The sequence below is a fragment of the Caldifermentibacillus hisashii genome, assembly GCF_039654145.1.
Lineage (GTDB): Bacteria > Bacillota > Bacilli > Bacillales > Caldibacillaceae > Caldifermentibacillus > Caldifermentibacillus hisashii.
Genome location: NZ_CP155467.1, coordinates 1,724,385 through 1,782,055 on the forward strand (window position 1 = coordinate 1,724,385; position 57,671 = coordinate 1,782,055).

The 57,671-nt window shown below is 38.0% G+C and carries 55 protein-coding genes, 1 pseudogene and 1 riboswitch (2 of these 57 cut by a window edge); of the genes and pseudogenes, 40 read left to right on the forward strand and 16 right to left on the reverse strand.

Features of this window, described 5'->3' with window-relative positions:
• The 16 genes from NSQ14_RS08170 to NSQ14_RS08245 form a co-directional block, all read left to right on the forward strand.
• Positions 1-1,983, forward strand: the 3' portion of a protein-coding gene (locus NSQ14_RS08170) for a DNA translocase FtsK (protein ID WP_346208442.1). 315 nt of this gene lie to the left of the window's left edge; the window shows 1,983 of its 2,298 coding nt (coding positions 316-2,298); its start codon lies beyond the left edge, outside the window; the stop codon is at positions 1,981-1,983.
• 393 nt (positions 1,984-2,376) lie between these two features.
• The gene (locus NSQ14_RS08175; RefSeq protein WP_346208443.1) at positions 2,377-3,498 is read left to right on the forward strand and encodes a BMP family protein; all 1,122 of its coding nucleotides are present in this window, start codon (positions 2,377-2,379) and stop codon (positions 3,496-3,498) included.
• A 324-nt stretch (positions 3,499-3,822) separates the two neighbouring features.
• Positions 3,823-5,391 (forward strand): ABC transporter ATP-binding protein, encoded by a 1,569-nt coding sequence (locus NSQ14_RS08180; protein WP_346208444.1) that lies wholly within the window; start codon positions 3,823-3,825, stop codon positions 5,389-5,391.
• 1 nt (position 5,392) lies between these two features.
• Positions 5,393-6,439 carry an ABC transporter permease gene (locus tag NSQ14_RS08185; RefSeq protein WP_346208445.1) on the forward strand — a complete coding sequence of 349 codons (1,047 nt, stop codon included), beginning with the start codon at positions 5,393-5,395 and terminating at the stop codon, positions 6,437-6,439.
• A gap of 1 nt (position 6,440) precedes the next feature.
• A complete protein-coding gene (locus tag NSQ14_RS08190; RefSeq protein ID WP_041846566.1) occupies positions 6,441-7,403 on the forward strand; it encodes an ABC transporter permease in 963 nt (320 codons plus the stop codon).
• A 181-nt stretch (positions 7,404-7,584) separates the two neighbouring features.
• Entirely contained in the window at positions 7,585-8,847 is a 1,263-nt protein-coding gene (gene yfmF, locus NSQ14_RS08195) for an EF-P 5-aminopentanol modification-associated protein YfmF (protein ID WP_343191088.1), read from the forward strand.
• 4 nt (positions 8,848-8,851) lie between these two features.
• Positions 8,852-10,144 (forward strand): EF-P 5-aminopentanol modification-associated protein YfmH, encoded by a 1,293-nt coding sequence (gene yfmH / locus NSQ14_RS08200; protein ID WP_343191089.1) that lies wholly within the window; start codon positions 8,852-8,854, stop codon positions 10,142-10,144.
• A 121-nt stretch (positions 10,145-10,265) separates the two neighbouring features.
• The gene (ymfI, locus tag NSQ14_RS08205; protein ID WP_034769892.1) at positions 10,266-10,997 is read left to right on the forward strand and encodes an elongation factor P 5-aminopentanone reductase; all 732 of its coding nucleotides are present in this window, start codon (positions 10,266-10,268) and stop codon (positions 10,995-10,997) included.
• A 170-nt stretch (positions 10,998-11,167) separates the two neighbouring features.
• Complete coding sequence (locus tag NSQ14_RS08210; RefSeq protein WP_034769894.1) at positions 11,168-11,425, forward strand: DUF3243 domain-containing protein; 258 nt, start codon at positions 11,168-11,170, stop codon at positions 11,423-11,425.
• A 330-nt stretch (positions 11,426-11,755) separates the two neighbouring features.
• Positions 11,756-12,547: a DUF3388 domain-containing protein gene (locus NSQ14_RS08215; RefSeq protein ID WP_095141166.1), complete on the forward strand. Its 792-nt coding sequence runs from the start codon at positions 11,756-11,758 to the stop codon at positions 12,545-12,547.
• A gap of 17 nt (positions 12,548-12,564) precedes the next feature.
• A complete protein-coding gene (locus NSQ14_RS08220) occupies positions 12,565-13,461 on the forward strand; it encodes a helix-turn-helix domain-containing protein (RefSeq protein ID WP_041903276.1) in 897 nt (298 codons plus the stop codon).
• A gap of 117 nt (positions 13,462-13,578) precedes the next feature.
• Positions 13,579-14,157 (forward strand): CDP-diacylglycerol--glycerol-3-phosphate 3-phosphatidyltransferase, encoded by a 579-nt coding sequence (gene pgsA / locus NSQ14_RS08225; RefSeq protein ID WP_346217071.1) that lies wholly within the window; start codon positions 13,579-13,581, stop codon positions 14,155-14,157.
• Positions 14,158-14,230: 73 nt separating this feature from the next.
• On the forward strand, positions 14,231-15,466 hold the full coding sequence (locus tag NSQ14_RS08230; protein ID WP_034769898.1) for a competence/damage-inducible protein A: 1,236 nt from the start codon (positions 14,231-14,233) through the stop codon (positions 15,464-15,466).
• A 198-nt stretch (positions 15,467-15,664) separates the two neighbouring features.
• A complete protein-coding gene (locus tag NSQ14_RS08235; protein WP_034769901.1) occupies positions 15,665-15,913 on the forward strand; it encodes a hypothetical protein in 249 nt (82 codons plus the stop codon).
• A 47-nt stretch (positions 15,914-15,960) separates the two neighbouring features.
• Positions 15,961-16,311 carry a hypothetical protein gene (locus NSQ14_RS08240; protein WP_034769902.1) on the forward strand — a complete coding sequence of 117 codons (351 nt, stop codon included), beginning with the start codon at positions 15,961-15,963 and terminating at the stop codon, positions 16,309-16,311.
• Positions 16,312-16,448: 137 nt separating this feature from the next.
• A complete protein-coding gene (locus tag NSQ14_RS08245) occupies positions 16,449-16,895 on the forward strand; it encodes a YaiI/YqxD family protein (protein ID WP_034769958.1) in 447 nt (148 codons plus the stop codon).
• A 181-nt stretch (positions 16,896-17,076) separates the two neighbouring features.
• On the opposite strand, the gene NSQ14_RS08250 is transcribed toward NSQ14_RS08245, so the two are convergent.
• Positions 17,077-17,214: a hypothetical protein gene (locus NSQ14_RS08250; RefSeq protein WP_346217072.1), complete on the reverse strand. Its 138-nt coding sequence runs from the start codon at positions 17,212-17,214 to the stop codon at positions 17,077-17,079.
• 23 nt (positions 17,215-17,237) lie between these two features.
• Between NSQ14_RS08250 and NSQ14_RS08255 the strand changes: the two genes are divergently transcribed.
• Positions 17,238-17,375: a hypothetical protein gene (locus NSQ14_RS08255; RefSeq protein ID WP_156103201.1), complete on the forward strand. Its 138-nt coding sequence runs from the start codon at positions 17,238-17,240 to the stop codon at positions 17,373-17,375.
• Positions 17,376-17,388: 13 nt separating this feature from the next.
• On the opposite strand, the gene NSQ14_RS08260 is transcribed toward NSQ14_RS08255, so the two are convergent.
• Together NSQ14_RS08260 and NSQ14_RS08265 are read right to left on the reverse strand one after the other, a co-directional pair.
• Positions 17,389-17,787 carry a hypothetical protein gene (locus tag NSQ14_RS08260; protein WP_034769905.1) on the reverse strand — a complete coding sequence of 133 codons (399 nt, stop codon included), beginning with the start codon at positions 17,785-17,787 and terminating at the stop codon, positions 17,389-17,391.
• Positions 17,788-17,862: 75 nt separating this feature from the next.
• Positions 17,863-18,777, reverse strand: a complete 915-nt coding sequence (locus NSQ14_RS08265) for a CAP domain-containing protein (protein WP_231553313.1) — start codon at positions 18,775-18,777, stop codon at positions 17,863-17,865.
• A gap of 471 nt (positions 18,778-19,248) precedes the next feature.
• Between NSQ14_RS08265 and NSQ14_RS08270 the strand changes: the two genes are divergently transcribed.
• The 6 genes and pseudogenes from NSQ14_RS08270 to NSQ14_RS08295 all read left to right on the forward strand — a co-directional run bounded on the left by NSQ14_RS08270 (position 19,249) and on the right by NSQ14_RS08295 (position 22,435).
• Complete coding sequence (locus NSQ14_RS08270) at positions 19,249-19,350, forward strand: putative holin-like toxin (RefSeq protein ID WP_268756472.1); 102 nt, start codon at positions 19,249-19,251, stop codon at positions 19,348-19,350.
• Positions 19,351-19,795: 445 nt separating this feature from the next.
• Complete coding sequence (locus tag NSQ14_RS08275; RefSeq protein WP_231553317.1) at positions 19,796-19,966, forward strand: metal-sensing transcriptional repressor; 171 nt, start codon at positions 19,796-19,798, stop codon at positions 19,964-19,966.
• Between the two features lie 71 nt (positions 19,967-20,037).
• A pseudogene (locus NSQ14_RS08280) lies at positions 20,038-20,535 on the forward strand (glycogen/starch/alpha-glucan phosphorylase); the annotation flags it as partial.
• A gap of 193 nt (positions 20,536-20,728) precedes the next feature.
• The gene (locus tag NSQ14_RS08285) at positions 20,729-20,989 is read left to right on the forward strand and encodes a transcriptional regulator SplA domain-containing protein (protein ID WP_034769908.1); all 261 of its coding nucleotides are present in this window, start codon (positions 20,729-20,731) and stop codon (positions 20,987-20,989) included.
• A 17-nt stretch (positions 20,990-21,006) separates the two neighbouring features.
• Positions 21,007-22,035: a spore photoproduct lyase gene (splB, locus tag NSQ14_RS08290; RefSeq protein WP_346208525.1), complete on the forward strand. Its 1,029-nt coding sequence runs from the start codon at positions 21,007-21,009 to the stop codon at positions 22,033-22,035.
• Positions 22,036-22,168: 133 nt separating this feature from the next.
• The gene (locus NSQ14_RS08295; protein ID WP_034769963.1) at positions 22,169-22,435 is read left to right on the forward strand and encodes a YqhV family protein; all 267 of its coding nucleotides are present in this window, start codon (positions 22,169-22,171) and stop codon (positions 22,433-22,435) included.
• 65 nt (positions 22,436-22,500) lie between these two features.
• On the opposite strand, the gene NSQ14_RS08300 is transcribed toward NSQ14_RS08295, so the two are convergent.
• Entirely contained in the window at positions 22,501-23,256 is a 756-nt protein-coding gene (locus NSQ14_RS08300; protein ID WP_251245653.1) for an acyl-[acyl-carrier-protein] thioesterase, read from the reverse strand.
• Between the two features lie 192 nt (positions 23,257-23,448).
• Between NSQ14_RS08300 and NSQ14_RS08305 the strand changes: the two genes are divergently transcribed.
• Positions 23,449-23,775 (forward strand): ArsR/SmtB family transcription factor, encoded by a 327-nt coding sequence (locus tag NSQ14_RS08305; protein WP_244809669.1) that lies wholly within the window; start codon positions 23,449-23,451, stop codon positions 23,773-23,775.
• A gap of 160 nt (positions 23,776-23,935) precedes the next feature.
• Positions 23,936-24,880, forward strand: coding sequence for a cation diffusion facilitator family transporter (locus NSQ14_RS08310; RefSeq protein ID WP_251245655.1), 945 nt, complete (start codon positions 23,936-23,938; stop codon positions 24,878-24,880).
• A gap of 96 nt (positions 24,881-24,976) precedes the next feature.
• Here NSQ14_RS08310 and NSQ14_RS08315 read toward each other — a convergent pair whose 3' ends face one another.
• Positions 24,977-25,105, reverse strand: a complete 129-nt coding sequence (locus tag NSQ14_RS08315) for a hypothetical protein (protein ID WP_255602025.1) — start codon at positions 25,103-25,105, stop codon at positions 24,977-24,979.
• Positions 25,106-25,163: 58 nt separating this feature from the next.
• On the reverse strand, positions 25,164-25,784 hold the full coding sequence (locus NSQ14_RS08320) for an FMN-dependent NADH-azoreductase (protein WP_346217073.1): 621 nt from the start codon (positions 25,782-25,784) through the stop codon (positions 25,164-25,166).
• Positions 25,785-26,087: 303 nt separating this feature from the next.
• Positions 26,088-26,200: riboswitch (SAM riboswitch) on the forward strand.
• A gap of 61 nt (positions 26,201-26,261) precedes the next feature.
• Here NSQ14_RS08320 and NSQ14_RS08325 point away from each other — a divergent pair.
• The 3 genes from NSQ14_RS08325 (at position 26,262) to NSQ14_RS08335 (ending at position 32,708) form a co-directional block, all read left to right on the forward strand.
• A complete protein-coding gene (locus NSQ14_RS08325) occupies positions 26,262-28,121 on the forward strand; it encodes a bifunctional homocysteine S-methyltransferase/methylenetetrahydrofolate reductase (RefSeq protein ID WP_346217074.1) in 1,860 nt (619 codons plus the stop codon).
• Positions 28,114-31,539, forward strand: coding sequence for a methionine synthase (gene metH, locus NSQ14_RS08330; RefSeq protein ID WP_346217075.1), 3,426 nt, complete (start codon positions 28,114-28,116; stop codon positions 31,537-31,539). The genes NSQ14_RS08325 and metH overlap by 8 nt, the downstream gene beginning before the upstream one ends.
• A gap of 236 nt (positions 31,540-31,775) precedes the next feature.
• Entirely contained in the window at positions 31,776-32,708 is a 933-nt protein-coding gene (locus tag NSQ14_RS08335; RefSeq protein ID WP_346208454.1) for an aldo/keto reductase, read from the forward strand.
• Positions 32,709-33,021: 313 nt separating this feature from the next.
• Here NSQ14_RS08335 and ilvD read toward each other — a convergent pair whose 3' ends face one another.
• The gene (ilvD, locus tag NSQ14_RS08340) at positions 33,022-34,692 is read right to left on the reverse strand and encodes a dihydroxy-acid dehydratase (RefSeq protein WP_346208526.1); all 1,671 of its coding nucleotides are present in this window, start codon (positions 34,690-34,692) and stop codon (positions 33,022-33,024) included.
• 893 nt (positions 34,693-35,585) lie between these two features.
• Here ilvD and NSQ14_RS08345 point away from each other — a divergent pair.
• From NSQ14_RS08345 to NSQ14_RS08355, 3 genes are all read left to right on the forward strand, one after another.
• Positions 35,586-36,383: an HAD family hydrolase gene (locus NSQ14_RS08345; protein ID WP_251240942.1), complete on the forward strand. Its 798-nt coding sequence runs from the start codon at positions 35,586-35,588 to the stop codon at positions 36,381-36,383.
• Positions 36,384-36,474: 91 nt separating this feature from the next.
• The gene (locus NSQ14_RS08350) at positions 36,475-36,654 is read left to right on the forward strand and encodes a hypothetical protein (protein WP_034769922.1); all 180 of its coding nucleotides are present in this window, start codon (positions 36,475-36,477) and stop codon (positions 36,652-36,654) included.
• The gene (locus NSQ14_RS08355; protein WP_161792839.1) at positions 36,635-36,796 is read left to right on the forward strand and encodes a hypothetical protein; all 162 of its coding nucleotides are present in this window, start codon (positions 36,635-36,637) and stop codon (positions 36,794-36,796) included. Before NSQ14_RS08350 ends, NSQ14_RS08355 begins: the two co-directional genes overlap by 20 nt.
• Here the strand turns inward: NSQ14_RS08355 and NSQ14_RS08360 are convergent.
• From NSQ14_RS08360 to pplA (NSQ14_RS08390), 7 genes are all read right to left on the reverse strand, one after another.
• Positions 36,793-37,410 carry a YhcN/YlaJ family sporulation lipoprotein gene (locus tag NSQ14_RS08360; RefSeq protein ID WP_346208455.1) on the reverse strand — a complete coding sequence of 206 codons (618 nt, stop codon included), beginning with the start codon at positions 37,408-37,410 and terminating at the stop codon, positions 36,793-36,795. The genes NSQ14_RS08355 and NSQ14_RS08360 overlap by 4 nt on opposite strands.
• A 90-nt stretch (positions 37,411-37,500) precedes the next feature.
• Positions 37,501-38,301, reverse strand: a complete 801-nt coding sequence (locus tag NSQ14_RS08365; protein WP_034769925.1) for an energy-coupling factor transporter transmembrane component T family protein — start codon at positions 38,299-38,301, stop codon at positions 37,501-37,503.
• Complete coding sequence (locus NSQ14_RS08370) at positions 38,298-39,161, reverse strand: energy-coupling factor transporter ATPase (RefSeq protein WP_231553314.1); 864 nt, start codon at positions 39,159-39,161, stop codon at positions 38,298-38,300. Before NSQ14_RS08370 ends, NSQ14_RS08365 begins: the two co-directional genes overlap by 4 nt.
• A complete protein-coding gene (locus NSQ14_RS08375; RefSeq protein ID WP_034769926.1) occupies positions 39,146-39,970 on the reverse strand; it encodes an energy-coupling factor transporter ATPase in 825 nt (274 codons plus the stop codon). The genes NSQ14_RS08370 and NSQ14_RS08375 overlap by 16 nt, the downstream gene beginning before the upstream one ends.
• Positions 39,971-39,983: 13 nt before the next feature.
• Positions 39,984-40,922, reverse strand: coding sequence for a 1,4-dihydroxy-2-naphthoate polyprenyltransferase (gene menA, locus NSQ14_RS08380; RefSeq protein ID WP_034769927.1), 939 nt, complete (start codon positions 40,920-40,922; stop codon positions 39,984-39,986).
• Between the two features lie 284 nt (positions 40,923-41,206).
• Positions 41,207-42,280, reverse strand: a complete 1,074-nt coding sequence (locus NSQ14_RS08385) for an FAD:protein FMN transferase (RefSeq protein ID WP_156103203.1) — start codon at positions 42,278-42,280, stop codon at positions 41,207-41,209.
• A gap of 92 nt (positions 42,281-42,372) precedes the next feature.
• Entirely contained in the window at positions 42,373-43,287 is a 915-nt protein-coding gene (gene pplA, locus NSQ14_RS08390) for an extracellular electron transfer flavoprotein PplA (RefSeq protein ID WP_034769929.1), read from the reverse strand.
• A gap of 257 nt (positions 43,288-43,544) precedes the next feature.
• On the opposite strand from pplA (NSQ14_RS08390), the gene NSQ14_RS08395 reads away from it, so the two are divergent.
• The 4 genes from NSQ14_RS08395 (at position 43,545) to NSQ14_RS08410 (ending at position 48,058) form a co-directional block, all read left to right on the forward strand.
• Entirely contained in the window at positions 43,545-45,419 is a 1,875-nt protein-coding gene (locus NSQ14_RS08395) for an FAD-dependent oxidoreductase (RefSeq protein WP_034769931.1), read from the forward strand.
• Positions 45,420-45,469: 50 nt separating this feature from the next.
• On the forward strand, positions 45,470-45,886 hold the full coding sequence (locus NSQ14_RS08400; protein WP_034769933.1) for a NusG domain II-containing protein: 417 nt from the start codon (positions 45,470-45,472) through the stop codon (positions 45,884-45,886).
• A 23-nt stretch (positions 45,887-45,909) separates the two neighbouring features.
• A complete protein-coding gene (locus tag NSQ14_RS08405) occupies positions 45,910-46,449 on the forward strand; it encodes a Gx transporter family protein (protein ID WP_034769934.1) in 540 nt (179 codons plus the stop codon).
• 628 nt (positions 46,450-47,077) lie between these two features.
• A complete protein-coding gene (locus NSQ14_RS08410) occupies positions 47,078-48,058 on the forward strand; it encodes a polyprenyl synthetase family protein (RefSeq protein WP_341287814.1) in 981 nt (326 codons plus the stop codon).
• A 336-nt stretch (positions 48,059-48,394) separates the two neighbouring features.
• On the opposite strand, the gene pplA (NSQ14_RS08415) is transcribed toward NSQ14_RS08410, so the two are convergent.
• Positions 48,395-49,318, reverse strand: a complete 924-nt coding sequence (gene pplA / locus NSQ14_RS08415) for an extracellular electron transfer flavoprotein PplA (RefSeq protein ID WP_034769937.1) — start codon at positions 49,316-49,318, stop codon at positions 48,395-48,397.
• Between the two features lie 162 nt (positions 49,319-49,480).
• Here pplA (NSQ14_RS08415) and NSQ14_RS08420 point away from each other — a divergent pair, with 162 nt between their 5' ends.
• Complete coding sequence (locus NSQ14_RS08420; RefSeq protein ID WP_034769939.1) at positions 49,481-51,346, forward strand: FAD-dependent oxidoreductase; 1,866 nt, start codon at positions 49,481-49,483, stop codon at positions 51,344-51,346.
• A 23-nt stretch (positions 51,347-51,369) separates the two neighbouring features.
• Here the strand turns inward: NSQ14_RS08420 and NSQ14_RS08425 are convergent, their stop codons facing one another.
• Complete coding sequence (locus NSQ14_RS08425; protein WP_034769940.1) at positions 51,370-51,876, reverse strand: CcdC family protein; 507 nt, start codon at positions 51,874-51,876, stop codon at positions 51,370-51,372.
• A 618-nt stretch (positions 51,877-52,494) separates the two neighbouring features.
• Here NSQ14_RS08425 and NSQ14_RS08430 point away from each other — a divergent pair.
• From NSQ14_RS08430 to ltrA, 4 genes are all read left to right on the forward strand, one after another.
• Positions 52,495-54,564: a thioredoxin domain-containing protein gene (locus NSQ14_RS08430; RefSeq protein WP_034769942.1), complete on the forward strand. Its 2,070-nt coding sequence runs from the start codon at positions 52,495-52,497 to the stop codon at positions 54,562-54,564.
• A 661-nt stretch (positions 54,565-55,225) separates the two neighbouring features.
• On the forward strand, positions 55,226-56,275 hold the full coding sequence (recA, locus tag NSQ14_RS08435) for a recombinase RecA (protein WP_034769943.1): 1,050 nt from the start codon (positions 55,226-55,228) through the stop codon (positions 56,273-56,275).
• A gap of 448 nt (positions 56,276-56,723) precedes the next feature.
• Positions 56,724-56,903 (forward strand): hypothetical protein, encoded by a 180-nt coding sequence (locus NSQ14_RS08440; RefSeq protein ID WP_346208555.1) that lies wholly within the window; start codon positions 56,724-56,726, stop codon positions 56,901-56,903.
• Positions 56,878-57,671: the 5' portion of a group II intron reverse transcriptase/maturase gene (gene ltrA / locus NSQ14_RS08445; RefSeq protein WP_346208456.1), read on the forward strand. The gene runs 463 nt beyond the window's last position; 794 of the gene's 1,257 nt are visible here — the first part of the coding sequence; the start codon lies at positions 56,878-56,880; its stop codon lies beyond the right edge, outside the window. Before NSQ14_RS08440 ends, ltrA begins: the two co-directional genes overlap by 26 nt.

Here is a 57,671-nt window from a genome sequence, read left to right on the forward strand (position 1 = left end):
GAATTGCTTTCCAGTCAGGGGCCTTTTAATAAACCTAGTGTTCTCGTAAATACTTGGGAATTGTATTGGATGGATTTACGAGGCGAAGTAAGTTCTACGGATTTAGGCGGAGGGATGATTGGAGCTCTTTTATTTTCCGTCTGTTTTTTATTATTTGAGGAGACAGGGGCAAAAATCATTGCCTTTATATCGATGATGATCGGATTTATTTTACTTACCGGTAAATCATTCGGGGACATTTTACATACGTTTTTTTCAAAGATGATGTCTTTCTTTAGTGACATGTGGAAGAGTGTTAAAAACGACATAAATAACTGGCGGCTGAAACCAAAAAGAAAGCAGGCCAATCAAAGAAAGAAGAAACCCGAACATTCGGAAGTCAGCAACAAACATGAGCAAGTTAATGAAACAATACCCGGAAAAGAGCCGATTATTTCTAATTTTGCCGAGAAAGTATATCGTGATGATGTCACCCATGAGAAAGCAGCTGTTGAAGAAAATGACGATGATGAGATCACACAAGTTCCAATGAATTTTTCCGAGGTGGAAAATGTCGATTATCAATTACCACCATTGTCCTTATTAAAATTACCGAAACAGACGGATCAAAGTAATGAATATGAATTTGTTCATTCCAATGCTGCGAAATTGGAACGGACATTTCAAAGTTTTGGTGTTAAGGCGAGGGTAACCCAAGTACATATTGGGCCTGCAGTTACCAAATATGAGGTTCATCCCGATATCGGTGTGAAAGTGAGTAAGATCATCTCACTTACGGATGATATTGCACTGGCACTTGCCGCTAAAGATATTCGCATGGAAGCCCCCATTCCCGGTAAATCGGCAATTGGTATAGAAGTACCTAACTCAGAAATTGCAGTAGTATCTTTGAGAGAAGTATTGGAAGGCAGTTATGATCAAATCGATAAAAAATTATTGATTGGTCTTGGCCGCGATATTACCGGAGAAGCTGTACTGACTGAATTAAATAAAATGCCGCACCTTTTAATCGCCGGGGCAACCGGTTCCGGAAAAAGTGTGTGTGTTAATGGAATTATTACCAGTATTTTAATGCGGACAAAACCCCACGAAGTCAAATTAATGATGATCGATCCAAAAATGGTGGAATTAAATGTGTATAATGGTGTACCGCATCTACTGGCACCGGTCGTTACCAATCCGAAAAAAGCAGCGCAAGCATTGAAAAAGGTAGTAAATGAAATGGAACGAAGATATGAACTGTTTTCCCAAACCGGAACAAGAAATATTGAAGGATATAATGATTTTATTCGCCGTCATAATCTTGAAACCGGTGAAAAACAACCGCTCCTACCATTTATTGTCGTTATTGTTGATGAACTTGCCGACTTAATGATGGTTGCATCATCGGATGTGGAAGATGCCATCACCAGACTTGCTCAAATGGCTCGGGCAGCCGGCATCCATTTAATTATCGCTACACAAAGACCTTCTGTAGATGTGATTACCGGTGTTATTAAAGCAAATATCCCTTCCCGGATTGCATTTGCCGTAAGTTCACAAACCGATTCCAGAACGATTTTGGACATGGGTGGGGCAGAAAAACTTCTTGGGCGGGGGGATATGTTATTCCTGCCGGTTGGTCAGTCAAAACCGATCCGGATTCAAGGTGCGTTTTTATCCGATTCAGAGGTCGAGGATGTAGTCAATTTTGTTATTTCACAGCAAAAGGCACAATATCAAGAAGAGATGATTCCGGATGAAATTGTTGAAACAGAAGAAACAGTCGATGATGAATTATATGATGAGGCGGTACAATTAATTGCCGAAATGCAAACCGCTTCCGTCTCGATGCTGCAAAGAAGATTTCGAATTGGTTATACTAGAGCTGCACGTTTAATCGATGAAATGGAAAAACGGGGAATCGTAGGACCTTATGAAGGAAGTAAACCGAGAGCGGTGCTCATTGCAAAACCGGGTGAAGATGACATGAAAACATCTTAAACTTTCTTAAAATGGTAGAAAAACCAGGGCTCTTTCCCTGGTCAATATTTTTTTGAAAAATGGGAATATCGAATACTATACAGTTTTTTTCGGGAAAATGTTCGTGAGTTACTTGTATGTTAACATTTAGAAAATATCAAATTGATTTTTTATACCTTGACAAAGTCGCAATGATAAGGTTTTCATACTTTGTTCACAAGTTTTTTTCGTTAAATTTAAAGTTCGTATTCCTATTTTAAATATTTCGTGCTATATTTAACTTAGTTAATAGCGGCATGTGAAAAAGGTGCTTTACGAGAATAATTTTTATAAAATAGGAAAATTTTCATAGAATAAAGGTAGGCAACCATTTTCACAATATGCTCTATTAAAAATTTTTAAGGGGGATTTCTCATGAAGAAAAAAAGACTTTCTATTCTTTTTTCACTCCTTCTTCTTTCAGGGCTTGTCTTAAGTGGCTGTGGTTCAAAAGATGAAGGAAATAATAATCAAGGAGCCAAAGATGGCGGTAAAGATGATAAGTCCTTTTCCGTTGCAATGGTAACCGATGTTGGTGGAGTCGATGATAAATCCTTTAACCAATCCGCTTGGGAAGGAATTCAGGCTTTCGGTAAAGAACACAATCTTAAAAAAGGCGATGGCGGCTTCGACTATTTGCAATCGAAATCAGATGCAGACTATGTATCGAACTTAAACGCATTAGCTCGTCGTAACTTTGATTTAATTTTCGGTATCGGTTTTAAATTGGAAAAACCAATTGGTGAAATTGCCGGTCAACGTAAAAATGTTCATTTTGGTATCGTTGATTCTGTTGTTGAAAAAGACAACGTCGTCAGCATCATGTTTAAAGAACAAGAGGCTGCCTTCCTTGCAGGGGTTGCTGCTGCAATGGAAACAAAAACGAAAAACGTTGGTTTTGTCGGCGGCATGGAAAGTGATGTTATTACAAGGTTCGAAGCTGGATTTAGAGCTGGTGTGGCATCCGTTGATCCATCCATTAAGGTGCAAGTAAACTATACCGGTGCTTTCGATAAGGCTGACCTTGGAAAATCTGCTGCAAACCAAATCTATTCCAACGGTGCAGATATTATTTTCCATGCTGCAGGTGCAACCGGTAACGGTGTGTTTGCTGAAGCAAAAGAAAGAAAGCAACAAAACCCGGATGCAAATGTATGGGTAATTGGTGTTGACAGTGACCAATATGATGAAGGTACCGTTGAAGTGGATGGGAAGGAATATAATATTACTTTAACATCTGCTTTAAAACGTGTGGATCTCGCTGTTAAAGACATTGCCCAAAAGTCTATGGATGGTAAATTCCCAGGTGGAACGACTGTTACGTATGGCTTGGCAGATAAAGGTGTTGAATTGTCCACTACAGGCGACCATTTATCTGAAACAACCTTAACGGCCGTTAACGATTGGAAGGAAAAAATCATTAATGGCGATGTTACACCTCCGGGAACAAAAAAAGATATGGAAAGCTTCTTGAAAGATCTAGGTGTGACTCCATAACTTTCCGGTTTTTAACAAAGTTTATGAATAATGATAATGGATACAGTGGGTTATTCCTACTGTATCCATCTTGCTAAAAAGCGATACATAAAAAGCTTTAATTTCATCACTCTTTTAAATTGAAGCTTTTTATGTATGCCTTTTATATCTTTTTTTGGACTATTTTGTTTACTTTTCTATTATTCCTATTATAAAAAAAGTAAAGGAAGGTGAATAGTCGCAATTGGGTTCTACCAATTGCCATTTTTTCGAGTGAACGAGAGCTGTCACTAAAAGTCCTGACAGGCGAGATGAAAAACAATTGTTGTGCTAGGGGGGTTGAATATGGACTATGTTATAGAGATGTTGAATATTACCAAGGTATTCGGCAATTTTGTGGCGAATGACAATATTACCTTGCAATTAAAAAAGGGGGAAATTCATGCCCTTTTAGGTGAAAATGGCGCCGGAAAATCAACATTGATGAATGTGTTATTCGGATTGTATCAACCGGATGGAGGGGAAATTCGCGTTAAAGGAAAGTCTGTTAAAATAACAGACCCGAACGTGGCAAATGATTTAGGGATTGGAATGGTTCATCAACACTTTATGTTAGTTGATACGTTTACCGTTACGGAAAATATTATATTAGGGAAAGAACCGAAGCACGGCGCTGGAACAATTGATATTAAATCGGCTGCGGAGGAAATTACCCGCCTTTCAGAATTGTATGGTCTTGAAGTCGACCCGTATGCAGTGGTAGCGGATATTTCTGTCGGCATGCAGCAACGTGTTGAAATTCTCAAAACACTTTATCGCGGGGCCGATATTCTTATTTTCGATGAACCGACCGCTTCACTCACACCACAAGAAATCACGGAACTGATTGATATTATGAAAAAACTGATTAGTGAAGGGAAATCGATTATTTTAATAACTCATAAATTGAAAGAAATTATGGAAGTAGCCGATCGTGTTACCGTTATTCGTCGTGGAAAAGCAATAAAAACATTAAACGTTTCTGATACAAATCCTACTGAATTAGCGAGTTTAATGGTTGGTCGTGATGTTGTATTTAAAACAGAAAAGAAACCGGCTAATCCAAAAGAAGAAGTATTAAAAGTTGAAAATCTTGTAGTAAAAGATTACCGCGGGGTGGATAAAGTAAAAAATCTAAATTTATCTGTACGCCGTGGAGAAATTTTGGGAATTGCCGGTGTTGATGGAAATGGTCAAACGGAGTTAATTGAGGCGATTACCGGACTAAGACGTGTTGAAAGCGGAAACATTACATTGGTCGGTAAAGATATTACAAATTTAAAACCGCGAAAGATTACTGAAACAGGACTTGGACATATACCACAAGATCGACATCGTCATGGTCTTGTTCTTAATTTTTCAGTCGGAGAAAATTTTGTATTGCAATCCTATTATCATGAACCATTTTCAAAAATAGGAGTTTTACAAAATCGTGAAATTTATAATTATGCAAATAAATTAATTGAAGAATACGATGTCCGTACCCAAAGTGCATATGAACCCGCTCGTGCTTTATCAGGCGGAAATCAACAAAAAGTTATTATTGGTAGAGAAATTGATAGAGATCCCGATTTGCTCATAGCTGCACAACCGACAAGGGGTCTTGATGTCGGAGCAATTGAATTTATTCATAAGCGCTTAATTGAACAAAGAGATAACGGAAAAGCGGTTCTTCTTGTATCCTTTGAATTAGATGAAGTTATGAATGTGAGCGACCGCATTGCTGTTATTTTTGATGGTCAAATTTTAGATATCGTCAATCCGAAAGAAACAAATGAACAAGAACTTGGTTTATTGATGGCTGGTCATAAAGTGGATAAAGATAATCATCAGCAAATGTTAGACCAGGCTGTTAAGAAGGAAGGTGAGGAGTAACATGTCAAAACGATGGACATCGATTTTAATACCGGTTTTGGCTGTTATTTTAGGATTACTGGTTGGTGCATTGATTATTGCTATCAGTGGCTATAATCCGATTGTCGGTTATACACAGTTATGGGAAGGAATTTTTGGGGACTCTTATGTTATAGGTGAATCGATTCGACAAATAACTCCCTATGTTTTAGCCGGTCTGGCCGTCGCCTTTGCATTCAAAACAGGGTTATTTAACATCGGCGTTGAAGGTCAATTAATCGTCGGGTGGTTTGCTGCGGTTTATGTCGGAATTAGTTTTGATTTACCTGCTTATATACATTTACCTCTGGCAATTTTAGCTGCAGGTTTAGCCGGTGCTTTTTGGGCGTTTATACCGGGAATTTTGAAGGCAAAACTGGGGGTTAATGAGGTTGTCGTAACGATTATGTTAAACTATACAGCTCTCCATGTTACTAATGCTTTAATTCGGTCCATTGCAAAAGGGGACACTACCGAACAGATAGCGCAAACAGCATCTCTTAGAATTCCATTTTTTGAAGAGATCACACAATATTCGCGGTTGCATGGCGGGATCTTTATTGCTATTCTTACCGTCATTATCATTTGGTTTATCTTAGAGAAAACAACCTTAGGGTATGAATTAAAAGCTGCCGGATTCAGTCAAGATGCTTCTAAATATGCCGGTATGAATGTTCCGAGAAATATTGTCATTTCTATGGTTATTTCCGGTTTCATTGCCGGTTTGGCGGGTGCCATGGAAGGACTGGGAACATTTGAATATGTTTCAACAAAAACGGCCATGACAGGAATTGGTTTCGACGGAATTGCGGTAGCGGTCCTTGGCGGCAACAATCCGATTGGCGTTGTTTTTGGGGCAATTCTTTTCGGTGCGTTAAAGTATGGATCACTAAATATGCCGAATCCACCTGCTCAAATTCCTGAAGAAATGATTTCGGTTATTATTGCCGTCATTATTTTCTTTGTTGCGAGTGGGTACTTATTCCAATGGTTGTATGAAAAGTTTTCGAAAAAGAAAGGAGTGAAGTAGGATGAGTCTGATTGATATAATTGCCTTCATCTTTTATAATGCGATCTTTTATGCAGCTCCTCTCATCTTCACTGGATTAGGTGCCGTTTTTACGGAGCGGTCGGGTGTTACCAATATTGGACTGGAAGGCGTTATGCAAATTGGTGCCTTTACCGGAATTATATCTAATCTTTTCTTGCATGATGTCTTTGGTGGAGCAACTGTCTTTGTATCCATTATGATCGCAATGATTGTCGGAAGCTTATTTTCTTCCTTATTAGCTGTTTCGTCGGTCACCTTTCGTTCTGATCAAATTATTGCCGGCACAGCCTTGAATATGTTAGCTGCCGGGGCAACAATATTCCTTGTAAAGAAACTATTTGAAGGAAAAGGCCAAACACCGATGGTTAAGGATGCAATAACTCGTTTTGACATTCCGGTTTTAGAAAACATTCCGGTTATTGGTAAAATCTTTTTCCAAAATGTTTATTTAACTTCTTATTTGGCCATTCTTGCAGCGATTGTCGGCTGGGTTATTTTATTTAAAACACCGTTTGGTCTTCGCCTCCGTTCTGTAGGTGAGCATCCGACTGCAGCCGATACAATGGGGATTAAAGTGAACAGAATGCGTTATATCGGTGTTATGATTAGTGGTGCATTAGGGGGTATCGGTGGAGCCATCTACGCTCAATCTATCACGCTTGATTACAGCCATGCGACTATTAGCGGTCAAGGGTTTATGGCGATTGCCGCAATGATTTTCGGTAAATGGAATCCGTTAGGGATGATGGGTGCAGCCATTTTCTTCGGTTTTGCCCAAAGTTTAAGCACAATCGGTCCGAGCATTCCATTTATTAAAGACATTCCAACCGTTTATTTGTATATTTTACCTTATGTATTAACAATCTTGGCTGTAGCCGGTTTTATCGGAAAATCTGTTGCACCGAAAGCATTAAATACACCTTATATTAAAGGCAGCAGATAAAAAGCCATTTTGGAACGAGCCCTACCAATCAGGTGGGGCTCTATTTCCATTTAGGAAAGGATTATCTTTTCGAAAAAATTCACTGTAAACTTGAAATTATAAAATATACACATGTATAGTGGAAAGAGGGATAAAATGATTAAAGAATAGGAGTTCATATGGAAAGAATAGGAGGAAAATAATGGAAAAGGTTATTGACAATCAAGGTGTAAAATTGCATTTAGTCAAGACAGATAAGTACAAAACAAACACGATTGTATTTAAAATGAAGGCACCAATTGAAAAAGAATATGCAACGACAAGGGCACTTCTTCCCTATGTATTACAAAGCGGCACCAATACATACCCGTCATTTACAGAACTTAGAACATATTTGGAAAATCTTTACGGTGCCACCTTGTCTGTCGATTTGCAAAAAAAGGGAGAATACCATATTATTTCCATAACGATGGAAGTAGCCAACGAAAAGTTTTTAAAGCAATCGGAACCGTTATTAGATAAAGCTTTAACACTACTTGCGGATGTTTTATTTAATCCGAGATCCGCGAATGATTCATTTGACGAACAGATTGTTGCGAAAGAAAAACGTACATTAAAACAGCGGATCCAAGCAGTCAATGATGACAAAATGCGATATGCAAACTTAAGGCTGATACAAGAAATGTGTAAAGATGAACCGTATGCTATTCCTGTGAATGGCATTTTGGAAGACGTTGACCAAATCACTGCTCAATCACTTTACAACTATTATCAAGATTCGCTCTCTTCGGATGAATTGGATTTATATATCGTCGGAGATTTTACTGAAGAAGAAGTCATTCAGTCCTGTCAAGCGAAATTTCAATTAAAAAGCCGTACATCTAAAAAGGTTGAACAAACCAATATTCGTAAAAGGGTAAAAGAAAATGTCATCATCGAAAAGCAGGATGTCGCTCAAGGAAAGTTAAATATGGGTTTAAGAACAGATACTCGATATGGTGAAGATGATTATTTTGCCTTACAGGTGTTTAATGGTTTATTTGGCGGCTTTCCCCATTCGAAATTGTTTATTAATGTTCGTGAAAAAGCGAGTTTGGCCTATTACGCTGCCAGTCGGCTTGAGAGTCATAAAGGTTTAATGTTAGTCATGACCGGAATTGAAACGAAAAATTATGAAAAAGCTGTCACAATTATTAAAGAACAGTTACAGGCAATGAAAAATGGCGATTTTACTGAAGCAGATATCGAACAAACAAAAGCGGTTATCCAAAATCAAATGTTGGAAACTTTAGATACCTCACGAGGGCTTGTTGAAGTTCTTTACCATAATGTTATCAGCGGTACCAATGTTTCAGAAGAAGTTTGGAAGGAAAAGATTGCAAAAGTCACCAAGGAGAATATTATACAGGTTGGCGAAAAGATTCAATTGGATACCATTTATTTCTTATCAGGATTGGAGGCGTAAAACTGTGGAAAGACTGCTATTTGATCAGCTGGATGAAGAGTTATATTATGAGAAAATGACCAATGGATTAGATGTTTATATTTTACCGAAAAAAGGATTTAACAAGACTTTTGCGACATTTACGACAAAATATGGTTCGATTGATAATTATTTTGTACCGCTTGGTCAAAAAGATTTAAAACTTGTACCGGACGGGATTGCCCATTTTCTTGAGCATAAAATGTTTGAAAAAGAAGATGGCGATGTTTTTGGTCAATTTAGCAAGCAGGGAGCATCTGCCAACGCCTTTACATCCTTTACAAGGACAGCTTACCTTTTTTCATCGACCACGAATGTAAAAGAAAACTTAGAGACTTTAATTAATTTTGTTCAAGAACCATATTTTACTGAAAAAACGGTCGAAAAGGAAAAAGGGATTATCGGACAAGAAATTCAAATGTATAATGATAATCCGGATTGGCGGCTTTATTTCGGAGCAATTGAAAATATGTATCATAACCATCCTGTGAAAATTGATATCGCCGGAACCATTGACTCCATTGCAAAGATAACGAAAGATTTATTGTATGAGTGCTATCATACATTTTATCATCCGAGCAATATGCTATTATTTGTCGTTGGACCGGTCAATCCGCAAGAAATGATGAATTTTATAAAAGATAATCAAGCAAAAAAACCGTTTACAGATCAGCCGGAAATAGAAAGAAAGTTTGCGGAGGAACCTACAGCTGTTGCCAAAAAGGAACAAGTCCTCCATATGAATGTGCAAACGCCGAAAATAATGGTCGGCATCAAGGGAAGTTACACAAACCAAAAGGGCGATACAATGTTAAAAAATGAGTTATCGACCCAATTGTTAATGGATTTGTTATTCAATCAAAGTTCCGAAAATTATCGGGGAATGTATGATGCGGGGCTTATTGATGACTCGTTTTCATATGACTATACGCAAGAAGAAAGTTTTAGTTTTGCAATGGTTGGCGGCGACACGAGAGAACCTGAGCAATTGCAGGAAAAACTTACTTCCATTTTGAAACAAGCGAAATCAGCAAAAAATCTTTCCGAAGAAGCACTTGAACGAGTAAAGAAAAATAGAATCGGCAGTTTTTTAAGGGCGTTAAATTCACCGGAGTATATTGCCAACCAATTTACAAGGTATGCTTTCAATGAAATGGATTTATTTAAGGTCGTACCAATGTTGGAGGAAATTACATTTTCTGATGTGAAAAAAGTGGCCAATGATTTAATTGCTGATGACCGTTTAACCGTTTGCAAAGTTTTGCCTAAAAATAGTTAAAAAGAAAGATTGGGGTAACTTTCCCCAATCTTTCTACATTTGAGATGTATTTTTCGGATTTGTCTGGTTGTAGTACCCGGCACTAATTTTTTCACCGTTCAATGAGAGGGAAGGAGATAGGATGGAAAAACGTTTTATTTTAGTTACTGGTGCAAGCGGAGGTATAGGAAGCGCCATAAGTACCAAATTAGCGCAGCAAGGATATTCTCTATATTTACACTACCATCAAAATAAAGAAAAAATTACACAGATGCTGAATAAATTGACTCAACTTTATCCGAATAGCGAATTTATCCCGGTTCAAGCTGACTTGCGCTCAGAGGAAGGAATAACCAAACTCTGCCATGAAATTTATCAAATCGACGGAATAATTCATAATAGCGGTAATGCTGTTCAAAAATTACTTACGCATATGTTGCCAGAAGAAATTGAAGCACTGATATCGCTTCATTTATATGCTCCAATAATGATTACGAAAAATTTACTGCCAAAATTAATCCAAAGAAAAACAGGTTCGGTCATATTTATTTCTTCCATTTGGGGGCAGACCGGTGCTTCTTGTGAAACGGTTTATTCGGCTGTGAAGGGTGGGCAAATCAGTTTTGCAAAAGCTTTAAGTAAAGAGGTTGCACCAAGTCAAATTCGGGTAAATGTCGTTGCACCGGGGGCGATCCAAACAGAAATGTTGAAAAATATTAGTGAAGAAGATTTAAACATCGTCACAGATGAGGTTCCGATGGGAAGATTAGGGAGTCCCATAGATGTGGCCAATGCTGTCAGTTTTTTATTGTCAAAGGAGGCTTCCTATATAACCGGTCAAGTTTTGGCCGTAAACGGAGGTTGGTATATATGATTTGAGTTTCGCACCTTAGAAAACCAATTAATCGACGAAACTCTAGTATATTAAAAACATCTTATAGGTACATACAAAAAAATTTATTTGTTGCTTGAAAAGATTCATCGTATATTTTCCATAAGTTTATGCAAAATAGTAATGAATATGAAAAAGGAGGTTCCAGACAAATGAGTGTTTTGCATAACTGGGATGAATGGAAGAATTTTCTAGGTGACCGACTAAACCAAGCAAAAGATGCCGGTTTAGATCAAAATGTTATTACTGACTTGGCTTACCAAATTGGAGATTACTTGGCCAATCAAGTTGATCCGAAAAATGAACAGGAACGAGTGCTGTCAGATCTTTGGTCAGTTGCAGATGAACAGGAACAGCAAGCAATCGCCAACATCATGGTGAAATTAGTTCAAAATAACAGTTCGAAATAGAGAGGGGATTCAACCTCTCTTTTTCATTCTTTGAGAAAATAGAAATTTTTAGCAAGGATACGAATTTGACGTAGTGGGAAATTTTAAAGTTTTAAATATAAGTACACAAGGAAAGCTTTGCGGAAAAATCACAGCCAAAAAAAATTATATTTTTTCGGTGAACTACATGTCATAAGTTGCCTAAAGGCTCGGACGTTTTAGCCTACTTAAAGGTAAATTCAGATAATTAAGTTTATAAAAATTTGCTGTACTTCCTTTCATATCTCGGTAAAATCATATATTATTATTAGTGAGAAGGTCATGAAAAAATTTCATTCGTGTGAGGTTCATATGGAGGAGAAAAAAGAGTGGTATTTAGAATATGAGATCAAAATAAATCGACCCGGCTTACTTGGAGATATCTCTTCATTATTGGGGATGCTATCGATTAATATCATAACCATAAACGGAATTGACCAAGGTTCAAGGGGACTTCTCATTTTATCGACAAAACATCAAATCGAACGGTTGGCATTGATTTTGCAAACAATGGAAACAATTAATCTTGTCAAACTAAGGGAACCGACATTACGGGACCGACTGGCGGTTCGACATGGACGTTATATACAAAGAGACGCAGATGATAAGAAAACTTTTCGTTTTATTCGTGACGAAATTGGCTTGTTAGTGGATTTCATGAGTGAAATTTTTAAAGGAGAAGATCATCGGTTAATAGGGATTCGGGGAATGCCCCGAGTGGGAAAAACCGAATCTATTGTTGCGGCCAGTGTATCAGCTAACAAAAGATGGTTATTTGTATCCTCTACTTTATTGAAACAAACAATCAGAAATAATTTGATTGAAGGGGAGTACAGCGATAAGTATGTGTATATCATTGATGGTGCTGTCTCCATTCGAAGAGGAAATGAAAAACATTGGCAGCTTATCCGGGAAATCATGAGGTTGCCGGCAATCAAAGTTATTGAGCATCCTGATTTATTCGTGGCGAATTCAGAATACGGGTTGGAAGATTTTGATTATATTATTGAGCTGAGAAATGAACCGGGCGAAGAAATCATCTATAATGTAGATAGGCAAAATCTACTTTCCGGAAACAGTATTGATGGGTTTGATTATAAATAAATGGAAGGTGTTTACCATTGACGGAACTAGGAAATCGATTGAAAGAAGCACGTGAAGCAAAAGGATTAACATTGGATGATTTACAAGATATAACAAAGATCCAAAAACGATATCTTAAAGGTATTGAAGAAGGTAATTACGATTCCATTCCCGGAAAATTTTATGTACGTGCTTTTATCAAACAATATGGGGAAGCGGTTGGTCTTGATCCGGAGTCATTGTTTGATGAATATAAACATGAAATCCCGTCCGTTTACGAAGAACAAATAGCAGAACCGTTATCACGCAGCGGAACACGAAAACCTGACGAAGGTGTATCAAAATTTCTGGAGATGTTACCAAGGATCATCATCACCTTGGTCATTATCGGGATTATCGTTTTGGCTTGGTTTTTTATTCAAAAAGCAGTCAGCAATAATGATGCAAAAACCGCAGTAAACGATAAGCAAAATAATGAAGCTATTGAATATGCCGAGTCTGGAACACCGCCAAAAAACGAAAAAACGGAAAAAGCGGATGAAGAATCAACCAAAAAAGAAACAGAGCAAAAAAATGACAAAAAGCAGGAGAAAAAAGAACCTGAAAAAACACAGAATATAGCAGTTGTAGCAACACAAGGGAATAAAACTACATATAAATTAACGAATGCTGATAAATTTCAATTGACCTTAAAGGTTATAAATGGAGGAAAATCGTGGGTAGGAATTGAAAATGCAAATAATCAACAACTTTTAAATGCGACCATAACGGAAGCTGCCCCGCAAACCCTCGACTTAACAAATGAAACGGAAATCAGAATCAAAACCGGTTATGCACCTGCATTAGAAATTTATGTGAACGATCAAAAACTGGACATTCCGACAACTGCTAATGTACAAAACATTATTATTCAATATGAAAAAACGGGAGAATAGAAAATAGTCATTTTACAGTGACTATTTTCTTCTATTCATATAAAATAGTTAGGTAGAAATTTCCAAGTTGCCAAACAAACAATTAGCAGCAGTTAAATTAAATGGGGGTCTTTAAAAGTGAACTTACCTAATCGAATTACTTTTTTACGCGTATTATTAATTCCTATATTTGTTATTCTAATGGTTATAGATTTTCCATGGGGCACATTTAATTTCGGATGCGTACTTATACCGGTATCAGAATTTATTGGCACGATTATCTTCATTATTGCTTCAACAACAGACTGGATCGATGGACATTATGCTAGAAAGTATAATTTGGTTACCAATCTTGGAAAATTTCTTGATCCACTAGCTGATAAATTGTTAGTATCATCAGCATTTATTATTTTGGTTGAACAAGGCATGGCGCCATCTTGGATTGTCATTATCATTATCAGTAGGGAGTTCGCGGTTACCGGTCTGCGCCTTATTTTAGCCGGTGGTGGAGAAGTTGTAGCTGCCAACATGTTGGGAAAAATAAAAACATGGACGCAAATTATCGCTATTGTTGCGTTATTATTAAAGAATGTTCCGTTTTCATATGCAAATTTTCCTTTTGCCGATCTTGCCTTATATGTAGCGACATTTTTTACTTTATGGTCCGGGATTGACTATTTCGTCAAAAATAAACATGTATTCACAAATTCGAAATAATCCGCAAAAGGTCTGTGTGAAATTTCTGAGTAAGAAGGATACATGATTTTTTTCGGCAAAGGAGAGATTCAAATTGAATGGTGAAATTATTGCAGTTGGGTCCGAATTATTACTTGGCCAAATTGCTAATACGAATGCAAAATTTATTTCTCAACAATTGGCCGGTATTGGGGTAAATGTATTTTACCATACCGTTGTTGGGGATAATGCCGAGCGGTTGAAAAGAGCGGTGGAAATTGCCGAAAGTCGTTCCAATTTAATTATTTTTACGGGTGGCTTAGGGCCTACAAAAGATGATTTAACAAAAGAAACCATTGCAAATCATCTGGGAGTAAAGCTTGTTCATAATGAAGCGGCTCTTGGCTCGATAGAAGAATTTTTTAGAAAACGGAATGTTACCATGACACCGAATAATCGGAAACAAGCACTTGTTTTTGAACATGCGGAGGTTTTGCCAAACGATACCGGAATGGCACCGGGAATGGTGTTAACAAAAAATGAAATTACTTATATGCTACTTCCCGGTCCGCCTAGTGAAATGGAGCCGATGTTTTCAAATTATGGTATGAAAGCAATCCTAAATCGGTTGGAATCCATTGATCGAATTGAATCTCGTGTGTTACGATTTTTTGGTATTGGTGAATCAACTCTGGAACATACGCTGGAAGATTTCATTGATCAGCAGACAAACCCGACCATTGCCCCGCTCGCTTCTGATGGCGAAGTGACATTGCGGCTTACAGCTAAACATCCCTCAGATCTTGAACGAAGAAGGTTACTGGATGAGACAGAAGCAAAAATTATGGAGCGGGTGGGTGAATTTTTTTACGGATATGATGAAACAACGATTATCAAAGAAATGGGCAATTTGATTGAAAGCAACAACATGACACTTTCGGTAGCTGAAAGTTTAACGGGCGGACTGTTTCAGGAAGAAGTGACATCCATTGCCGGTGTCAGCAAATGGTTTCAGGGCGGGATCGTATCGTATTCCCCTGAAATAAAAATAAATGTACTTGGCGTAAATCCGGACACTGTTGAAACTTATGGTGTCGTCAGTAAAGAATGCGCAATGGAGATGGCAGAAAATGTCCGAAAATTGATGGACACTGATATCGGAATCAGCTTTACCGGTGTTGCCGGACCAGCCTCATTGGAAGGAAAAGAACCCGGTTCAGTTTATATTGGTGTGTCATTTAAGAATAAGCCTACCGCTAGTCATTTTGTCTTATTGCCGGGAAACAGAGAAACGGTTCGTGTCCGTGCCGTAAAAACCGGTGCATGGTATATATTAAAGGAACTTCGGTAAAAAGGATCAAATATATTTTTAAAATGAACATCAACTGGGGACAATCATGAAAGCGTAGGAATTGAATGGGTCAATATGTGATTACTTATTGACCCGTTCGGTGAAGTTGGATTGTCCTTTTCATATAATCACAAATTGGTCTTGAGTGATTTTTCATTTTTACGATGTTGATGAACCGGGTGAAGGGAATATGGAAAAATGAAGAGCTTGTACAATCGAGCGGTAAATAAAGTTCAAAGCAAAATTATTGAAGATATTGATCGTTATTTTGAACGGCTTGATGATTTGCCAACACTTGATCAATATTATCATGATCGCAATAATTTTTTACAACAGATTTGGCAAAATATATGGGTAAATGTTGTGCAAGGGGCATACTCGATTAAGGAACGGAAGCAGTATTTGATTGAAAAAGGTGTGCAATTTGAAAGTGCAGATAATAATTAGTTAAAAAATTATTTCAAAGTGAGATAAAGGATGCATATACCTTTGATGTGGAACAATGGCTTAATGATACATTTCCGGTCGCTGTATGGGAGAAAAAGTTTTTTGAAATTAAAAAGATGCAACTAAAAAGAGAAGAAGAAAGAAAGCTGGAAGCCATGCGTGAGGAGCAAGAAAGGATTCTTGAAGAATTGGCTGAACAATGGCTTAGTAACAATGCAAAAAAACTATACATTTATATTCGGTACAAAATCGCACTCGAAGTAAAAAAGGATATGGAAGAGAGACCCAAATATGCGGGAAAAAGCTTCCCTTTCATCACCAATATGCGATATGCGACCGTTGTTATGAGAGACGATTTTTTTATTTTTAACAAGGCCAGTGAAAATCAATTTGAATAAGTATACTTACACAATATACAAGTGGGGTAGACCACATGAATAGAACTAGGTATGGTGTTTGACGGGCGATCTTATGAATTTTTGCATTTTTTAGTGGTCTCATTTTTAACAAAAAGGAATGTTGAGAAGTGGAGAATGTGTTACCGAAAGTATTAGTCGATGCTGACGGGTGTCCTGTCATTGATGAAACAATAAAAGTGGCAAAACAATTTGGCTTACAGGTTTTGCTGTTTTGTGATACATCCCATGCAATTGATCGCCCCGAAGCGGAAACAATTATTGTCTCCAAAGGGGCGGATGCGGTGGACTTTAAGTTAGTTAATCATGTCCGAAAAGGAGATATTATTGTAACGCAAGATTATGGTCTTGCCTCAATGGTCCTTGCAAAAAAAGGATATGCCATCAATCAAAACGGTTGGGAATATACGTCTGAAAATATTGGACAACTTTTAGAATTCAGGTATACTTCACAAAAAATCAGGCGTGCCGGCGGGAGATTAAAAGGCCCGAAGAAGCGTCAAAAAGAAAACGATGAAAAGTTTGAACAAGCATTAACGGAACTTTGTCTTAGAGCGATAAATTAAATTTACGATAATATTATTATGTAAATTTGTGTAGTGACGATAAGTGTTTTCGTCACCATTTTGCGATGGAAAATCAACTTTTTTGGCGATGAACCCCGTTCTCGTCGTCATTTTGAGAAGAAAAGAGCATTATTTTGGCGACGAGATCCATTCTCGTCGTCATTTTAAGCCGAAAAACTTGCTATTTTGGCGACGAACCCCGTTCTCGTCGCCATTTTGAGCCGAAAAACTTGCTATTTTGGCGACGAACCCCGTTCTCGTCGCCATTTTGAAGAGAAAATAGCTTTATTTTGGCGATGAACCCCGTTCTCGTCGTCATTTTGAGAAGAAAAGAGCATTATTTTGGCGACGAGATCCATTCTCGTCGTCATTTTAAGCCGAAAAACTTGCTATTTTGGCGACGAGATCCATTCTCGTCGTCATTTTAAGCCGAAAAACTTGCTATTTTGGCGACGAACCCCGTTCTCGTCGCCATTTTGAGCCGAAAAACTTGCTATTTTGGCGACGAACCCCGTTCTCGTCGCCATTTTGAAGAGAAAATAGCTTTATTTTGGCGACGAACCCCGTTCTCGTCGCCATTTTGAGCCGAAAAACTCACTTTTTTGGCGACGAGATCCATTCTCGTCGTCATTTTTTGCCGGAACCCCCATTTTTTGGCGACGAGATCCATTCTCGTCGTCATTTTTTGCCGGAACCCCCATTTTTTGGCGACGAGGCCCTTTCTCGTCGTCAATTTGAGGCCGGAAACTTCACTTTTTGGCGACGAACCCCGTTCTCGTCGCCATTTTGAAGAGAAAAGAGCATTATTTTGACGACGAGAACCAATCTCGTCAGCTTTATGAAGCGAAGATACGAAGATATTGCCTTCATAGAGTTCAACTTTAGCGGTCACTCAGTGAACTCAATTCGGAAGGGTGGCGTTTTTTCATTTATGAGGCGGCATAATGCTGGCCGCCATTTAGGTTTCTTACTTCCCGATAAACATTTGTGTCCAATGGTATCCCTGTGTTTCAAAACCAACTCCTATATGGGTGAAGTTTTTATTTAATATATTAGCACGATGCCCGGAACTGTTCATCCATGCGTTTACTACTTCTTTAGGTGTTTTTTGCCCCTGTGCAATATTTTCTCCTGCCGTCTTGTAAGTAACACCAAAATCACGCATCATATCAAACGGTGATCCATAGGTGGGGCTTGTATGAGAAAAATAATTATTTTGTTGCATATCTTGAGATTTTCTTTGGGCGACATCACTTAATGTCGTATCAATTTGTAAAGGAGCCAATCCGTTTTTTTTCCTTTGTTCGTTTGTTAAGTTTACAACTTGTCTGGCGAATTCCGATATGCCTGCATTTTGATTGGCTTCTGGATTGGTTGTATTTTGTTGGTTTTGATTGTTTGTTCCGGGTGCTCCTGTCTGTCCTTCATTTGGTGGTCCCGCTTGTTGATTATTGTTGCCTTGCCCTCGATTTGTTCCCCCAAAAAATTGGCTGAATTGCCCGCCAAAATATCTTTGGATTCTTTCATTTCGATAACTTATTTGTTCTTCATTGGTTGGTACATAATCATATTTTGCCTCTTGTATTAATATCGGCTTCGTATGGGGATAGTTATTACTGTTCGTTTTTGTTGAAGTTGCTGAAATTTCATTATTGTTTATATCATCTGTCATCTGCCTATCACCATTTGTTCTTCGGTTGGCATGGATTTCGTCATTGGTAACGCTATAATATGGCGAAGTTTGATTAGGTGTCCAACTTTCTTCCATATTCGTATCTCTAACTTGATTATTTTCATTCCCATTGTCTGCACCAAAATTTCCATTACATCCGGTGAGTAAACTAAAGGTTAACAATAAAACCGGATAATATTTTTTAATCATTAAATATCCCTCCTTTCGTTCGTAGCGGCAATATTAGTTTTCTTATCGGTTGATGATTCTATTATGGTAATTCCAGTCATAAGAGGAACTCAATGGACATCTATAATAAATTAAACGGAGATTATGTAAATTCGGTATAAAAGCTTGCCGGGTTCGATTCGTTATTGATATTAAATTTACATGAAAAAGAAATGCAGATGATTTGTACTATGTAGGATAAAACATAGAAAAGATTGCTGTTCGAATTGGAAAGCGCTTTAGGTGTAAAAGGAAAATTGCAGCAAATGGGGTATCTGCATAAAAGTAGAGTTTGAAAGAAAAAAGTATTGACGATCAGATTCAAGTAGAACTAGGCTGAAAAAATGATATAATTGAGACATACAACTACATAGCAGGGTGGGCAGTGGCCGCAATCTTTCTTTGAATGGAGGTGATGTTTTAAAAACTTCCTTCGAAGGGAGGTGGCCACTGGTGGTTACGTATGAAGCACTAAATTTGATGTTAGCCTTCGGAATGTTTATTTTAACATTCATATCAGTTTTAGTGGCTATCTTTTTCAATAAAAAGAAATAACCCCACCCTTGCACCGACCAAGTGTTTTAAAGGGTAGGGTTTTTCTGCTCTGAAATTCATGCGGTCACTGCTATTCTGGCAGTGTAGTTGTATATATGGATGCCATTTTTAAGGCATCCTTTTTTAGTATCATCTTCTATTTTTATTATATACCAGAAAATGATTTTTACAACTCAATATGCTTGTTTTTGTTAAAAATAAGCCATATTTTTCTTCATGGACGGCAAGATTTGGCCATTGTTTTGTCAGTATAAATAGGGAGCAGATGAAATTGTTCCACTTACGACCATCTCTATCATGTATATTTTCTCTTTACGCAAATAATGGGCTTCGACTTCTCTTTTTTAGTTGTTTTTCTGCATTAATTGCTCTTACCTTTACAAGTTTTGTTAATAATCATATTCCCGAAGGCTTTTATAGTCAAGTGAAAAACCGTTTATAACGGATTGAAGGTCAAATTCGCATTCGCGAGATCTTACATGCAAAAGATTGTAAGGATGTGGTTACCCAATTGTCCGCAACTAGGACAGCGAATGATCGTACCATTGAGGTTATTGCCAGTTCGAACATCTTTGAATGTGTAAAGAACTCTGAAACAAACGGTGCTAAATTGTAAAGTCAAATGCATAAAATTTTTTTAAATCTTGTTAGATTACGGTTGCCTGTAAAAAGCTAATCCTATCAAGGGAAATGATGCGGATTTTGATGGATGAAGAACGATTGAGCTGGGACGATGCATGGAATATTACGACAAAAGTTTTTGCCTATACCAACCATACGACATTAAGTGAGGCAATGGAGACTTGGCCAATCGAAATGTTTCAACAATTGTTACCGAGAATCTACATGATCGTCCATGAAATCAATGAACGGTTTTGTCAACGAATCTGGTATGATTATCCCGAGTTTAGGGAACAGATTCCGGAAATGACAATCATTGCTCGCGGAAAAATACATATGGCGAAACTTGCCATCGTGGGAAGTTTCTCCGTTAATGGAGTTGCCAAGCTTCATACAGAAATTTTAAAAACGAGGGAAATGAAATATTTTTATCAAATGGATTTGGGAAAATTTAACAATAAAACAAATGGGATTGCTCACAGGCGCTGGTTATTGCAGGTTAATCCGAAATTAGCCTCGCTTATTACAGAGGTAATCGGCCCGAATTGGATTATATTCCCCAGGCTTGTTGCAGTAAATTTTAAGAATTGAGTATAAGCGGCTAAGGGACCGAACTGACAAATTGCTAGATCATATTATTTATCATAAATTTTTCTCTTCAAAACGATTGATGAAACATAAATAGTGAAAATTACCAAGCAAAATTTTTTATAATAAAAGTTTTTATAGGCAAAATGTAGATGAAAGAGGTGATTAGATGAACTTTTTTGATGAAAACCATTCTTATCAAGCAGGGGATATTGTCTATGTATTTTATCGCAATCCTCATACACAAGATGTTGCCAATATACAAGAAGCTGCAGTCGTTCGCCATCCCGATAATCCAAATCAACTGGCTATTTTTTTATATGAAACATATTATCCGCTCTCAGATGAAATCGCTATTTTTCAAAGTGAGGAAGAAGCAAAGCAAGCATATCATTATTTTTTTGGTGATGATGAAGAGACTTATTTTTAAAGAAGGGAGTGAAATTGATCGTGAAGCCGTTTATGCCCCGACTAGTTTATTTTGAACCGAAAGCTTTAGAGTATCCGCTCGGAAAACAATTGTTTGATAAATTTGAAAAAATGAATTTAGAAATTCGCTATACGACATCCCACAATCAAATACGTGATTTACCCGGCGATAATGATTTTCAGAAATACCGAGTGGCTAAATCAACATTAGTCGTCGGAGTAAGGAAAACGCTCCGTTTCGATACATCAAAGCCCTCTGCGGAATATGCCATTCCACTTGCGACCGGTTGTATGGGTCATTGTCATTATTGCTATTTACAAACGACAATGGGCAATAAACCGTATATTCGAACGTATGTAAATGTCGAGGAAATTTTTGAAGCTGCTGATAAATATATGGAGGAGCGAGCACCGGAAATAACGAGATTTGAAGCTTCATGTACGTCCGATATTGTTGGAATCGATCATTTAACCCATTCATTAAAGCGAGCGATTGAACATATTGGTGAGTCTGAATATGGCAGGCTCCGGTTTGTGACGAAATTTGATTCCGTCGATCATTTATTAGATGCGAAACATAATGGCAAAACAAGATTCCGCTTTAGTATTAATGCCGATTATGTAATAAAGTACTTTGAACCGGGCACGGCACCATTAACCAAAAGAATTGAAGCAGCCGCAAAAGTTGCCAAAGCCGGCTTTCCATTAGGGTTTATTGTCGCTCCTATCTATTTGCATGAAGGATGGGAGGAAGGTTATTACCATTTATTTGAGCGATTGGATGCGGAATTGCCGCAAGAGGTAAGAAAAGATTTAACGTTTGAATTTATTCAGCATCGTTTTACAAAACCGGCCAAACGAGTCATACAAAAAAATTATCCAATGACAAAACTGGAACTGAATGAAGAAGCGAGAAAATATAAGTGGGGAAAATATGGTATAGGCAAATATGTATACAAAGATGATGAGCAATTAGAAATTCAGAATCACTTACATGCATATATGAAAAAGTTTTTTCCGGAAGCAAAGCTGGAATATTTTACATAATATATTTATGGTAAAGACAAAACCGTTATCCCGCACTTTATTGTTTTATGGCGAGTAAAAACTTGTCCTTCTTTTTCCTACTGCTTCATATACATTTTATAGTTAGGTAAAGGGAGGGCAGAACATGTTTCAAATGTTCGAAAAGGCAATTTTGGGGATGGCATTTTTACGCATTTTTTCCGGATCCTTAGAAATATTAGTTGCACTAATTATTTTGAAGTTAAACAATGTAGAGAAAGCTTTAGTTGTCAATAGCTCTTTAGCATTGATCGGACCGCTTATTTTAATTACAACAACGTCCATTGGTTTAATCGGGATGGCAGATAAAATTTCTTTTACAAAAATTATTTGGGTATTTATCGGAATTGCCTTTATTCTGTATGGAGTAAAGAGTGGCTAGAAAGAAAATCATAGTGATGAGGCTCCCTAATAAAATAAAGAGCCTCATTTCAAAAGATGAACGAATTATCTTTCGCTTATTTCTACTGTCGCTTTAAAAACAGTACTTCCGGAATCTCCCTTTTGACCTTCGATATAAATTTTGTTTTCACGAGATTCTGATACATCACGAAACAATGTGATGGTATCGCCCGGTAAGGCTTCATTAATAAAATTTACTTCAATCGCCTTTACTTCAAATTGCCGGTGATTTTCGATTGGAAAACAATCCATTGCATAGTCAACATATCTGGAATTGTTTAAATGTCCGTTAAAATCTACATCACTATACCCGATTACTTTTTGATATACTTTTTCAAGATGTCCATTGCCATTCAATTTCCCCAGTTTTTTCTCAAGAGCTCTTTCTTTAATGACACTTGGATAATGAATGCCAATTGCATCATTGCGTTTCAGTCTCCGTTGGTGGATATCCATTAATACCCAGACCGAAACCGCCCGGATGATGATTTCTCCATTGGCGTCACGGACAAGATAATCTCTTTTAAATTCGATTCGTTTAGGTTCTAGCGGCCAAGTTTCAATCGTTATTTTCTCGTCCCATTCCGGCATTCGTGTAATTTCAACACGAATTCGAATTAAAACCCAACTTACCCCAAATTGGCTTTCCAGTTGTTCAATTCCATAACCTAATTCGACTGAGGCCAGACTTGCGACATCTTGAAAATAGCTAAAAAGGGTGCTTAATTTCACTTTTTTTGTAAAATCAACATCGCGTAAATCAACATGAATTTTTGACTGGAAACGAATATTTTGTTCCATAATGAATCCTCTTTTCTATATGTCCATTATTGGAGTTTTGTAATGAAGCATAAGTTTATCGTAACAAATGAATAAAAAATTTGCTATCCCTGACCAAATTTACTTACTGAAAAAGTTTATCTGGATTTAACTGGATTAATATATGAATATATGTTAATATATAAATATAAGAATATGGAAGGTGATCATTTTATGGGGGAAGATGAAAGACTCGAGAAACCGAATGAGAAAGATTTAGACGAGGAAACATTATTTGTCGTTTCACAGACCTTTAAAGCATTGAGCGATCCGACACGAATCCGGATTCTAAATTTGCTTTTCGAAAAGGAATACGCGGTAAATGAAATTGCTAAAACCTTAGGATTACGACAATCGACCGTATCCCATCAATTACGTTTTTTAAAAAATTTACGGCTTGTGAAGTACCGTCGAGAGAAAACGACTTTATATTATTCCTATGACGATAACCATGTCATGGATTTATTAAAACAAGCCATTGAACATGCACGCCATGAATAAAATGTCTTATGTCCACATAGATTCGTCGGTGACCATTTTTTCTAATTAAGATAGGATAATAAGGACGGAGGAAAAATTTTTTTCACTGGAACATTCCTATATGAACATGGATAAATATATTGGAAGTAAAAAAATATGCTTCATACGTAGGGGGATTAAAATGTCAAACCATCATGGCCATAGCCATTCCCATACAGGAAATAAAAAAGCCTTATTGATAAGTTTTTTGATCATAACAGGATATATGATTGTTGAAGCAATTGGCGGGTTATTAACGAACAGCTTAGCACTTCTTTCCGATGCCGGTCATATGTTAAGTGATTCAATTTCATTGGGGATTGGATTATTAGCATTTACTTTTGGGGAAAAAGTTGCAAATTATAGTAAAACATACGGATATAAACGATTGGAAATATTGGCGGCCTTTTTTAATGGTCTAACGCTTATTGTGATTGCTGCGTTTATCATTTATGAGGCAATTGGCAGATTTTCCAACCCGCCGGAAATTGCGTCAACAGGTATGTTTGTAATCGGGATTATTGGTTTATTTGTCAATATTCTTGTTGCTTGGATTATGATGCGCCAAGGTGATACGCATGAAAATTTAAATTTGCATGCAGCCTTTTTGCATGTAATAAGCGATATGTTAGGTTCGATAGGAGCAATTGTTGCGGCCATTCTCATTATGCTATTTGGTTGGGGTTGGGCCGATCCGGTTGCCAGTCTTATTGTTGCCGTCTTAGTTTTGAACAGTGGTTGGCGGGTTACCATGGATTCTCTTCATATCTTAATGGAGGGGACACCGCAAAATATTGATATTGATGACATTGTAAACACAATGATAAACATACCCGGAGTAATCAGTGTTCATGATTTGCATGTATGGAGCATTACGAGCGGAAGCAATGCCCTATCCTGCCATGCTGTTGTTGACGGGGATTTATCGATCACTGATTGTCAAAAGATTTTACGGAACATTGAACATGAATTGGCTCATAAAGGGATTCAACATGTCACCGTTCAAATGGAGAACAGTGAAAATCCCCATGAAAATTCAGTTATGTGTAGGACCCAATATGAAGTTCACCTTCACCATCAACATTAAAAAAGCAATTGGAAAACAATAAAACGCCATCGTAGGCGTTTTATTTGTGGCATCAGTGGGATAAAAAACCCCACCGATGGAAGTTTCACTTTACTGTTATTTCTTCTTAGTTGTTTTTAACAATTTTTCCTCTTTACTGTTACCGCCGTAATCGGGCAATTGTCCGGCATGGGTTTCGTGATATTTTGATCCGGAGTCATTATGATTGTGATCGTCCTTTACCAAAAGACTCACCTCCATCTATCTTTGTTGTTCATCCTAAATAAAGAATAAACAGTCATTCCTAAAAAGCTTTTGCCAATTGTTGGGCTTTTTCGACTGCTTTTTCTACAATTTCATCGGCTTTTTCCGGGTTATGGTCCATCCCTTCAACAAATAGTTGATGAAAGTCGGTCACACCTAAAAAGGTAAAAATGGTTTTCACATATTGGCTGGCCGGGTCTGAACCATTATATACTCCTCCGTTTGCTTGAATATGTAGGACTTTTTTTCCTTTCACAATACCGACCGATCCGGTTTCCGTATACTTAAATGTTTTCCCGGCCACGGTAATACAGTCAATCCAAGCTTTTAATCGTGTCGGTATACTTAAGTTCCACAACGGGTTCGCAATAATAATTTTATCTTGTTGCAGAAATTCTTCCGTATATGAATTGAACATATTTACCTTCTGCTGTTGGGAATCAGATAACGAATCAAAAGGTTTTCCTTGATTCAAATCATTCCATGCATTAAGCAGGTCTCGGTCAATCTCAGGGACGTTTACATGATATAAATTTATATCTTTAATCTTATGATCCGGGTGCATCTCTTTATAAGCGTTAAGGAAGGCATCGGTTACTTTCATAGACCGAGATACTTCTTGATTTAGCGGGTGTGCCCTGACAATTAAAACATTTACCATTATTTTTTCTCCTCTCGAAACCATTCTATCTTTTTCACTTGATATTAGTAGTATAAGCACAATGTTCATTTTTATCAAAAGTTTTTGCAACGAAATAATGGGTGAAAATTAGGAATATTATTGAGAAAAATTTGGTTTGAACTATTTGCCCGGTTTCTAACCGACTTTGACTGAACAAGATTGGAATAGACGAATGGCCAAAAAAAGACAAAAATATTTTATGAAGTTTTCATTTTTTTATTGATTATTTTATCAAAATTCGTTAAAGTAAGAGTAATTTATATTAAAAAAATAAATGGATGATTCTTATCAAGAGAAGTGGAGGGACTGGCCCGATGAAGCTTCAGCAACCGGATACCCATGGGTACCACGGTGCTAAATCCAACGTGCTTTCTTTTCAGCACGAAAGATAAGAAGAAGATTAGATAAAAAAAGTCTTCTTCTTTGGAAGGCTTTTTTCTATTGGGGGGGAACACAATGGGATTAATACAAGATCTTGAAAAGCAAATTTTGATAGCGGACGGCGCTATGGGAACACTGTTGTATTCATATGGGATTGATCGTTGTTTTGAAGAACTAAATGTATCAAATCCGCAAGAAATTGAACGGATTCATCGGGAGTATATTGAAGCGGGAGCCAAGATCATTCAAACCAATACATATGGAGCAAATCGGATCAAACTTGCCCGATACGGATTGGAAAACGAAGTACAAGAAATTAACGCAAAAGCAGTTGAAATCGCAAAAAAAGCGGTAAAGACAAGCGGTAAGCCGGTTTATGTTCTCGGTACAATCGGTGGGATCCGGACTTTCCAAAAAGCAATTTTTTCAACAAATGATATTTTACAATGCTTCGAGGAACAATTGGACATATTACTGGAAGAACAAGTTGACGGAATCTTATTAGAAACCTATTATGATTTAGATGAAATAAAAGCGGTTCTCGAAGTAGCAAGAAAGAAAACAGATTTACCGATAATGGCAAATGTTTCTTTACATGAAAAGGGTGTATTGCAAAACGGGACTCCTTTGGCGGAAGGTTTCAACCAACTTATTGATCTTGGCGCAAATATCGTTGGACTGAATTGTCGGCTTGGACCATACCATATGATTCAATCATTTGAGGAGATCCCTATACCAAATGGTGCATTTTTATCTGCTTATCCAAATGGAAGTTTGCCAAGAATGGAAGATGGACGATTAGTATATGAGTCGGATGAACAATACTTTTATGAAGCAACGATTCAATTCGTAAAAGAAGGGGTCCGTTTATTGGGAGGATGTTGCGGCACAAGACCCGAACATATTAGAGCAATGGCTGAGGCGGTGAAAAATCTTTCTCCGGTCACTGAGAAAAAAGTTATTAAAGAAAAACCAATCATTCAATTAACACAAATTCAACAAGTTCATGAACCGTCTCTGGTTGATATCGTAAAAAGTAGAAGATCCGTTATTGTTGAATTTGATCCGCCTAAAACATTGCCGATGAGTCAATTTTTATCAGGGGTTAGCGCGTTAAAAAACGCAAAGATTGACGCAATTACACTTGCGGATAATTCTTTGGCATCACCGCGGATTAGTAATGTTGCTTGTGCTCAAATTGTGAAGAATCGTTATCATCTCCGCCCGATTGTTCATTTAACTTGCCGGGACCGGAATTTAATCGGTATTCAATCACATATAATGGGATTACATGCGTTAGGTATCCATGACATTTTAGCATTAACCGGTGATCCGACAAAAATTGGTGATTTTCCCGGAGCTTCATCGGTTTTTGATTTGACTTCATTTGACTTAATTCGGTTAATTAAGCAATTTAATGAAGGTTTATCCTATTCCGGAACATCTTTAGGAGAAAAAACAAATTTCACAGTAGCGGCTGCTTTTAACCCTCATGTAAAAATTATTGAAAAATCAGTTGCTAGATTAGAAAAGAAAATTCACTCCGGTGCCGATTATTTTATTACACAACCGGTTTATTCCGAAGAGTTGATTATTAATATCTATGACGCAACGAAACATTTAGATGTTCCGATTTATATCGGGATTATGCCGTTAACGAGCACTCGCAATGCGGAATTCATTCATAATGAAGTACCCGGAATTAAACTGCCTGATTCCGTTCGTGAACAAATGAAAAAGGTAGGAAATGATAAAGAACAAGGGAAGCGGGAAGGGATTGCGATTGCGAAACATTTGATTGATGTCGCCTTTGATCTCTTTCACGGCATTTATCTGATTACCCCGTTTTTAAATTATCAAATGTCTGTTGAACTCATCAATTACATTCATGAAAAAGAACAGATGAAAGTAGAAAGGGAGATTACCAGTGTATAAGTTGAACAGACAGTTGGAAAAAAAGATTCTCATCCTGGATGGAGCAATGGGAACAATGATTCAGCAAAAAGAACTTTCCATAGAGGACTTCGGGGGAGAGGAATACGATGGCTGTAATGAGTACTTGAATATAACGGCTCCGCTCGTGATAAAAAGTATTCATGAAGCTTATTTAGAAGCGGGTGCGGATATAATCGAAACAAATACATTCGGCGGAACCCCGCTTGTTCTTGATGAGTACGGGCTTGGTCATTTAAGTTTTGAAATTAATAAAATAGGTGCGGAATTGGCTGTACAGGCGGCAAAAAAATATTCTACAGAACAATGGCCCCGCTTTGTAGCGGGTTCAATGGGTCCGACAACAAAAACGTTATCCGTGACCGGTGGTGCCACCTTTTATCAATTAGTGGAAAATTACCAAGTTCAAGCAGAAGGTTTATTGGCCGGTGGTGTTGACTTTTTACTGCTGGAAACGAGTCAAGATATGTTAAATGTGAAAGCAGCCTTCTTGGGCATACAGGAAGCGGCAAAAAAAATGGGCATTCAAGTTCCGCTTATGCTGTCCGGAACGATCGAACCAATGGGGACAACATTAGCCGGGCAGGATATTGAAGCTTTTTATATATCAAGTGAACATATCAAACCATTTGCTGTGGGACTCAACTGTGCAACCGGACCCGAATTTATGACGGATCATATCCGGACTTTAGCTGATATGGCCGAAATTGCCGTGAGCTGTTATCCGAATGCCGGACTTCCGGATGAAGAAGGACATTACCATGAAACGCCGCTGTCACTCGCGCAAAAAATAAAAGATTTTGCTGAAAAAGGATGGTTAAATATTGCCGGCGGTTGTTGCGGAACGACACCGGACCACATTCGTGAATTGGCTAAAGTACTTTCAAACATTCAACCGAGACCGTTAGGCGAAAAACGGCATGAACATCGTGTTTCCGGTATCGAACCGTTAAGATATGATGAAACGATGCGACCGCTATTTGTTGGTGAGCGGACGAATGTGATCGGATCAAGGAAATTTAAACGTTTGATTTCAGAGGGGAAATATGAAGAAGCGGCTGAAATCGCCCGCAATCAAGTGAAAAACGGAGCCCATGTCATTGATGTTTGTCTTGCTGATCCGGATCGGGATGAGCTTCATGATATGGAAAAGTTTATCAAAGAAGTTGTCAAGAAAGTTAAGGTTCCTTTAGTTATTGATTCAACCGATTGGCAGGTTACAAAACGGGCACTGGAATATATCCAAGGGAAGTCGATTATTAACTCGATAAATTTAGAAGATGGCATGAAACGATTTCATGAAATAATTCCGCTCATGAAACAATTTGGTGCGGCCGTTGTTGTTGTTGGTACCATTGATGAGAGTGGAATGGCTTTAACGAGGGAGCAAAAATTAGCTGTCGCAAAACGTTCATATGATATTTTGGTAAATGAATACGGCATTTCACCTACTGATATTATTTTCGACCCGCTCGTTTTTCCGGTTGGTACCGGTGATGAACAATATATCGGTTCTGCCAAAGAAACAGTAGAAGGAATCCGGTTGATAAAAGAAACATTCCCCGATTGTTTAACCATACTTGGTATCAGTAATGTTTCATTTGGACTCCCGGCGGCCGGTAGAGAAGTACTGAATGCAGTTTTTTTATATCACTGTACACAAGCAGGGTTAGATTATGCAATTGTGAATACAGAAAAATTAGAACGGTATGCCTCGATTCCCGAAGAAGAACGGATTTTGGCAGAAAAATTATTATTTGAAACAAATGATATAACCCTTGCTGAATTTACCAATTTTTATCGTGATAAAAAGAAAGAAGAAAAACAACCGGATGTTCATTTATCTTTGGAAGAACGGCTGGCGCAATATGTTGTGGAAGGGACAAAACAAGGATTAATCGATGATTTAAAATTAGCGTTAGAAAAATATAAAAATCCACTGGATATCATCAATGGACCTTTGATGCAAGGAATGGATACTGTTGGCAAGTTATTCAACGATAATCAGCTGATTGTTGCGGAAGTCCTCCAAAGTGCGGAAGTAATGAAAGCTTCTGTTGCTTTTCTTGAACCTTACATGGAAAAGCAGGAGACAAACGGGAAGGGGAAAGTGTTGCTGGCAACGGTCAAAGGGGATGTTCATGATATTGGAAAAAACTTAGTTGACATTATCTTATCGAATAACGGATTCCGAGTGATCGATTTAGGAATAAAAGTAGCACCGCAAACATTAATCGAAGCAGTAAAAAAAGAAAAACCGGATATCATTGGATTGTCCGGGTTGCTGGTAAAATCGGCACAACAAATGGTGTTAACTGCCCAAGATTTGCAAGGCCAAGACATCTCTGTTCCCATTCTTGTCGGTGGTGCCGCTTTAACACGAAAATTCACTGAAAATAAAATTGCACCGGAATATCATGGACCGGTTCTCTATGCAAAAGATGCAATGGATGGATTAGCCTTGGCCAATCGTTTAATGGAGGAGCCGGAAACGTTCTCTTCTGACAATGCGGAAAAGAAAGAGGCGAACTCATTTTCCAAAGTTGCTGAAACAGAGGAAAAGAAACAAGTAAACAAGTCTGATGTATCGAAACCGATTGTTTTTCAACCGGTTGATTGTCACGAACATATATTGACAAATATAGAACTGGATCAAATTATTCCTTATGTGAATATGCAAATGTTGATTGGACATCATTTTGGACTAAAAGGAAATATTAACAAAATGCTGGCTGAAAATCACGCAAAGGCAGTGGAAATAAAAGCAGTGATCGATGAATTGTTCGAATTAGGAAAAATGGAAAATTGGTTCCGACCGTCTGCAATTTACCGATTTTTTCCTGCTTATCGTGAAGGAAATTCTATCCATATTCTGGATGCAGAAACGAAAAAAACAATCATCGAAACTTTCAACTTTCCACGACAAGAAAAGCCGCCATATTTATGTATTGCTGATTATGTGAGTGAACAGACGGAGGATATTCCTCATGACTATATAGCCTTGTTTGCTGTAACAGCCGGGGAAAATATTCGCAAGTTGTCTATTCAGTTTAAGGAAAAGTGTGAATTTTTTAAAAGTCATGCAATTCAGGCCATGGCGTTGGAACTGGCGGAAGGGTTAGCAGAACGAACTCACCAATTAATTCGCGATCGTTGGGGATTTCCGGATCCGCTCGATTTTTCAATGAAAGATCGTTTTCAGGCAAAATATCAAGGTCAACGGTTTTCATTCGGTTATCCGGCATGTCCAGATTTAGAAGACCAAGCGAAATTATTTAAATTACTGCAACCTGAAAAAATTGGCATCCAGTTGACGGAAGGGTTTATGATGGAGCCGGAAGCCTCTGTTACTGCATTTGTCGTCGCTCACCCGGAAGCAAGATATTTTAATGTCCTGTAAGACAAATAATAAATGTTAAGTTGAAGATGGAGAAAAAGGATTGTGTCAATTGCTTTGAAGAAACTGTAATACAAATAAATAAATCTTAAGTAGGGGATGTTGAAAGGTTTGCACTTGACCTTTTGGACATCCCCTTGTTGATATTTGGAGAAACAGTGAATTGTTCATGAACTTGTAATTATTTTTAGACTTAAATATGGTAAGCTAAATGTAGAAATGATATAGAGGTGAAAATGATGAAAAGAATTCAACTTGGTAAAAGTGATTTACAAGCTCCTCATATTGCCTTAGGCTGTATGGGAATGTGGAAACTATCCGTAAAAGAAGCAGAAAAAGTTATTCATCATGCACTGGAACTTGGTATTGATTTTTTTGACCACGCGGATATTTATGGCGGGGGAAAATCAGAAGAAATTTTTGCGGAAGCGATTGCTTCAAATCCTTCCATTCGTGAAAACATGATTTTGGAAACAAAAGCCGGAATCAGACAGGAAAACGGGACGAACATCTGCTTTGATTTTTCGAAAAAACATATTATAGAATCTGTTGAAGGCAGTTTAAAACGATTGAAGACGGATTACATCGATATCTTTTTACTTCATCGCCCGGATGCTTTAATGGAGCCGGAGGAAGTGGCAGAAGCATTCACTGTATTGAAAGAAAGCGGGAAAGTAAGATATTTTGGTGTCAGTAATCAAAACCCCATGCAAATCGAACTTCTAAAAAAGTATGTTAAGCAAGATTTAATTATTAATCAGTTGCAATTGAGTGTCATGCACACGGGTATGATTGATGCCGGATTAAACGTAAATATGACAAATGCTGTTGGAATCAATCGGGATGATTCAGTACTTGATTATTGCCGTCTAAATAATATAACTGTTCAAGCATGGTCACCATTCAGATACGGTCAATTTGAAGGGTTTTTTATCGATAATGAAAAATTCCCGGAATTAAATGCCAAACTTCAAGAAGTAGGAGACAAATACGGCGTAGATAAATCAGCTATTGCCGTCAGCTGGATTTTACGGCATCCTGCAAAAATTCAAACGATTGTTGGCACAATGCGACCGGAACGTTTGACCTCAATTGCTAAAGCTTCTGATATCGTATTGACACGGGAAGAATGGTACGATATTTATCTTTCGGCAGGTCATCAATTGCCGTAATTAGAAATAAAAAAATCATTACAAAGAACGGGAGGTAAAACAATATTTTTTGTTTCTGCCTCCTTTCGTGTTGATATATTGTTGCTAACGCCGAAATAAAATGCTGGAGCACATTTGTCCTTTAAAAAATAGGGTTCTTTCCTCGAAAAATATGTTACCAATCCAATTGGACTCGACCATAAAAAATCGAACGTTTTACTGGAACATTTTACTGCCCGATCCGCGTAGCAGGAAAGTTGAAAAATGCCGGCAGGGAAGAGAATAAGCATTAAAAAAGCTATCCGTTTATCGTACGGATAGCTAAAACGATATTTTAAATTTTCATTACGCCTCCTGTACTTGCAGAAGTAACAAGTTTTGAGTAGCGAGCCAAATAGCCCTTTTTCACTTTTAGTTCAAAACCTTTCCATTCCGCTTTCCGTTTTTCAAATTCTTCATTAGAAATTTCAAGGGTAATTTTTCGGTTATTTAAATCCAGTTCAATCATATCTCCGTCTTTTACAAAAGCAATTGGACCACCTTCAGCGGCTTCAGGAGAAATATGACCGATGGAGATTCCGCGTGATGCACCGGAAAAACGTCCGTCGGTGATTAGACCGACCTTTGCCCCAAGTCCGCGACCAACAATCTGGGAGGTAGGTGCCAACATTTCCGGCATTCCCGGTCCGCCTTTTGGTCCTTCATAACGGATAACAACGACATGACCTTCTTTTACTTTTCCGGAAATAATACCGGACAATGCTTCCTCTTGGGAGTCAAAGCAAATCGCCGGTCCGCGATGATAACCCCCGACTGAAGGATCCACCGCCCCCACTTTTACAATGGCACCATCCGGGGCAAGGTTCCCAAACAATACGGCAAGTCCGCCTGTTTCAGAATGTGGGTTATCCAATGGGTGAATCACATCTTTATTAATAATTTCACAACCCGACACATTTTCACGAATCGTTTTTCCGGAAACTGATAAGCAATCACCATTAAATGCGCCCGGCTTTTTCAAAAGTTCATTAATAATGGCACTGACACCACCGGCCCGATGGACATCTTCAATATGATAATCGGAGGCCGGAGCAATTTTAGCTAAATGAGGAACCCGGTTTGCTATTTCATTTATTCGATTTAACGGATAATCAATTTCTGCCTCATGTGCTAGGGCAAGGGTATGCAAAACGGTATTTGTCGAGCCACCCATCGCCATATCCAAACTGAAAGCATTATCGATAGATTCAATAGTTACGATATCTCTTGGTTTAAGATCTTTTTTGATTAGTTCCATTAATTGTTTGGCAGAACGTTTGGCAAATTCTTTCCGCTCTTCTGTATCGGCCAAAATCGTACCATTTCCCGGTAAGGCGAGACCTAAAGCCTCTGCAAGACAGTTCATCGAGTTTGCCGTGAACATCCCGGAACAGGAACCGCAAGACGGACAGGCAAATTGTTCAATTTCTTGCAATCGGTCTACACTGATTTTGCCTGATTGATAAGCACCAACGCCCTCGAATACGGATGTTAGAGAAAGCGGGTTTCCTTGTCTGTCCCGACCGGCTTTCATTGGACCACCGCTGACGAAAATGGTTGGGATATTAACCCGTAGTGCTCCCATCAACATTCCCGGTGTAATTTTGTCACAGTTCGGGATACAAATCATTCCGTCAAACCAGTGTGCAGATACAACAGTTTCAACAGAATCGGCAATGATTTCCCGGCTAGGAAGGGAGTATCTCATCCCGATATGCCCCATGGCGATTCCGTCATCCACACCAATTGTATTCATCTCAAACGGAACGCCACCCGCTTCACGGATTGCTTCTTTCACGACTTTTCCAAACTCCTGTAAATGGACATGTCCAGGAACAATATCAATATAGGAATTGACAACCGCAATAAACGGTTTGCCAAAATCTTCCGGTTTTACGCCGGCAGCACGAAGAAGACTTCTGTGCGGTGCCCGATCGACTCCTTTTTTAATCATGTCACTACGCATTTCTACCAACTTGATTACCTCGCTTTCAAGAAGATTACTAATCAATCAAATTTTGAACTTTTTCCTATTTTAACACTGTTGTCGGAATATGTGTAGTTTAAATTTTTGTGTACGTTAAGAAATTATAAATTTCGGCAAGGATGGGAATTCGCTTGATTTAAATGCAATTGTACGGGGAAAGCAACCAAGACAGGGGAGGTTTTTGAAGGTTATTTCAGAACGCTCTGTCCGATAGAGCGCTGTTCGGTCACTCCTATGGGACATTTTGGCTTCAATTTCCAATTAATTTGTCCCATAGGGCTATTCTATGAGACATTTCTGTTCGCTTTTCCGAAGTTTTTGTCCCATAGAAAGCGGTTTGGTCACCTCTATGGGACATTTTGGCCTCAATTTCCGATTGATTTGTCCCATAGGGCTGATTTATGAGACATTTCTGCTTGCTTTTCCGACGTTATTGTCTCATAGAAAGCGGTTTGGTCACTCCAATGGGACATTTTGACTTCAATTTCTGATTAATTTGTCCCATAGAGCTATTCTATGAGACATTTCTGTTTGTTTTTCCGGCGTTTTTGTCTCATAGAAGCCAGTTCGGCTACCTCTATGGGACATTTTAGCTTCAATTCCCGATTAATTTGTCCCATAGGGCTGATCTATGAGACATTTCTGTTCGCTTTTCTGATGTTTTTGTCCCATAGAAATCGTTTTGGCCACTCCTATGGGACCATAAAGCAATTCCACTACACATTTCTGTACTTACTTTATTACTTCAGAAGGTTTTGTCCTACGTAAAGAACTTTATATCTTCTTCTAACGTATTAAAAAGTAGTTAACTTTTCACCCATTTTATATTAAACTATTAAAAAATGGAAAAATTACAAAAAAGTAGGGATATGATGATTAAAGCAATTTTCTTTGATTTAGATGACACGCTTTTATGGGATCAAAAAAGTGTGCAAAAAGCATTCTTGGCCACATGCAAAATAGCTCAGGAACGTTACGGGATTGACCCGAGTAAACTGGAGGATGAAGTTCGGCAAGCTGCCAGAACATTGTATCTATCTTATGAAACATATCCGTTCACCCAAATGATCGGCATTAATCCTTTTGAAGGGTTATGGGGTGAATTTTGCGATAAAAATGACCAATTCAAAGCGTTACATGATATCGTCCCAACGTATCGAAAAGATGCATGGACACAAGGGTTAAAAGCACTTGGTATTGATGACCCTGATTTCGGCTCTGAATTAGGAGAGACTTTTCCTAAAGAGCGAAGAAAAGTCCCGATTGTTTATGAAGATACGTTTCCTGTACTGGAACAATTAAAGAAGGATTATCGTTTACTTTTATTGACAAACGGTTCACCGGATTTGCAAACGACAAAATTATCCTTGACTCCTGAACTACCCCCGTATTTTGAACATATTGTCATCTCCGGTAATTACGGGAAAGGAAAACCGGATCCGGGAATTTTTCAATATGCTTTATCTTTAATGTCCTTAGAGGCAGACGAGGTTCTAATGGTCGGGGATAATTTAAATACCGATATTTTAGGGGCAAATCGTACAAAGATTAAATCTGTTTGGGTGAATCGCCATCAAAAAAGAAGAACGGACATCACACCGACGTTTGAAATACAAAATTTAACCGAGCTATTCTCCATCCTAGAGAAAGTAAATGTGAAAAACAGCTAAATCATATACATTTGTAGCACGTTTTGCCACGTATCATTTCTGTATCGTTGAGGAAAATAAAGAAAGAAATAAACATGAGGAGATGAATCAAATGGCAAAACGGAAAGCAGAGAGAAATGCTGTTGAAAAATACACAAAAACGCCACATAAAAATAACCGAGAAACTGATTTTACAGCCGAGTTTGCCGGTGAGGAAAACCCGATGAAAGGGGCAAACAGAAATTCACAAAAGGGAAGAGCGGGAAAGCATAATGAAAGACCAATCGAATAAAACGAACAAGGATCTCAAGGGCCGGGTTGAATTTGGCATTGAATTTGGAAATGTGAATGCAGGAAAGGAATTGGAAACACTCATAATGAATAAAAAAGAACAGAAGCATAAAAAGAAAGATTCCTCTAAAAAAGAACGTTAATCATTTGTTTGCACTGAAATGAAGTCAAAGAGTGGCACAGGTCCACTCTTTGAAAAACCAGTTTTAAAAGTTATTTCGTAAAAATAGTCATTCAGCATCTGGTTAAAATCCTCCGTAACATTTTGGTCGCCACGCTTCAGTCTTCTGGAGAATTCACTCATTTGCTGAATAAAATGTGGATTTTCAGAAATATATACATGGTCAATTTGTGGATGATTCTTTTTTACTTGATCGGTTATTTGATTTTTCATCTTGGACGTCAGTTTTTGCCTTTGTTGCAGAACCACCGCCACATAAGCATTATTGTTGCTAATAATGACATTTGTATCGATGACTTCCTTCATGACTAAAAGGTTGTTTTTTGTGTCCGTATCGGTAAAAATCGTTGGTTGACGAGCTTCATTTTTTTGTTCGTTTGTACCTGGATTTTTACTGTTTATGAAATTTTGCCCTTTCGATTGAGAAACATTAGATGTCCTCCATGGATGATCAGAAGTGTCTGTTACGGTCAAATTGCGATGATCATTAGATTGATTTTTATCATAATACGTACACCCGGACAATAGAAGAAAAACCGAGAGAATTGAGCAAGAGATAACGATTATTTGTTTCAAAATGGACCCCCCAAAGGATTGCAAATTGTTGTATTCCTATTTTTTGCACTAAGAAAATTTTTTATGCAATCGTTAAGAGGGGACCTTGATTCAGACAATTGTATTCATGATCAGTAAGCCGACTGTTAAGAAAATCATAATGACTAAACTTAACGTATCAGCCCATTTCCAACGCAGTTTCCGAAATGAGGAGCGTCTAGCGTTTGGTTGATAACCACGAACTTCCATAACATTTGCGACTTCTTCCGCCCGGTTTAGTGAACTCACAAATAATGGTAAAAAGATTGGTACGAGAGTTTTCATTTGTTGGAATAAAGAACCTTTGCCGAATTCTGTCCCTCTTGCTTTTTGTGCATCCATGATTTTTTGTGTTTCATCTAATAAGTTTGGAATAAAGCGCAAAGCAATGGACAGCATAATGGATATTTCTTCAACAGGTATTTTAAAAATCCGAAGTGGCTTGAGAAGAAAATGAATGGCTTCGGTTAAGTCAATCGGTTTTGTTGTCAGTGTAATAACCGTAGAGATAAAAATGATCATGACAAAACGGAAAAAGATATAAATACCGCTCACTATCCCAAATTGAGATATGGTTACCGGACCCCATTCGAAGTAAATTTCTCCCCCGGCTGTAAATAATACTTGTAAGCAGACCGTAAACAAAATCAACCAAATTAAAGGTCGTACGCCACGTATGTAGGTTTTGAAATGGACACCGGATAAATGCATGACCCAAAAGGTAAACGACCATAGAAGAATATAGGCCGGCCAATCCTCGGCAAAAAACAAAATAAAAATAAAATAAAAACCGGCGATTAATTTTGCTCGAGCATCAAGTATATGGAGTAAAGAAGTACCGGGAAGATAACGACCGATGATTAATTTATTCATGCAAGTCCCACCTCGATTAAGCAGTCTGCAAGTTCCTCCACTGTCAGACAAATTTTTGGCAAGGATACACCGGTTTTTTCTTCAATGAGTAATTGAAATCTTCTTGCTTCCGGAATATCAAGGTTCCAAGATTGGATTTGATTAAGATCAGCAAAAAAAGTTCGCACATCATCATGAAAGACGATTTTTCCTTTTTCCATAACAATTACATCATCAGCGAATTTAGCTACATCATCCATTTCATGTGTGACCATCATTGTTGTCAGTTTATTGTTTTTATTCCAAGAAGCAATTAGCGAAAGGATTTCTTGTTTTCCAATAGGGTCAAGTCCTGCTCCGGGTTCATCTAAAATTAAAATATCCGGTTTCATCGCTAAGATCCCCGCAATGGCGACCCGTCTTTTTTGGCCGCCGGATAATGAGAAGGGGGATTTCGGTAAAAAGGAGGCATCCAGGCCTACCTGGTAAATGGCTGTTTTTGCCATTTCTTTCGCTTCACTAAGCCCCACACCAAAATTCAAAGGACCAAAACAAATATCTTTTTCCACGGTCTCTGCAAATAACTGGGATTCAGGAAATTGGAATACCATGCCTATACGTTTTCGTACTTCTTTTAAAGAAGTAGGATCGTTATTTGAAGAAACAGAGTATTTGCCGATTTTTACCTCACCTTGTTTCGGGCGTATTAAGCCATTCATTACTTTTAGTAAACTTGATTTTCCGGCTCCGGTTTGGCCGACAATAGCGGTAAAGGATGAAGGTTTTACGAATAAATTTACATCATCTAAAACATTTTTTGTTCGAATCGGACCTAATTGGTAATCTGCGGATACATTGCTATATCTTATTTCCATAGCCATTCTACCATCTCTTCTTCACTCATATACGTATTTGGCACGTTTCTTCCTTTCATTTGTAAAATTCGTCTTAGTTTTTCGGTAAAGGGGGCTTCAAAATCAAGTTCTTTACTGAAAACTTCTTTCGGTGTGCCAATGGAACTGATTGTTCCGTTTTTTAACACAATAATGCGGTCACTGGATGCAGCTTCATTCATATCATGTGTAATGGAAATAATAGTCAGTTGATGCCGAGATTTTAATTTTTGTAGCGTTTTTAATAAATCTTTTCGACTTTTCGGGTCTAACATAACAAAGGCTTCGTCCAATAATAATATTTCCGGTTGTAAAGCTAGTAAACCGGCAATTGCCACTCGCTGCTTCTGTCCGCCGGATAACCGGGTCGGATCAGCGTGACGATAATCATACATATCAACCATATGAAGTGCTTCATAAACTCGCATCTTCATCTGTTCATAAGGCATATTCAAATTTTCTAAGCCAAATGCCACATCGTCTTCAACGGTCGAACCGATAAATTGATTATCCGGATTTTGGAAGACAATACCCATTCGCTTTCTTATTTCCCATTTCGTCTCTTCATTTAACTCATAACCGGCGATTGTTACAGAACCAAATTGCGGTTTGTACAACCCTAATAAAATACCGGCTAATGTTGATTTCCCGGAACCATTGTTGCCGATAATGGCGACCCACTCACCTTTTTGGACGGAAAAGTTAATGGAAGATAAGGTTTCAGTCGAACTACGTAAATCATAACGAAAAGATACATCTTTTACTTCAATGATTGGGTTTGTTGAATCAAGTACCATAAGCAGCCACCCCTTATATGAAAACAGCTAAACAAAGGATTGCGGAAATGACCCCGTTAATAATGACCAAATTTTTTACGGAAATGACAAACGTCTCGGATTTTATTTGTTTCTTATTAAATAATTTCACGTGTTTATAGACAGGGATACTTGCTAAAAGGGCAAGCAACATAATTTTTGGCAATAAATGTAACGCAACAGCTGCCAAAATTGCAAAAAAGGCAATGAGATATAAAGCATTAAATAACCAGATGGCGTATTTTTTCCCAATGTAATAGGGGAGGGTAAACCGATTATTTTTAATATCCTCCTCCAGATCACAAATGTTGTTGGCCAACATGATATTGGCAATGGTGGCTACACATGGAATAGAAACAAGAACAATTTCTAATATTAGCAGAAGATCGGCTCGGAAACTAATCATTCTGCCTTTCCAAACAAGATTGGCGATATTTTGATCAAAAGCATTTACATAGACAGTAAGAAACAGAATTCCAAATCCCATTGTTACCCCGGAAAAAATTTCTCCAAGAGGCATTCGTGAAATAGGAATCGGACCAAACGTATATAAAATACCGATCGCAAAACAAACCATGCCGATAACTAATACGAGAATATCCGTTTTAAAAACAAGCCAAATGCCGAGACAGGTTGCTGTTGTCAATAAGCAAAGTATTGTAGTTACGACAAGCCATTCCGGAATATTCTCTTGACCGATAATATTCTTTTGTTTTCTGTATTGTTCATTTGTTGCTTTTCTGTAATCCATATAATTATTTATTGCTGTTGTTGTCAAATCAAATAAAAACATGGAAAAAAAGAAAATCAATGTATTGATCGGTCTAAATGTACCATAACGATAAAAAACGAATAACGATCCTACTAAAAAAGGGAAAAGGCTGGCCAATTTTGTTTGAATTTCAACTAGTTTTAAAAATGCACGTAAAGACATTATAAACGCCCCTTCACGGATCAAAGGATTTTGAGTTTGTTTTAGCTAATAGGAAAGTATAAATTTTTCAATTTCTACTTTCCTAACGTATAAGTGCTCTTGCGGCTCTGCTCTCACCTAAAGGCTCGGCAATCGCCGAGTTTTCTTTATTTTTCAGTTCTGTCCCACCATAACGGCGAGCCAAGACTCCACCTCAAGATTTTGAGATTACAAAGAAGATAGGTGGGATGCTTGCCGCACACGATTGGATCAACGAACGATTAGCGGGGATGAAAAAATCCCACTTATGGATGTTTCACTGTGAATTCTTTATTAGTAAGCTTAAATTTATTTTTAAGTTTGCTTGTCAAATATACATCTTTATTATGTGTAATGAAAATAGCATCTACACCGATTTTCTCGGCATAGGCAAGTCCATCTTTTACTCCTTTTGAAAAGAGGAGAGTCGAGAGTGCGTCACCGTCCGTTGATTCATCTGTAATCACAGATACACCGGCAATATCATTTTTGAAAGGATACCCGTCTTGCGGATTTAATAAATGATGGTAAATTTCACCATTAACTTCTAAATACCGTTCATAAATGCCGGATGTAACAATTGATTTATTCGCTTCTTGAATGCTCCCGATAATTTGACCACGAGGAGAGAAGGGATCTTGAATGCCGACGGTCCATTTGTTTCCACTGGCATTTTTTCCTAATACATAAACATTCCCACCTAAATCAATGATGGCGGAAGTAACACCATGGTCTACCAACACATCACGGACTTTATCGGTAATAAATCCTTTTGCAATGCCGCCTAAATCAATTTCCATTCCTTTATTTTGTAAATAGACAGTTTGCTTGTCGTCATTTAATTCAACGAAACGATAATCAATCAGTGGAAGGACGTTATTAATTTCTTCTTGTGTTGGTTTTCTTGCATCAGGAAAACCAATATGCCAAAGAGAACTGAGGGGACCAATTGTAATATCAAAAGAACCATTCGCACGATCACTATAAGTTTTTCCGGCTGTAATTAACGTAAAAATATCCTCCGATACTTCAACAGGGCTTATTCCGGCATTTTGATTGATTTTATCAACTTCAGATTTTGCTTCCCCATCATTGACAGTAATTTCATCAGCTAATTTTTGAATCTTTTTAAATACCGGATCCAGCACATCTTCTTTATTTTTATCATAAATTTTTACAGTAACAACTGTCCCCATTAAAAATTCAGTTCGGCTTGCCGGGTTGGTCGTCGTCTGTGAATGGTTTTCATCAGCAGTTTCATTTTTTGATTGACCGCAGCCGGTGAACAAAAAGGTAAATAAAATCAATAGGATAAGTCCGGTTTTTTTCAAATAATTCATCCCCTTCCTGGAACGTTTGTACTGAAAAAAAGACTTTAGAGAAGTCTCTAAAGTCTTTTAACTTGTCTATGGAAGTTGATACGTAATACTTATTATTCTTCCTCAAAAACAAAATTATCAACTTCAATAGGAGTAGTATCTCCTTTTTGTGCAGCATTTATTAATTGAGCAGCATACATTTTAAATGCATGACTGGAATGTGTTGCCCCACTAACAACTTCAACATCAGCAGCACTTTGCTTATCAATTAACGATTGACTTAATGCCGGAATGTATTCTTGTGGACCTGTACCTGATTTTTCAGTCATTGTTTTTTCATAATCTTCATCTTCGGTTTTTAATTTTCCATCTTTATTTAAGAAGTTATAATCAACTGCAGTAATTTTTCCACCGGATACGGTCATTTTAATGTATGTTTTCCAACCGGTTGAACCAAGATTTTTTTCAGAAAGGCTATATTCACCATCTTTTAAAGTTCCTTGGGCATCAATTTCAATCGGCGTTGTGTCACCTTTTTGAGCTGCTTGAATTAATTGTTGTGCATAGTTAATAAAGTTTTCCGATGAATGGGTAGCACCGCTGACAACTTCTACTTGAGCAGCATCTTGTGTACTTACTAATTGTTTATTCAGTTCAGGTATATACTCAGCAGGACCGACACCGGATTTCGCTTTCATTGCTTCTTCATATTCTTTGTCTTCCGATTTCAACTTGCCGTCTTTGTTCACGTAATTATATTTAGATTCGGTAATTTTGCCGTCTTTCACCGTAATCTCAAAAGTCGTTTTCCATCCTTTATCATCAAAATCTTTTTCTGTTAACGTGTATGTCCCGTCTTGTAATGGACTCCCGGCAATTATTTTTTTAGCAACTTTCTCCGTTTTAGCAGCATGGTTGCTTTCACTACCGTTATCTTTAGTTTTTGTACTACTTTCATTAGATCCGCAAGCTGCTAATAGTAATGAAAGTGAAAGAGTGGCTGCAAATATAATTTTGTTGAATTTCATGGACTCTCACCTTTTCTATATTGTATTATTTGTGAATGAAATCACAATTACCGAGTTTTATATTAGCATGACGATAACCAGATGTCTATGACAAATTTGTTAATAATATCACATTTTAATAACGTGGAGATTATGAAAATATAGTGAACAAACTAGACAGATACCATGAAGACATGTAAAATAACAAACTGTGTTCACTTTTTCACAATTTATTTAACTTGATAGATATTTAAATGAAGACATATGGAGGAATCGTAATGGATAATAAGAACATTGTGATTATTGGTGCAGGTTATGCCGGTGTTCATGCGGCAAAAAAACTTGCTAAAAAATATAAAAAAGACGATAGGGTAACCATTACGTTAATCGATCGTCATTCTTACCATACCATGATGACAGAATTGCATGAAGTTGCTGCTCACCGCGTTGAACCGAATGCAATTCAATATGATCTGCGAAAATTATTTAACCGGACAAAAGTAAAACTTGTCACAGATAATGTCACAAAAGTTGACCATGAGAAAAAAATTGTAACAACAGAGCACGGTTCATTCCCATATGATTATTTAATTTTAGGAATGGGTGGAGAGCCAAATGATTTTGGAACTCCGGGTGTAAAAGAACACGGCTTTACCCTTTGGTCTTGGGAAGATGCTGTAAAACTTCGTGAACATATTGAAAAAACGGTTCATCAAGCAGCCATGGAACATAATGATGAAAAACGCCGCACAATGTTAACTTTTGCTGTTTGCGGATCAGGTTTTACCGGTGTAGAAATGGTTGGCGAACTGTTAGAATGGAAAGAACGTCTGGCAAAAGATAATAAGTTAGATCCGGAAGATATTACATTATATCTGGTCGAAGCAGCTCCAACCATTTTGAATATGCTTGACCGGAAAGATGCAGATAAAGCAGAAAAATATATGGTGAAAAAAGGGATTAAAATCTTAAAAAATTCACCCATTGTGGAAGTGAAAGCTGACCGGGTTGTTTTAAAATCCGGCGAAGAAATACCAACACATACATTGATTTGGACAGCAGGAGTCAAAGCAAACTCAGACACGAAAGATTACGGTATGTCTCAAGCTCGTGCCGGTCGACTTAAAGTCAATGAATATATGGAAGCGGAAGACCTAAAAAATGTATACGTTGTTGGGGACTTGGCCTATTTTGAAGAAGCGGAAGGCAAACCAACTCCTCAAATTGTTGAAGCAGCCGAACAAACAGCAATGACGGCAGCGAAAAGTATTATTGCTGAAATTAGCGGCGGTGAAAAACAACCGTATCAAGGGAAGTACCACGGTTTTATGGTATCCATTGGGGCGAGATACGGTGTTGCAAACTTAAGTGGACTCCGTTTAAGCGGCTGGTTAGCTATTTTAATGAAACATTTAGTGAACTTATATTATTTCTTTGGAATCAGAAGCGGTTATTATATGTTCCAATATATTATGCATGAATTTTTCCATATTAAGGATAAACGCAATATTTTCCGTAATTTCACCAACCGTTATGGAAATGTTTTATGGAGCTTTCCATTACGTTTATTTGTTGGAGGTTTTTGGTTAGTTGAAGCCGGTGCAAAAATTTGGGGAGAATCCACTTGGAAGGAAGCCATTTCCAGTTGGTCAAAAGTTCCTACCTTATTTGACGGACTAGGTGAAGATTCTTGGTTAGTCGGGTCTACAGTAAGAATGCCATTTGATTGGTTGCAAACAACAACAAGTGGTGCAAGTGAATCCGCTAGTGCAACTGCAACAGAATGGGCGACTCCAATACTAAGTCATATGCCGGGCTGGTTTGAATGGATTATGCAAATCATGTTACCGAATGCAGATATGGCAGTATTTATGCAAAAAATGATGGTATTTATTGAATTAGGTATTGGTCTTGCTATCTTAGGCGGATTATTTACATGGCTTGCCAGTGCAGCCAGTGCCGGTTTCTTAGTTGTCTTTACCCTTTCTGCAATGCTTGGTTGGGATAAAGTTTGGGCACTTCCGGCTTCTATTGCTTTAATGAACGGATCCGGACGAACACTTGGTCTCGACTATTGGGTTGTTCCATTCCTGCAAGCAAAATTAGGCCGTGCATGGTATGGTAAAGAAAGGGCAATATATAAAGACAAGTAAATTATTTTTGATTGATGAGAATTTGGAATTAAATGTTTGGAGGAATAGAGATGAAATCTTACTACAAAATGATTAAACCTTGGGATATCATCGTAGTATTCTCTTTAGTCCTTCTTTCATTTATTCCTTTTTTTATTTTCAGTTTTGTTCAAGCCCAAAAGACAGAAGGTACATCAGTCAATACAGCAGTCATTTCTGTTGATGGGAAGGAAATTAGACGGATTGTCCTTACTGATAATACATCAACAGAAACATTCGATGTCCATAGTTCAGATGGTGGATATAATACCATTGAAGTTACGAATAATAAAATTAGAATTAAGGCTGCGGATTGTACCGATCAAGTATGTGTCTTAACCGGATACATATCGAAGCCCGGGGAAACGATTGTTTGTTTACCGCATAAAGTGTTAATTGAAATCGTTAGTGAAACAGCCGCTGAAGATGATATTATTATAAGTTCATGACTTTGGATCGAAGGGGATAACCGATGACAAAAAATCAACGAATTGCTTACATAGCTTTATTAGCTGCACAAGCTGTTATCATTAGTTTAGTTGAACGAGCGATTCCCTTTCCTTTCCTTGTTGCTCCAGGTGCAAAACTAGGTTTGGCAAATATTATTACATGCATGGCTATGTATACGTTGTCGGCAAAAGATACAATAAAGGTTATTGTCATTCGGTTAATTTTGGCTACATTACTTGGAGGCACCATATCGACATTTATGTATAGTGCTTCTGGAGCTGTTTTAAGTTTTTTTGGAATGTGGATGGTAAAAAAATTAGGTCCGAATCGGGTAAGTATGATTGGTGTTAGTACAACAGGAGCAATTTTACATAATGTTGGTCAGCTTCTTGTTGCCAGCCTAATTGCTCAAACATGGACGGTTTTATTATATTTACCTATCCTTTCTTTTGTTGGAATTTTAGCAGGTATTGCTACGGGAATCATGGCCAACTTTTTACTGACACATGTAGAAAAACTTGAGTACTACATGTATTTGCAACAGTCAGAAAATGCGGGTTAAAGGCGAACATGATCGTTTGCGTCAAGATCAACGTCGCATTGCCTGAGGTAAATGAATAGCAGCGTTCGCTTACACCTAGTATTTATGAAGAACTCTTCACTGATGGAACTTTCACTTTTTTAGCTAATAGGAAAGTATAAATTTTTCAATTTCTACTTTCCTAACGCATAAGTGCTCTTGCGGCTCTGCTCTCACCTAAAGGCTCGGGCAGTCGCCGAGTTTTCTTTAAAAGATAAGAAAGTATAAAAATACAAGTAAATAACTTGGAATTAGTTTTATTGTCTAGCTCCGAGCGCCAGCGACTGAGAAACTAACTCCCCTTTAATGTGCTCCTGCGCCATAGCCTATTCGAGGAAGCGGATGTTCAGCTCGTCGCAAAGCTTCATGAAGTATATCAAGGAAGATTACTCATGAAGTTCACTCTAGGAGTAGCTTCACTACGATAAGTCAACATCGGCTCGTCCCTCGCCGTGTTTCCTTTTCCTCGAAAATGCATTCGCATTTTCTTCGTGCGATGCCTATTCGGGGAAGCAAATCTGTTCTCATTGCGGGGCGCTCCAGTTTGTACGTCGCTAAGCGGGCGCTCTGCGCTTTTCTTATACAAATTATTGATGAAAGGAGGATCATTATGGGGGTACACTCAATGTGGGAAGATTATCCAGAATTAGCTAAGGACTTATCCAGTGTAATTGAACTTATTGATTCACAAATTCACGTTCGTGATAAAACCATTGAGACAATTGTTAAAAATTTCCTTCACTCCGGTGGTAAATTACTACGTCCGGCTTATTCCTTACTATGTTCGCAAATCGGACCTGAACAAGATAAAGAACGTGCCATTGCAATAGCTGCTGCAATTGAATGTATACATATGGCAACTCTTATTCATGATGATGTCATTGATGAAGCTGAAACCAGGCATGGAAATCCTACCATTCATTCCCAAAAAGGAAATAAATATGCTGTCTATTCAGGGGACTATCTTTTTTGTCTCACGTTCAACCTTCTTTCAAAATATGCTCAATCATTATCACAATTAGAATTCAATGTTAAGGGAATGGAAAAAATTTTAACCGGTGAATTAGAACAACTAAATTCTCAGTATGTTGAGCCTGTGTCAGTAAAGGACTACTTGTCAAGAATTGCGGGGAAAACGGCACAATTATTTGCTGTTAGTTGTTATTCCGGGGCTGTAACCAGTAAAGCTGCTAAAAGGGCAACAATGCAAGCATGGAATTTAGGGCATTACATTGGGATGGCTTTTCAAATTATTGATGATATTTTAGATTACCAAAGCGATGACCAAACATTAGGAAAACCGGTTATGAATGATTTTCGCCAGGGAATATATACCTTACCTCTTATATATGCAATGAAAGAAAATCGTCAGGCATTTATCCCTTTTATTGCAAAAAAAGATCAATTAACTGATAATGATATATCCGCTATTTCCGATCTAATTAAACAGTATCAAGGGATAGAAAAGGCATATGACCTTGCCGGAAAATATACCATCAAAGCTTTAAAAGAGCTGGAAAAATTACCTGACGGCGAATATAAAAACATATTATATGATATCACGGCTTCCTTATTAAAAAGAAACATGTAATGTAAAGAAAACTCGGGTGTCGAAATCTAAAGGCGAGGGGGAGCCGTACAGGTAAAAATTTTTGCTGCGTCGAATTCACATCTTTGCTGGACGTAAAAAAAGCATCTTGTTTGATTTTTTACAAGATGCTTTTTTTGGTTAATAGGAAAGTAAAAATTTTTCAATTTCTACTTTCCTAACGCATAAGTGCATAAGGAATGCTTCGTGGGAATACATCGCAGCCAAAAAATTTTATATTTTTTCGGTGACTAGAGAGATTTCGGTAGCATTCCCTTGCAAGCGAAAATGTTTATTCGCTGAACTACAGCTCTGCTTTCGCCTAGTTTTCTTTATAAATTATTCTTCAGCAAAAACGATGTTATCTACTTCAATCGGAGTTGTGTCGCCTCTTTGTGCCGCATTGATTAATTGTGCCGCATACATTTTAAATAAATGACTGGAGTGGGTTGCACCGCTGACTACGCTAATCCCTTCTGTGTTTTGACTTTCAACTAATGCCTGGCTTAATTGTGGAATATATTCTTTTGGCCCAACACCGGACTTATCTTTCATATTCTTTTCGTAGTCTTCATCTTCTGATTTTAATTTTCCGTCAGCATTCACATTATTATAGTCCACTTGCGTAATTCTTCCGCCTTCTACTGTCATGTTGATATATGTTTTCCAACCATTTGTATCAAGATTCTTCTCTGTAAGTTTGTAAACCCCGTCTTTTAAAGGAGCACTTGTATCGATCTGAATTTCAGTTGTGTCCCCGGCTTGAGCTTTTTGAATTAATTGTTGGGAATAATTGACAAACTTTTCCGAGGAATGGGTTGCACCGCTGACAATTTCCACTTGTTTTGCATCTTGTTTTTTAACCAATTGTTTATTTAATTGTGGAATATAATCTTGCGGGCCAACACCTGTTTTCGCACTCATATTTTTTTGGTAATCTTTATCATCCGTTTTTAGCTTTCCTTCTTCATTGATGTAATTATAGTCCGCTTTCGTTATTTTGCCGTTTTTAACTGTAATTCTTTCCGTTGCTCTCCAACCGTTTTCATCATAATTTGTTTCAGTTAAAGAATACGTTCCATCTTGAAGTGGACTACCGGCGACAACTTTATTCTCAACATTCTTGCTGTCAACACCACTACCTTGGTCTTTCTGTTCTTCTTGATTATTATTTTTCTTTGCGTTGTCATCGTTATTACCACAGGCACAGAGTAGTAAGGATAAGGATAAAAGAGAGGACACAAAAATCTTATGATATTTCATGTTTTCACTTCCTTTTAAAATTTTTTTATAAAATTATTTGGCATGTAATGTTAGGTTGCACGTTTCCTATCTATATATACACCAAAAAACATAAGGTTCATGAAAGACAATTCGCATAAAAAGGCAATGTCAGGAAAAACTTTTTTTAAGGAGTGAACGCTTATGGATAAAAAGAAAATTGTAATCATCGGTGCCGGTTATGCCGGAGTACATGCGGCAAAAAAACTCGCAAAAACTTTTAAAAAAGATGAACAGGTTTCAATCACGTTAATCGACAAACATTCTTACCATACGATGTTGACAGAATTACATGAGGTTGCTGCCCATCGTGTTGAACCAACAGCCGTTCAGATGGATTTGCGAAAATTATTTAACCGAACGAAAGTTAACTTAATTACGGATGAAGTACAACATGTTGATCATGAGAAAAAAATGGTCATTACCAAAAATGAAACTTTTCCTTTTGATTACTTAATTTTAGGAATGGGTGCCGAACCAAATGATTTTGGTACACCCGGTGTGAAAGAACATGGCTTTCTTTTATGGTCATGGGAAGATGCGGTGAGTTTAAGGAAACATATTGAAGAAACCGTTCGGCTAGCTGCGGCGGAAACAGATTCGCTTAAAAGAAAAGCGATGTTAACATTTATTGTTTGCGGATCCGGTTTTACCGGTGTGGAAATGGTGGGAGAGTTATTAGAGTGGAAACACCGATTAGCACGAGAGAATAAATTGGAAGAGAATGATATCACTTTATATTTAGTGGAAGCGGCACCAACAATATTAAATATGCTTGATCGAAAAGATGCCGATAAAGCAGAGAGATACATGGAACGAAAAGGAATTAAAATCTTAAAAAACTCACCGATTGTGGAAGTAAAAGAAGACCGGGTCATTTTAAAATCCGGTCAGGAAATCCCTACATATACGTTAATATGGACGGCCGGTGTAAAAGCAAATTCTGATGTGGAAGGATTTGGTATGCAATCAGCACGAGCCGGCCGTTTAATAGTGAATTCATATATGGAAGCGGAAGGGTTAAAAAATGTTTATGTAGTTGGTGATTTAGCTTATTACGAAGAAAATGAAGGGAAACCAACGCCGCAAATTGTTGAGGCTGCTGAACAAACTGCGGTAACTGCTGCGAAAAACATTATTGCTGATATAAAAGGCGGTCAAAAAGTTACCTACAAAGGAAACTATCACGGGTTTATGGTTTCAATCGGTGCTAGATTTGGTGTCGCTAATTTAAATGGCATCCGCTTAAGTGGCTGGTTAGCCATTTTAATGAAACATATTGTCAACCTATATTACTTTTTCGGCATCCGTAGCGGATATTATATGGTTCAATATATTAAACATGAATTTTTTGAAGTCAAAGATAAGCGAAATATTTTTCGAAACTTTACCAACCGTTATGGAAATGTATTATGGAGTTTTCCACTTCGATTATATGTCGGTGGCTTTTGGCTTGTTGAAGCCGGAGCAAAATTATGGGGGCATGATACGTGGAAACATGCAACCTCAAGTTTTCGTAATGTTCCCGTTCTTTTTCAAGGATTGGGTGAAGATTCATGGTTAGTTGGAAACACGGTCCGAATGCCTTTCGATTGGCTTCAGGAGCCGACAACCGGGGCGACCGCTGCAGAAACCGGGGGAGAGTGGGCTACCCCGATTTTAAGTAAAATGCCGTTTTGGTTTGAGTGGATTATGAAAATAATGCTGCCAACACCAGAAGTTGCCATATTCATGCAAAAATTCGTTATTTTTGTAGAAATGGCGATTGGGTTGGCGCTTATTGCCGGGCTATTTACGTGGCTGGCCAGTTTAGCAAGTGCCGGATTTCTTGTTATGTTTACTTTAACTGCGATGCTCGGGTGGGATAAGTTTTGGGCTTTACCTGCTTCGATTGCGTTATTGAACGGATCCGGACGGACACTGGGGTTAGATTATTGGGTTATTCCATTTTTGCAGGTGAAATTAGGAAAATGGTGGTATGGGGAAGAACAGGCTATATACAGGGGATAAAGAGATAAAAATAAGAGGAGAGTTTAATTTGCTCCTCTTATTTCCATTTCAAGTAAATTTTCCTGGTTTTGATTCTGCAATTGATTTTGCATTTTATTGTATTGGATTAGCATAGCAATTCGCCAAGGAACAATCATGCCAAAAGCAAGAATCCAAAACATTCCGCCCGTTTCACCGACATGGACGGTTAAACTTAATGCGGCTTTTAATCCCGTTCGAATAAGCAATAGCCCGATCAATATAAAGGCAAAGGCCTTGGAGCGCGTAACATAAATTTCATTCCCGCGAATTTCAAAATGTGTTGTTTTAATAAGAAATATAGAAAAAAATATCCCGACACACAGCGCTTCAATTACTTGTAAAAAAGGAACGCGAAAAAACGGAAAGATGAACATCAATGCACCGGTACTCATAAAGATTGGCGGCAAAATGATTTTCTTCCTCGTTACGGGATGTTTCGTTGCTTTCATTCTAATCACTAAAACGGCAATAGCCATGATGATTGGTATGATAAAAGTAAGATAAACCATGAGTCTCAACCCTTTTCAACTTTTCTCCCGCATAAATGGTCACTAAATCTCCCTCTAATGAAAGGGAAATCAAGTACCCGGAAGTGCCCGATTGGTTCAACTAACCATCAGTGGACGGTGAAGAAAACCCCCCACTGGTGGAAATTTTCACTTTATCACAGTGAAAAACTGTACGACTCATTTTATCAGATTTTATTCGATATAACAACAAACAAGAAGTACCAATCAGGACATTTAAAACAGTTTTAATTGCTCAACTTTTCTTTGTACAATTGGCTCTTTACCAAAAATTTGATAACCCATTAAATGATAAGTCTTTAATCTTTTTTCAAACATGGCTTTTAAAAGAGTTTCATTTTCATCTACATAATCGTATACTTTGACTTTTTCTTTTTTATTATGGAAGCGATGCAAAGCTTACTATTTTGCATTATTACTGCGTATAATCTGGGATAATATGCTACTTTTTCCACTTTATTTTTATTTCAGAATGTGCAAAAATCTATATAAATTTTTACCTAGCTTTTCGCAATGAATACTTATTATTATGTCTATTTTATTATTTTCGGGTAAACTATGTTATAAAGAATAGATTAAAAACTAAGTAGGTGAGGTTTAATGAGTGAAAACAAAAACCCGAATCGTTTAATCAATGAAAAATCACCTTACTTGCTTCAACACGCCTATAATCCGGTCGACTGGTATCCGTGGAGTGAAGAGGCATTTGAAAAGGCAAAAAGTGAAAATAAGCCGGTATTTGTTAGTATTGGTTATTCGACTTGCCATTGGTGCCATGTGATGGAGCGGGAGTCTTTTGAAAATGAAGAGGTGGCGCAGATTCTCAATGAGAAATTTGTTTCGATTAAAGTGGACAGGGAAGAGCGACCGGATATTGATTCTATCTATATGCTCGTTTGCCAAATGATGAACGGGCATGGCGGCTGGCCGTTGAGTGTATTTTTAACGCCGGATCGAGTTCCATTTTATACCGGAACTTATTTCCCGCGGGAAAGCCGTTATGGAATGCCTGGCTTTAAAGAGGTACTGAATTATTTATATCAACAATATACCGAAAATCCGGATCGAATAAAGGATGTAGGGGCACAAGTAAAACAAGCGCTTGAGCTTAGCCGTGAAAAAAGGGAACAAACTTCCTTAACGAAAGAAACAATTGATAACGCTTTCCAATATTACAAACAAACTTTTGATCCTCAATACGGTGGTTTTGGCGAGGCACCGAAATTCCCAATGCCGCATACACTCGTATTTTTACTTATGTATGCCAAATTTTATGAAAATCAAGAAGCGCTTAACATGGTAACAAAAACATTGGACGGGCTGGCACGCGGGGGAATTTATGACCATATTGGTTATGGTTTTTCTCGTTATTCCGTTGACGAAAAATTTTTGGTGCCGCACTTTGAAAAAATGCTGTATGACAACGCTCTCCTTGCGATGGCTTATACCGATGCTTTCCGGATGACGAAAAATTCCCGATACAAAAAAATAACGGAAGAAATTATCAAGTATGTGTTACGTGATATGGTTCACCCGGATGGAGGGTTTTACTCTGCAGAAGATGCCGATTCAGAAGGTGAGGAAGGAAAGTTTTATGTTTGGACCCCGGAAGAAGTGAAGGATGTGTTGGGTGAACAGTTGGGCACACTCTTTTGCCAAGCATATGACATTACTAAACAGGGTAATTTTGAAGGGAAAAATATTCCCAATCTGATTACAAGTCATTTAGAATCGATTGCAAAATCGGAAAGGATTTCTTCTGCAGAGTTAGCGGAAAAATTAGAAACGGCACGACAAAGATTGTTTCAACATCGGGAAAACCGGGTTCGCCCATTCCGTGATGATAAAATTTTAACGGCATGGAACGGCTTAATGATTGCAGCGCTCGCAAAAGCAGGGCGTGTTTTTCATCAAGCATCCTATGTGCAGTCTGCAGAAAAAGCAGTTTCTTTTATCAGGGACAACTTGATTCAAAATGGCCGGGTAATGGTGAGATACCGAGATGGCGAAGTAAAAAATAAAGCTTTTATTGATGAATATGCCTTTCTATTGTGGGGATATATTGAACTGTACGAATCAACTTTTGCTCCATTTTATTTAGAGGAAGCAAAAAAACTGGCCGGCAACATGATGGATTTATTTTGGGACGATCACGCGGGAGGCTTTTTCTTTAGCGGAAACGACGATGAGCCATTGCTCGTCAACCAAAAGGAGTCATATGACGGGGCACTGCCTTCCGGAAACAGTGTCGCTGCATGCCAATTGTTAAGACTGGCTAAACTGACCGGGGATTTTACGTTAGAAGAAAAGGTCCAGCAAATGTTTCAAGTTTTCAGTAAGGATATCCATGATTATCCCAATGGTCACGCAATGATGCTGCAGTCTGTAATGTTATCACAGCAAGCAATGAAAGAAGTCGTTATCGTTATGGATAATGAAACAAAAGAAGTTGTTGATTTTATCCAACATATACAGGAGAATTTCCACCCCGAAATTTCTTTAATGGCTGTAAAAAGGAACGAACAGGCCAAACTCTCTGAAATTGCTCCGTTTATTGAAGACTATGCCATGATAAATGAGAAACCGACCATTTATGTCTGTGAAAATTTTCAATGCAACCAGCCGACAAATCATTTTCAAACTGCAATGGATTTACTCTTTAAAAAATAAATGCATGGAAGGTGACTTGACCTTCCTTTTTTTTTATACCTTAATGCGCAAAGGTGCGAATTACCGGGAGTTTCGTTAAAATGATTACTTGAGTTTCGCATCCCAATGACGGGTGGGTTTTCATCGCCAAAAAAGGGAGTTTCTCACTCCAAGTCCATCCCTCGACGGGCATGAGTTCCTTGCCAAGAAGCAAGACTTCATAAACTTCGGCTCTCCAGACAATGTTATCATGCCCGTCTCTCCGCATAAAGTTTCTTGTATCGTTCTGTTATCGCTTGTTAGCCTTATATCCAAGTTTCTTTGTTTACTTAACCTTAATTTTTCTGCCCAGTTAATTGTAACCTATTCAACCTTAAATTATTTTAATAGTATTCCCATAAATCTTCCTAAATAGCAGATTAGGATGTACAATTAAGTGAGGTGTTTTTGAACTTCCTCTTTAATTGAAAAGTATTACAATTGATAAAAATAGTATTTTCATGTTAAAAAGCAAGTTGAAAATGTAATTTTTGTAAGGAGAAAATACGATTTTACAGCAAAACTTTCCTTTAAAAGCTGACGAATGAACGTTCGACAAAATACTTGGCAAGTTGAGTAAAAAAGTATATAGTATTAATAGGTTTCAAAACTAATAGCCTATTTAATAGAAGGGGGAAATTGCGTGAGTGATCGTCAACAAGCCTTAGAGCAGGCGTTAAAACAAATTGAAAAGCAATTTGGTAAAGGCTCTATCATGAAAATGGGGGAAAAAACAGATACCCAAGTTTCCACAGTTTCAAGCGGTTCTTTAGCATTAGATATCGCACTGGGTATAGGTGGATATCCAAGAGGACGAATTATCGAAATTTATGGTCCGGAAAGTTCAGGGAAAACAACCGTTGCCTTGCATGCTATTGCAGAGGTACAAAAGCAGGGCGGACAAGCAGCTTTCATCGATGCAGAACATGCGCTTGATCCGAAATATGCGCAAGCCTTAGGTGTAAATATTGATGAATTACTTCTTTCCCAGCCGGATACAGGTGAGCAGGCATTGGAAATTGCAGAGGCTCTTGTACGGAGCGGTGCAGTTGACATCATCGTCATTGATTCAGTTGCCGCCCTTGTTCCGAAGGCAGAAATTGAAGGGGAAATGGGGGATGCGCATGTTGGTTTACAAGCACGTCTTATGTCTCAAGCGTTACGGAAGCTATCCGGTGCCATCAACAAATCAAAATCCATTGCGATTTTCATTAACCAAATCCGTGAAAAAGTTGGAATTATGTTCGGCAATCCGGAAACAACCCCCGGTGGTCGTGCCTTAAAATTCTACAGTACCGTAAGACTTGAAGTTCGTAGAGCAGAGCAATTAAAACAAGGAAATGATATGGTTGGGAATAAAACAAAAATTAAGGTGGTAAAAAATAAAGTGGCACCACCATTTAAAACTGCCGAAGTTGATATTATGTACGGTGAAGGGATTTCGCTGGAAGGAGAAATTATTGATATCGGCGCTGACCTTGATATTATTCAAAAAAGCGGCTCTTGGTACTCCTATGAAGGAGAAAGGGTTGGACAAGGCAGAGAAAATGCAAAATTATTCCTAAAAGAAAATCCAAAAATTAAACTGGAAGTTTTGAACAAAATTCGTGAACATTATGGTCTGGATTTACTGCAAGAAAGCCCTGAAACAAAAGATGCTGTGGATCAAGAACAACTTCAATTAGAAGAATAAACTTTTGCGACTGCCTATATGATTACTGTATATTGGCAGTCTTTTTTAGTGCGCCGTGCATGGCGATTAACTAGGCGGTGAAAGTCCGCTATGGGGGTAGGTAGTAACCAACCATTAGCCAAGAGCAAGGGTGTCCATCGTGAGGTGGAATCTGAAGGAAGCTGGAGGCAAAATTCCGGCCTGAGGAACACGAACATCATCAGGCGCATCTCATGGGGCGAGACTGCTAAACAAGTCAAAGCCCGAAAACTACCCGGACATGGGAGCGTAAATGGTGCAGGTATATGGAAGGAAAGTGAATCGTCTTACCGCGGGAGGTCTCACGGACGAGTGGAAACAGTGTATGAAGCTCGGTTGAAATAAGATTTGTCGTGAGAAGTCAGCAGAACCATAGTACGGAGGTGTCTTTGACACCGAAGGAAGGGGAAACCAGAGGAGGTGGCAGTCAATGAATGTTACCGAAGACATGCCAGAATGCAGAAAACAAACAGAAACCTACTGTCGGAAAGATAGTGCGGAACACGAAGGATATGACAGAGGGCATAGTGTACAGAGGATAACTGAAAACAACGCCACCAACAGTCACAGACAAAAAAGATGGAATGTTGGAGAAAATTTTATCCCCTGACAATCTTAATCAAGCTTACAAAAGAGTCAAAAGTAATAAAGGGTCTGGTGGAGTCGATAAGATGACAGTAGACCAGTTACTAGGCTATTTAAGGTTAAATGGGAAAGAATTAGTCCGGTCCATTTATGCAGGGAAATATCATCCCCAGCCAGTCCGAAGGGTTGAAATACCAAAGGATAACGGGAAAATGAGAAAGTTAGGAATACCAACAGTTGTAGACCGTTTAATTCAACAGGCTATTGCTCAAGTGCTAACCCCAATTTATGAGAGACAATTCTCGGATGGTAGTTTCGGCTTTCGTCCTCGTAGAAGTCAACATGATGCCCTACAACGATTAAAAGAGCATGTAGATGACGGGTACCGTTATGTGGTTGATATGGATTTAGAAAAGTACTTTGACACGGTTAACCACAGCTTACTTATACAACTTCTTAGTAAAACAATAAAGGACGGTAGAGTTATCTCTTTGATTCACAAATTCCTAAACGCTGGAATTATGGCAAATGGTGTATTCGAATCGAACACCAGAGGTGTTCCACAGGGAGGACCGTTAAGTCCGTTATTAGGGAACGTTATGTTGAATGAGCTGGACAAAGAATTAGAAGCAAGAAACCATCGTTTTGTCCGTTTCGCAGATGACTTGATTATCTTCTGCAAAACAAAAAGAAGTGGGCAAAGAACATATGAGCATATACTTCCTTTCATTGAGAAGAAACTGAAACTCAAGGTAAATCAAGAGAAAACGGAAGTAACACATATAAAAAGAAT

What these genes read in the sequence shown, in the direction of transcription:
- NSQ14_RS08175 (WP_346208443.1), top strand. Translation starts at nt 2,377, where the DNA reads ATGAAGAAAAAAAGACTTTCTATTCTTTTTTCACTCCTTCTTCTTTCA.
- NSQ14_RS08180 (WP_346208444.1), top strand. Translation starts at nt 3,823, where the DNA reads ATGGACTATGTTATAGAGATGTTGAATATTACCAAGGTATTCGGCAAT.
- NSQ14_RS08185 (WP_346208445.1), top strand. Translation starts at nt 5,393, where the DNA reads ATGTCAAAACGATGGACATCGATTTTAATACCGGTTTTGGCTGTTATT.
- NSQ14_RS08190 (WP_041846566.1), top strand. Translation starts at nt 6,441, where the DNA reads ATGAGTCTGATTGATATAATTGCCTTCATCTTTTATAATGCGATCTTT.
- yfmF (WP_343191088.1), top strand. Translation starts at nt 7,585, where the DNA reads ATGGAAAAGGTTATTGACAATCAAGGTGTAAAATTGCATTTAGTCAAG.
- ymfI (WP_034769892.1), top strand. Translation starts at nt 10,266, where the DNA reads ATGGAAAAACGTTTTATTTTAGTTACTGGTGCAAGCGGAGGTATAGGA.
- NSQ14_RS08210 (WP_034769894.1), top strand. Translation starts at nt 11,168, where the DNA reads ATGAGTGTTTTGCATAACTGGGATGAATGGAAGAATTTTCTAGGTGAC.
- NSQ14_RS08215 (WP_095141166.1), top strand. Translation starts at nt 11,756, where the DNA reads ATGGAGGAGAAAAAAGAGTGGTATTTAGAATATGAGATCAAAATAAAT.
- NSQ14_RS08235 (WP_034769901.1), top strand. Translation starts at nt 15,665, where the DNA reads ATGAAGAGCTTGTACAATCGAGCGGTAAATAAAGTTCAAAGCAAAATT.
- NSQ14_RS08250 (WP_346217072.1), bottom strand. Translation starts at nt 17,214, where the DNA reads ATGACGACGAGAACGGGGTTCATCGCCAAAATAAAGCTATTTTCTCTT.
- NSQ14_RS08265 (WP_231553313.1), bottom strand. Translation starts at nt 18,777, where the DNA reads ATGATTAAAAAATATTATCCGGTTTTATTGTTAACCTTTAGTTTACTC.
- NSQ14_RS08285 (WP_034769908.1), top strand. Translation starts at nt 20,729, where the DNA reads ATGAACTTTTTTGATGAAAACCATTCTTATCAAGCAGGGGATATTGTC.
- NSQ14_RS08295 (WP_034769963.1), top strand. Translation starts at nt 22,169, where the DNA reads ATGTTCGAAAAGGCAATTTTGGGGATGGCATTTTTACGCATTTTTTCC.
- NSQ14_RS08300 (WP_251245653.1), bottom strand. Translation starts at nt 23,256, where the DNA reads ATGGAACAAAATATTCGTTTCCAGTCAAAAATTCATGTTGATTTACGC.
- NSQ14_RS08305 (WP_244809669.1), top strand. Translation starts at nt 23,449, where the DNA reads ATGGGGGAAGATGAAAGACTCGAGAAACCGAATGAGAAAGATTTAGAC.
- NSQ14_RS08310 (WP_251245655.1), top strand. Translation starts at nt 23,936, where the DNA reads ATGTCAAACCATCATGGCCATAGCCATTCCCATACAGGAAATAAAAAA.
- NSQ14_RS08320 (WP_346217073.1), bottom strand. Translation starts at nt 25,784, where the DNA reads ATGGTAAATGTTTTAATTGTCAGGGCACACCCGCTAAATCAAGAAGTA.
- NSQ14_RS08325 (WP_346217074.1), top strand. Translation starts at nt 26,262, where the DNA reads ATGGGATTAATACAAGATCTTGAAAAGCAAATTTTGATAGCGGACGGC.
- NSQ14_RS08335 (WP_346208454.1), top strand. Translation starts at nt 31,776, where the DNA reads ATGAAAAGAATTCAACTTGGTAAAAGTGATTTACAAGCTCCTCATATT.
- ilvD (WP_346208526.1), bottom strand. Translation starts at nt 34,692, where the DNA reads ATGCGTAGTGACATGATTAAAAAAGGAGTCGATCGGGCACCGCACAGA.
- NSQ14_RS08345 (WP_251240942.1), top strand. Translation starts at nt 35,586, where the DNA reads ATGATTAAAGCAATTTTCTTTGATTTAGATGACACGCTTTTATGGGAT.
- NSQ14_RS08350 (WP_034769922.1), top strand. Translation starts at nt 36,475, where the DNA reads ATGGCAAAACGGAAAGCAGAGAGAAATGCTGTTGAAAAATACACAAAA.
- NSQ14_RS08355 (WP_161792839.1), top strand. Translation starts at nt 36,635, where the DNA reads ATGAAAGACCAATCGAATAAAACGAACAAGGATCTCAAGGGCCGGGTT.
- NSQ14_RS08365 (WP_034769925.1), bottom strand. Translation starts at nt 38,301, where the DNA reads ATGAATAAATTAATCATCGGTCGTTATCTTCCCGGTACTTCTTTACTC.
- NSQ14_RS08370 (WP_231553314.1), bottom strand. Translation starts at nt 39,161, where the DNA reads ATGGCTATGGAAATAAGATATAGCAATGTATCCGCAGATTACCAATTA.
- NSQ14_RS08375 (WP_034769926.1), bottom strand. Translation starts at nt 39,970, where the DNA reads ATGGTACTTGATTCAACAAACCCAATCATTGAAGTAAAAGATGTATCT.
- menA (WP_034769927.1), bottom strand. Translation starts at nt 40,922, where the DNA reads ATGTCTTTACGTGCATTTTTAAAACTAGTTGAAATTCAAACAAAATTG.
- NSQ14_RS08385 (WP_156103203.1), bottom strand. Translation starts at nt 42,280, where the DNA reads ATGAATTATTTGAAAAAAACCGGACTTATCCTATTGATTTTATTTACC.
- pplA (WP_034769929.1), bottom strand. Translation starts at nt 43,287, where the DNA reads ATGAAATTCAACAAAATTATATTTGCAGCCACTCTTTCACTTTCATTA.
- NSQ14_RS08395 (WP_034769931.1), top strand. Translation starts at nt 43,545, where the DNA reads ATGGATAATAAGAACATTGTGATTATTGGTGCAGGTTATGCCGGTGTT.
- NSQ14_RS08400 (WP_034769933.1), top strand. Translation starts at nt 45,470, where the DNA reads ATGAAATCTTACTACAAAATGATTAAACCTTGGGATATCATCGTAGTA.
- NSQ14_RS08405 (WP_034769934.1), top strand. Translation starts at nt 45,910, where the DNA reads ATGACAAAAAATCAACGAATTGCTTACATAGCTTTATTAGCTGCACAA.
- NSQ14_RS08410 (WP_341287814.1), top strand. Translation starts at nt 47,078, where the DNA reads ATGGGGGTACACTCAATGTGGGAAGATTATCCAGAATTAGCTAAGGAC.
- pplA (WP_034769937.1), bottom strand. Translation starts at nt 49,318, where the DNA reads ATGAAATATCATAAGATTTTTGTGTCCTCTCTTTTATCCTTATCCTTA.
- NSQ14_RS08420 (WP_034769939.1), top strand. Translation starts at nt 49,481, where the DNA reads ATGGATAAAAAGAAAATTGTAATCATCGGTGCCGGTTATGCCGGAGTA.
- NSQ14_RS08425 (WP_034769940.1), bottom strand. Translation starts at nt 51,876, where the DNA reads ATGGTTTATCTTACTTTTATCATACCAATCATCATGGCTATTGCCGTT.
- NSQ14_RS08430 (WP_034769942.1), top strand. Translation starts at nt 52,495, where the DNA reads ATGAGTGAAAACAAAAACCCGAATCGTTTAATCAATGAAAAATCACCT.
- NSQ14_RS08440 (WP_346208555.1), top strand. Translation starts at nt 56,724, where the DNA reads ATGAATGTTACCGAAGACATGCCAGAATGCAGAAAACAAACAGAAACC.